This is a genomic window from Streptomyces sp. NPDC033216 (assembly GCF_055577115.1).
The window spans coordinates 55,276-112,946 of the sequence record NZ_JBVIQK010000016.1 but is presented as its reverse complement, the minus strand read 5'-3'; the positions used below and the strand labels follow the sequence as shown (position 1 = coordinate 112,946).

General features: G+C 71.5%; 48 protein-coding genes (1 of these 48 running past the window's edge). 15 read left to right on the top strand and 33 right to left on the bottom strand.

The annotated features are described in order from the left end of the window. The 4 genes in view from ACZ5Y0_RS26055 to hisD are tightly spaced (each overlapping or abutting the next) and all read right to left on the bottom strand, a layout consistent with a single transcriptional unit that may run on beyond the window. Positions 1-112 carry the 5' portion of a hypothetical protein gene (locus ACZ5Y0_RS26055; protein ID WP_170109940.1) on the bottom strand. Its footprint begins 53 nt before the window's first position, so the window shows 112 of its 165 coding nt (coding positions 1-112); the start codon lies at positions 110-112; its stop codon lies off the left edge, out of view. Beyond that, positions 109-702, bottom strand: a complete 594-nt coding sequence (hisB, locus tag ACZ5Y0_RS26050; protein WP_079662945.1) for an imidazoleglycerol-phosphate dehydratase HisB — start codon at positions 700-702, stop codon at positions 109-111. The genes ACZ5Y0_RS26055 and hisB overlap by 4 nt, the downstream gene beginning before the upstream one ends. Continuing rightward, positions 699-1,805: a histidinol-phosphate transaminase gene (locus ACZ5Y0_RS26045; protein WP_469131104.1), complete on the bottom strand. Its 1,107-nt coding sequence runs from the start codon at positions 1,803-1,805 to the stop codon at positions 699-701. The genes hisB and ACZ5Y0_RS26045 overlap by 4 nt, the downstream gene beginning before the upstream one ends. After that, positions 1,802-3,127: a histidinol dehydrogenase gene (gene hisD / locus ACZ5Y0_RS26040; RefSeq protein WP_469131103.1), complete on the bottom strand. Its 1,326-nt coding sequence runs from the start codon at positions 3,125-3,127 to the stop codon at positions 1,802-1,804. Before hisD ends, ACZ5Y0_RS26045 begins: the two co-directional genes overlap by 4 nt. 169 nt (positions 3,128-3,296) lie before the next feature. Between hisD and ACZ5Y0_RS26035 the strand changes: the two genes are divergently transcribed. The 4 genes from ACZ5Y0_RS26035 to ybaK all read left to right on the top strand — a co-directional run bounded on the left by ACZ5Y0_RS26035 (position 3,297) and on the right by ybaK (position 7,425). Next, a complete protein-coding gene (locus ACZ5Y0_RS26035; protein WP_469131102.1) occupies positions 3,297-4,874 on the top strand; it encodes an oxidoreductase in 1,578 nt (525 codons plus the stop codon). Between the two features lie 244 nt (positions 4,875-5,118). Then, on the top strand, positions 5,119-6,156 hold the full coding sequence (locus ACZ5Y0_RS26030; RefSeq protein WP_469131101.1) for a hypothetical protein: 1,038 nt from the start codon (positions 5,119-5,121) through the stop codon (positions 6,154-6,156). A gap of 11 nt (positions 6,157-6,167) precedes the next feature. Then, positions 6,168-6,908 carry an LON peptidase substrate-binding domain-containing protein gene (locus ACZ5Y0_RS26025; RefSeq protein ID WP_469131100.1) on the top strand — a complete coding sequence of 247 codons (741 nt, stop codon included), beginning with the start codon at positions 6,168-6,170 and terminating at the stop codon, positions 6,906-6,908. 16 nt (positions 6,909-6,924) lie between these two features. Then, positions 6,925-7,425 carry a Cys-tRNA(Pro) deacylase gene (gene ybaK, locus ACZ5Y0_RS26020; protein ID WP_469131099.1) on the top strand — a complete coding sequence of 167 codons (501 nt, stop codon included), beginning with the start codon at positions 6,925-6,927 and terminating at the stop codon, positions 7,423-7,425. Between the two features lie 238 nt (positions 7,426-7,663). Here the strand turns inward: ybaK and ACZ5Y0_RS26015 are convergent, their stop codons facing one another. The 4 genes from ACZ5Y0_RS26015 to ACZ5Y0_RS26000 all read right to left on the bottom strand — a co-directional run bounded on the left by ACZ5Y0_RS26015 (position 7,664) and on the right by ACZ5Y0_RS26000 (position 11,571). Further along, on the bottom strand, positions 7,664-8,347 hold the full coding sequence (locus ACZ5Y0_RS26015) for a hypothetical protein (protein ID WP_469131098.1): 684 nt from the start codon (positions 8,345-8,347) through the stop codon (positions 7,664-7,666). Positions 8,348-8,381: 34 nt separating this feature from the next. Next, complete coding sequence (locus ACZ5Y0_RS26010) at positions 8,382-9,206, bottom strand: ABC transporter permease (protein WP_469131097.1); 825 nt, start codon at positions 9,204-9,206, stop codon at positions 8,382-8,384. 64 nt (positions 9,207-9,270) lie between these two features. After that, complete coding sequence (locus ACZ5Y0_RS26005) at positions 9,271-10,245, bottom strand: ABC transporter ATP-binding protein (RefSeq protein ID WP_469131151.1); 975 nt, start codon at positions 10,243-10,245, stop codon at positions 9,271-9,273. A gap of 108 nt (positions 10,246-10,353) precedes the next feature. Continuing rightward, the gene (locus ACZ5Y0_RS26000) at positions 10,354-11,571 is read right to left on the bottom strand and encodes an NYN domain-containing protein (protein ID WP_469131096.1); all 1,218 of its coding nucleotides are present in this window, start codon (positions 11,569-11,571) and stop codon (positions 10,354-10,356) included. Between the two features lie 235 nt (positions 11,572-11,806). On the opposite strand from ACZ5Y0_RS26000, the gene ACZ5Y0_RS25995 reads away from it, so the two are divergent. Then, on the top strand, positions 11,807-11,974 hold the full coding sequence (locus ACZ5Y0_RS25995) for a hypothetical protein (protein WP_469131095.1): 168 nt from the start codon (positions 11,807-11,809) through the stop codon (positions 11,972-11,974). 91 nt (positions 11,975-12,065) lie between these two features. Here ACZ5Y0_RS25995 and dnaE read toward each other — a convergent pair whose 3' ends face one another. Continuing rightward, the gene (gene dnaE, locus ACZ5Y0_RS25990) at positions 12,066-15,605 is read right to left on the bottom strand and encodes a DNA polymerase III subunit alpha (RefSeq protein WP_469131094.1); all 3,540 of its coding nucleotides are present in this window, start codon (positions 15,603-15,605) and stop codon (positions 12,066-12,068) included. A gap of 204 nt (positions 15,606-15,809) precedes the next feature. Here dnaE and ACZ5Y0_RS25985 point away from each other — a divergent pair, with 204 nt between their 5' ends. The 4 genes from ACZ5Y0_RS25985 to ACZ5Y0_RS25970 all read left to right on the top strand — a co-directional run bounded on the left by ACZ5Y0_RS25985 (position 15,810) and on the right by ACZ5Y0_RS25970 (position 20,740). Next, a complete protein-coding gene (locus ACZ5Y0_RS25985; protein WP_469131093.1) occupies positions 15,810-17,159 on the top strand; it encodes a DUF2252 domain-containing protein in 1,350 nt (449 codons plus the stop codon). 137 nt (positions 17,160-17,296) lie between these two features. Next, the gene (locus ACZ5Y0_RS25980) at positions 17,297-18,046 is read left to right on the top strand and encodes a hypothetical protein (RefSeq protein WP_469131092.1); all 750 of its coding nucleotides are present in this window, start codon (positions 17,297-17,299) and stop codon (positions 18,044-18,046) included. Positions 18,047-18,140: 94 nt separating this feature from the next. Continuing rightward, on the top strand, positions 18,141-18,953 hold the full coding sequence (locus ACZ5Y0_RS25975) for a thioredoxin domain-containing protein (protein ID WP_469131091.1): 813 nt from the start codon (positions 18,141-18,143) through the stop codon (positions 18,951-18,953). Positions 18,954-19,057: 104 nt separating this feature from the next. Beyond that, complete coding sequence (locus ACZ5Y0_RS25970) at positions 19,058-20,740, top strand: alkaline phosphatase D family protein (protein ID WP_469131090.1); 1,683 nt, start codon at positions 19,058-19,060, stop codon at positions 20,738-20,740. Positions 20,741-20,747: 7 nt separating this feature from the next. On the opposite strand, the gene ACZ5Y0_RS25965 is transcribed toward ACZ5Y0_RS25970, so the two are convergent. After that, on the bottom strand, positions 20,748-21,317 hold the full coding sequence (locus ACZ5Y0_RS25965) for a dienelactone hydrolase family protein (protein ID WP_469131089.1): 570 nt from the start codon (positions 21,315-21,317) through the stop codon (positions 20,748-20,750). A 122-nt stretch (positions 21,318-21,439) separates the two neighbouring features. Here ACZ5Y0_RS25965 and ACZ5Y0_RS25960 point away from each other — a divergent pair, with 122 nt between their 5' ends. Then, positions 21,440-22,552 carry a mechanosensitive ion channel family protein gene (locus tag ACZ5Y0_RS25960; protein ID WP_469131088.1) on the top strand — a complete coding sequence of 371 codons (1,113 nt, stop codon included), beginning with the start codon at positions 21,440-21,442 and terminating at the stop codon, positions 22,550-22,552. Positions 22,553-22,698: 146 nt separating this feature from the next. On the opposite strand, the gene ACZ5Y0_RS25955 is transcribed toward ACZ5Y0_RS25960, so the two are convergent. From ACZ5Y0_RS25955 to ACZ5Y0_RS25935, 5 genes are all read right to left on the bottom strand, one after another. Continuing rightward, positions 22,699-24,285 carry a Na+/H+ antiporter gene (locus ACZ5Y0_RS25955; RefSeq protein ID WP_469131087.1) on the bottom strand — a complete coding sequence of 529 codons (1,587 nt, stop codon included), beginning with the start codon at positions 24,283-24,285 and terminating at the stop codon, positions 22,699-22,701. A 91-nt stretch (positions 24,286-24,376) separates the two neighbouring features. Beyond that, the gene (locus tag ACZ5Y0_RS25950) at positions 24,377-24,856 is read right to left on the bottom strand and encodes a GNAT family N-acetyltransferase (RefSeq protein ID WP_469131086.1); all 480 of its coding nucleotides are present in this window, start codon (positions 24,854-24,856) and stop codon (positions 24,377-24,379) included. Beyond that, the gene (locus ACZ5Y0_RS25945) at positions 24,853-25,797 is read right to left on the bottom strand and encodes an RluA family pseudouridine synthase (protein ID WP_469131085.1); all 945 of its coding nucleotides are present in this window, start codon (positions 25,795-25,797) and stop codon (positions 24,853-24,855) included. The genes ACZ5Y0_RS25950 and ACZ5Y0_RS25945 overlap by 4 nt, the downstream gene beginning before the upstream one ends. Before the next feature lie 43 nt (positions 25,798-25,840). Continuing rightward, a complete protein-coding gene (gene lspA / locus ACZ5Y0_RS25940) occupies positions 25,841-26,482 on the bottom strand; it encodes a signal peptidase II (protein WP_469131084.1) in 642 nt (213 codons plus the stop codon). Positions 26,483-26,549: 67 nt separating this feature from the next. Continuing rightward, positions 26,550-27,737: a TraR/DksA family transcriptional regulator gene (locus ACZ5Y0_RS25935; protein ID WP_469131083.1), complete on the bottom strand. Its 1,188-nt coding sequence runs from the start codon at positions 27,735-27,737 to the stop codon at positions 26,550-26,552. A gap of 608 nt (positions 27,738-28,345) precedes the next feature. On the opposite strand from ACZ5Y0_RS25935, the gene ileS reads away from it, so the two are divergent. Then, positions 28,346-31,498 (top strand): isoleucine--tRNA ligase, encoded by a 3,153-nt coding sequence (ileS, locus tag ACZ5Y0_RS25930; protein WP_469131082.1) that lies wholly within the window; start codon positions 28,346-28,348, stop codon positions 31,496-31,498. A gap of 201 nt (positions 31,499-31,699) precedes the next feature. Here ileS and ACZ5Y0_RS25925 read toward each other — a convergent pair whose 3' ends face one another. The 16 genes from ACZ5Y0_RS25925 to rsmH form a co-directional block, all read right to left on the bottom strand. Beyond that, complete coding sequence (locus ACZ5Y0_RS25925) at positions 31,700-32,968, bottom strand: DivIVA domain-containing protein (RefSeq protein ID WP_469131081.1); 1,269 nt, start codon at positions 32,966-32,968, stop codon at positions 31,700-31,702. 55 nt (positions 32,969-33,023) lie between these two features. Further along, positions 33,024-33,311, bottom strand: coding sequence for a YggT family protein (locus ACZ5Y0_RS25920; RefSeq protein ID WP_469131080.1), 288 nt, complete (start codon positions 33,309-33,311; stop codon positions 33,024-33,026). A gap of 62 nt (positions 33,312-33,373) precedes the next feature. Continuing rightward, entirely contained in the window at positions 33,374-34,015 is a 642-nt protein-coding gene (locus ACZ5Y0_RS25915; protein ID WP_469131079.1) for a cell division protein SepF, read from the bottom strand. Between the two features lie 127 nt (positions 34,016-34,142). After that, positions 34,143-34,877 (bottom strand): YggS family pyridoxal phosphate-dependent enzyme, encoded by a 735-nt coding sequence (locus ACZ5Y0_RS25910; protein ID WP_469131078.1) that lies wholly within the window; start codon positions 34,875-34,877, stop codon positions 34,143-34,145. Positions 34,878-34,883: 6 nt separating this feature from the next. Next, positions 34,884-35,612, bottom strand: a complete 729-nt coding sequence (gene pgeF / locus ACZ5Y0_RS25905; protein WP_469131077.1) for a peptidoglycan editing factor PgeF — start codon at positions 35,610-35,612, stop codon at positions 34,884-34,886. Next, the gene (gene ftsZ, locus ACZ5Y0_RS25900) at positions 35,609-36,817 is read right to left on the bottom strand and encodes a cell division protein FtsZ (protein WP_469131076.1); all 1,209 of its coding nucleotides are present in this window, start codon (positions 36,815-36,817) and stop codon (positions 35,609-35,611) included. Before ftsZ ends, pgeF begins: the two co-directional genes overlap by 4 nt. A 287-nt stretch (positions 36,818-37,104) precedes the next feature. Continuing rightward, positions 37,105-37,899, bottom strand: a complete 795-nt coding sequence (locus ACZ5Y0_RS25895) for a cell division protein FtsQ/DivIB (protein WP_469131075.1) — start codon at positions 37,897-37,899, stop codon at positions 37,105-37,107. A 140-nt stretch (positions 37,900-38,039) separates the two neighbouring features. After that, positions 38,040-39,137 carry an undecaprenyldiphospho-muramoylpentapeptide beta-N-acetylglucosaminyltransferase gene (gene murG / locus ACZ5Y0_RS25890; protein WP_469131074.1) on the bottom strand — a complete coding sequence of 366 codons (1,098 nt, stop codon included), beginning with the start codon at positions 39,135-39,137 and terminating at the stop codon, positions 38,040-38,042. 6 nt (positions 39,138-39,143) lie between these two features. After that, positions 39,144-40,496, bottom strand: a complete 1,353-nt coding sequence (gene ftsW / locus ACZ5Y0_RS25885) for a putative lipid II flippase FtsW (protein WP_469131073.1) — start codon at positions 40,494-40,496, stop codon at positions 39,144-39,146. Between the two features lie 72 nt (positions 40,497-40,568). Next, positions 40,569-41,987, bottom strand: a complete 1,419-nt coding sequence (gene murD / locus ACZ5Y0_RS25880) for a UDP-N-acetylmuramoyl-L-alanine--D-glutamate ligase (RefSeq protein ID WP_469131072.1) — start codon at positions 41,985-41,987, stop codon at positions 40,569-40,571. Further along, complete coding sequence (gene mraY, locus ACZ5Y0_RS25875) at positions 41,969-43,042, bottom strand: phospho-N-acetylmuramoyl-pentapeptide-transferase (RefSeq protein WP_469131071.1); 1,074 nt, start codon at positions 43,040-43,042, stop codon at positions 41,969-41,971. Before mraY ends, murD begins: the two co-directional genes overlap by 19 nt. After that, positions 43,039-44,454, bottom strand: coding sequence for a UDP-N-acetylmuramoyl-tripeptide--D-alanyl-D-alanine ligase (locus tag ACZ5Y0_RS25870; protein WP_469131070.1), 1,416 nt, complete (start codon positions 44,452-44,454; stop codon positions 43,039-43,041). Before ACZ5Y0_RS25870 ends, mraY begins: the two co-directional genes overlap by 4 nt. 4 nt (positions 44,455-44,458) lie before the next feature. Then, positions 44,459-45,979 carry a UDP-N-acetylmuramoyl-L-alanyl-D-glutamate--2,6-diaminopimelate ligase gene (locus tag ACZ5Y0_RS25865; RefSeq protein ID WP_469131069.1) on the bottom strand — a complete coding sequence of 507 codons (1,521 nt, stop codon included), beginning with the start codon at positions 45,977-45,979 and terminating at the stop codon, positions 44,459-44,461. A 219-nt stretch (positions 45,980-46,198) separates the two neighbouring features. After that, complete coding sequence (locus tag ACZ5Y0_RS25860; RefSeq protein WP_469131068.1) at positions 46,199-48,160, bottom strand: peptidoglycan D,D-transpeptidase FtsI family protein; 1,962 nt, start codon at positions 48,158-48,160, stop codon at positions 46,199-46,201. Between the two features lie 5 nt (positions 48,161-48,165). Next, positions 48,166-48,711, bottom strand: coding sequence for a cell division protein FtsL (ftsL, locus tag ACZ5Y0_RS25855; RefSeq protein ID WP_469131067.1), 546 nt, complete (start codon positions 48,709-48,711; stop codon positions 48,166-48,168). 73 nt (positions 48,712-48,784) lie between these two features. Beyond that, on the bottom strand, positions 48,785-49,786 hold the full coding sequence (rsmH, locus tag ACZ5Y0_RS25850) for a 16S rRNA (cytosine(1402)-N(4))-methyltransferase RsmH (protein WP_469131066.1): 1,002 nt from the start codon (positions 49,784-49,786) through the stop codon (positions 48,785-48,787). A 428-nt stretch (positions 49,787-50,214) separates the two neighbouring features. On the opposite strand from rsmH, the gene ACZ5Y0_RS25845 reads away from it, so the two are divergent. The 4 genes from ACZ5Y0_RS25845 (at position 50,215) to ACZ5Y0_RS25830 (ending at position 55,872) form a co-directional block, all read left to right on the top strand. After that, entirely contained in the window at positions 50,215-50,772 is a 558-nt protein-coding gene (locus tag ACZ5Y0_RS25845) for a beta-class carbonic anhydrase (RefSeq protein ID WP_469131065.1), read from the top strand. A 173-nt stretch (positions 50,773-50,945) separates the two neighbouring features. Continuing rightward, positions 50,946-51,986, top strand: coding sequence for an AAA family ATPase (locus tag ACZ5Y0_RS25840; RefSeq protein ID WP_469131064.1), 1,041 nt, complete (start codon positions 50,946-50,948; stop codon positions 51,984-51,986). Next, complete coding sequence (locus ACZ5Y0_RS25835; RefSeq protein ID WP_469131063.1) at positions 51,983-53,353, top strand: DUF58 domain-containing protein; 1,371 nt, start codon at positions 51,983-51,985, stop codon at positions 53,351-53,353. The genes ACZ5Y0_RS25840 and ACZ5Y0_RS25835 overlap by 4 nt, the downstream gene beginning before the upstream one ends. Then, complete coding sequence (locus tag ACZ5Y0_RS25830) at positions 53,350-55,872, top strand: transglutaminase TgpA family protein (protein WP_469131062.1); 2,523 nt, start codon at positions 53,350-53,352, stop codon at positions 55,870-55,872. The genes ACZ5Y0_RS25835 and ACZ5Y0_RS25830 overlap by 4 nt, the downstream gene beginning before the upstream one ends. Before the next feature lie 246 nt (positions 55,873-56,118). Here the strand turns inward: ACZ5Y0_RS25830 and ACZ5Y0_RS25825 are convergent, their stop codons facing one another. Next, on the bottom strand, positions 56,119-56,520 hold the full coding sequence (locus tag ACZ5Y0_RS25825) for a DUF3040 domain-containing protein (protein WP_469131061.1): 402 nt from the start codon (positions 56,518-56,520) through the stop codon (positions 56,119-56,121). Between the two features lie 265 nt (positions 56,521-56,785). Further along, the gene (locus ACZ5Y0_RS25820; RefSeq protein ID WP_469131060.1) at positions 56,786-57,619 is read right to left on the bottom strand and encodes a class I SAM-dependent methyltransferase; all 834 of its coding nucleotides are present in this window, start codon (positions 57,617-57,619) and stop codon (positions 56,786-56,788) included. Positions 57,620-57,671 lie beyond the last annotated feature (52 nt).

The following is a 57,671-nucleotide window of genomic DNA, read 5'->3' as shown; positions in this document are numbered from 1 at the left end:
CGATGGAGAGCAGCACGATCAGGCTCCTCGGCATGTCCTGCTTGACGAAGGAGTAGATGCCGCCGGCCAGGAAGAGGCCGACGACGATCAGGATGGTCGACAGGCCGGTCACAGCGCGCCCTTCGTGGAGGGGAGGATGCCCGCCGCGCGCGGGTCGCGCTCGGAGGCGTAGCGCAGGGCTCGGGCCAGCGCCTTGAACTGGCATTCCACGATGTGGTGCGCGTTGCGCCCGTAGGGCACGTGCACGTGCAGCGCGATCTGCGCCTGGGCGACGAAGGACTCCAGGATGTGCCGGGTCATCGTGGTGTCGTACTCGCCGATCATCGGCGCCATGTTCTCGGGCTCGGTGTGCACGAGGTACGGGCGGCCGGAGAGGTCGACGGTGACCTGGGCGAGGGACTCGTCCAGGGGGACCGTGCAGTTGCCGAAGCGGTAGATGCCCACCTTGTCGCCGAGGGCCTGCTTGAAGGCGGCGCCCAGCGCGAGGGCGGTGTCCTCGATGGTGTGGTGGGAGTCGATGTGCAGGTCGCCGTCGGTCTTCACGGTCAGGTCGAACAGACCGTGCCGGCCGAGCTGGTCGAGCATGTGGTCGTAGAAGCCGACGCCGGTCGACACATCGACCTTGCCGGTGCCGTCCAGATTGATCTCGACCAGGACGGACGTCTCCTTGGTCGTGCGCTCCACGCGTCCGACACGGCTCATGAACCCTGCTCCTTCTTGATCTCACGGACCGCGTCGAGGAACGCGTCGTTCTCTTCGGGGGTCCCGGCGGTGACCCGCAGCCATCCCGGTACGCCGTTGTCGCGGACCAGGACGCCCCGGTCCAGAATCTTCCGCCACATCGCGTGCGCGTCCTCGAAGCGGCCGAACTGCACGAAGTTGGCGTCGGAGGCGGTCACCTCGTAGCCGAGCCCGGTCAGTTCGCCCACCAGCCGGTCCCGCTCCGCCTTGAGCTGCTCGACGTACTTGAGCAGCGTGCCGGTGTGCTCCAGGGCGGCCAGGGCGGTCGCCTGGGTGACGGCCGACAGGTGGTACGGCAGCCGGACCAGCTGGACGGCGTCCACGACGGCCGGGTGGGCGGCGAGGTAGCCGAGGCGCAGGCCGGCCGCGCCGAAGGCCTTCGACATCGTCCGCGAGACGACGAGATTCGGCCGACCTTCGAGCAGCGGCAGCAGCGAGTCGCCGTGGCTGAACTCGATGTAGGCCTCGTCCACGATCACCATGGACGGCTTGGCGGCCTGCGCGGCCTCGTGGAGCGCGAGGACCGTCTCGGCCGGGACGGCGGTGCCGGTGGGGTTGTTGGGGGTGGTGACGAAGACGACGTCCGGCCGGTTCCGCGCGATGGCCTTCTCGGCGGCCGGGAGGTCGATGGTGAAGTCCTCGTCGCGCGGCCCGGAGATCCATCCGGTGCCGGTGCCGCGCGCGATGAGGCCGTGCATCGAGTACGACGGCTCGAAGCCGATCGCCGTACGGCCCGGTCCGCCGAAGGTCTGGAGCAGTTGCTGGATGACCTCGTTGGAGCCGTTGGCGGCCCAGACGTTCGCCGGGCCGACCGCGTACCCGGACGTGTCCGTCAGGTACGCGGCGAGCCGGGTGCGCAGCTCGACGGCGTCCCGGTCGGGGTAGCGGTTGAGGTCGCGGGCGGCCTCACGGACGCGCTCGGTGATGCGCTCGACGAGCGCCTCGGGCAGCGGGTAGGGGTTCTCGTTGGTGTTCAGCCGTACCGGCACGTCCAACTGGGGCGCGCCGTAGGGGGACTTGCCGCGCAGCTCGTCCCGTACGGGGAGATCGTCGATGCCTGTCACTTGCTCTCCGGAACCTTCCAGCCGAACCGTGCCTTGATCGCCGCGCCGTGCGCGGGCAGGTCCTCCGCCTCCGCCAGCGTGACCACGTGGTGCGCGACGTCGGCCAGCGCGTCCTTCGTGTAGTCGACGATGTGGATGCCGCGCAGGAAGGACTGCACGGACAGGCCGGAGGAGTGGCAGGCGCAGCCGCCGGTGGGCAGGACGTGGTTGGACCCGGCGGCGTAGTCGCCGAGCGACACGGGCGCCCAGGGCCCGACGAAGATCGCGCCCGCGTTCCGCACCCGGTCGGCGACCGCGGCGGCGTCGGCCGTCTGGATCTCCAGGTGCTCGGCGCCGTAGGCGTCGACCACGCGCAGGCCCTCGTCGACGCCGTCGACGAGGACGATCGCGGACTGCCTGCCCTTGAGGGCCGGGACGATCCGGTCGTCGATGTGCCTGGTGGCCGCCACCTGCGGCTCCAGCTCCCGCTCGACCGCGTCCGCCAGCTCGGCGGAGTCGGTGACCAGGACGGCGGCGGCCAGGGGGTCGTGCTCGGCCTGGCTGATCAGGTCGGCGGCGACGTGGACGGGATCGGCGGTGGAGTCGGCCAGAACCGCGATCTCCGTCGGGCCGGCCTCGGCGTCGATGCCGATCCTGCCGGTGAAGTAGCGCTTGGCGGCGGCGACCCAGATGTTGCCCGGGCCGGTGACCATGTCGGCGGGCGGACAGGACTCGGTGCCGTAGGCGAACATCGCGACGGCGGTGGCGCCGCCGGCCGCGTACACCTCGTCGACGCCCAGCAGCGCGCACGCGGCGAGGATCGTCGGGTGCGGCAGTCCGCCGAAGTCGGCCTGGGCCGGGGAGGCGAGCGCGATCGACTCGACGCCGGCCTCCTGGGCCGGGACCACGTTCATGATCACGGACGAGGGGTAGACCGACCGGCCGCCGGGCGCGTACAGGCCGACCCGGTCGACCGGAACCCACTTCTCGGTCACGGAACCGCCGGGCACCACCTGCGTCGTGTGGCTCGTACGGCGCTGTTCGCGGTGGACGAGACGGGCGCGTCGGATGGACTCCTCCAGGGCCGCGCGTACCGCCGGGTCGAGTTCTTCGAGGGCGCGGCCGAGGGCCTCGGCCGGAACCCGGACCTGGTCGAGCCGGACACCGTCGAACTTCTCGGCGAAGTCGATCAGCGCCGCGTCGCCCCGATGATGCACGGCCTCGCAGATCGGACGCACCTTCTCGAGGGCGGCCGAGACGTCGAAGTCGGCTCGGGGCAGCAGGTCGCGCAGGGCGGGGCCCTCGGGGAGGGCGTCGCCGCGCAGATCGATTCGGGAGATCACGTGGTCAATTCTCTCAGACCGGAATCGGAGGTCGTCCGCGCGTATCAATGGCTGATACAGAGCGTGGCCGGAAACGGAAGATCCCCCTCACGGTTAGCGTTCGGGGCGTCACCCACCGGGCATGAACGGTTGTGCGAAACATGTGCGCCAGCGAAGGGACCGAAGCAGCGTGACGGAAGGGGCCGGCATCCGAGCCGGGGACCTGCCGGACGACCTGACCGCCGCCGAGGCCGGCATGTGGCAGGCCTTCCGCAACGGCAGCGTGTACGACCTCAGCAGTGGGGACACGGTCGTCGACGACCCGCACGGCGGCCATCCGTGGGGCGAGGCCCGCACGGTCCGGGCGCGGATCGTCGCCTGCCTGCTGCTGGACGGGCCGCCCCCGCTCGCCGGCCGGGTGTCCTCGCTCAAGCTGGTCGGCGTGCAGATCAGCGGCGTTCTCGATCTGGCGGGCGGCACGGTGGAGCCGTACGTCGAGATGAAGCGCTGCCGTTTCGAGCGGGACGTGCTGCTGCCCGAGGCGCGGGTGACGACACTGCGCATGGTGGACTGCTCGGTGCCTCGGCTGGAGGCGGCCCGGCTCCAGACCGAGGGCGATCTGCATCTGCCCCGCTGCCGCTTCCACAACGGCGTCCGGCTCACCGACGCGCACATCGGCACCGACCTGATGCTCAACATGGCGATCGTCTACCGCGACCGCACCGGTCGCTCGATCGCCGCCGACGGCATGACCGTCGGCCAGGACCTCCAGGCCGAGATGCTGGAGTCGCACGGTGAACTGCGGCTGCGCAGCGCGAAGATCGGGGTCTCGCTGAGCCTGCGCGGGGCGCGGCTGGCCAACCCGTACACCCGGTTCGCGCTGAACGCGCCCCGGCTGACCGTCGAGCGCTCTCTCTATCTGACCCCGGCAGGACTCGGCGGCCAGGCGCTGAGCGGGGCCACTCCCGCGCGCGGGACCCGTGTGCAGCGCTTCGAGTGCCGGGGCGGGGTGCGCCTGGACGACGGGCGGTTCGGGGACGCCCTCGACCTGGAGCGGGCCCGCTTCACCTTCAGCGACGACCAGGAGCTGTCGCTGCGCCGGGTGCAGACACCCGAGCTGCGCTTCCTCGGGGAGCGGCCGCAGCGCGGCAAGGTGGTGCTGTCGGGGGCTCGGGTGGTCAACCTCGTGGACCGCGCGGGCGCCTGGCCCGGTCCCGGCAACCTGCACATGGGCGGTTTCGCGTACGAGAACCTGGTGCCGCAGGGCCCGTTCCCGCTGGCCGAGCGCCTGGGATGGGTGGCCGCGGCGACCGCCGAGTACAACCCGGAGCCGTACGAGCGGCTTGCGGCGGTGCTGCGGGCGGGCGGGGAGGACGAGGACGCCCGCGAGGTGCTGCTCGCCAAGCAGCGCCGGCGCCGCGAGACGCTGCCGCCGGCCGCGAAGCTCTGGGGGTACGTGCAGGACTGGACGGTCGCCTACGGCTACCGGCCGGGCCGGGCGGCCGTGTGGATGGCCGTGCTCTGGGCGGCGAGTTCGCTGGCCTTCGCGCACGCGGACCATCCGCCGGTCAACCGCGACGGGCACCCGCCGTGGAGTCCCGCGCTGTTCGCCCTCGACCTGCTGCTGCCCGTGATCGACCTGGGCCAGGCGGGCCAGTGGCGGCTGCACGACGGCTGGCAGTGGGTGCAGACCGCGATGATCCTGCTGGGCTGGGTCCTGGCGACGACGGTGGCGGCCGGGACCACCCGGGTGCTGCGCCGCGGCTGACGCCGGGGCCACCGGCGAGGATGGCCGGCAGCCCCGTCACCGGCACGGGCGCAGGGGCCGACCGGAGCCGGTGCGCCAAGAGCCGGTCACCGACAGGGCAGAGCGCGGCCGTGCGCCAAAAGCTGACCCCGGGGGGCCGAACGCTCACCTTTTACCTGCCCTTGACCCGGCCGCGTACAACTTTCGAGACGTTCGTCGCATCCCCTGGCGCATCGCCGCCCCACCGCTTTTCAATGGCGAAACCATGGCTCTGCTGCCCCCGTTCATCCGCGCCTCCCGGACGGCCGCGTCCCGGCGCGCGCGGACCGCCGCCCCCGACTCCCCGCTCGGGCTCCCGCCCGACGACGAGGTGCTCCTCGACGTGCCCGACGACCGGCTGGGCCCCGCGCTGGTCGCGGCCGGGCGGGGCTCGTACGGGGCCGCCGCCGCCCTGCTGTCCGGGACGAGCGAGCGGGCCGAGTGGGAGTACCGCGACCGGTACGTCACCCGCCTGGCGTCCTTCGCCCGGTCCCGGCCGGAGTGGTTCGAGGACTGGCGGGCCGCCGCCCCGCACGAACCGGACGTCCTGCTGGTGGCCGCCCAGCTCGCGGTGGAGCGCGCCTGGGACTCGCCGGCCAGGGCCGAGCTGCTGCGCGAGGTGAGCCCTCTGATCACGGCCGCCGCGCAGGCCGACCACCGCGACCCGGTGCCGTGGCGGATCGCCCTGGATCACGCGCGCGGGTCGAACGCCGGGCACAAGTACTTCGGAGAGCTGTGGGCGGCCGCCGTCCGCCGCGCCCCGCACCACTACGGCTGCCACGTGGCCGCCAAGCGGTATCTGGCCGAGTCCTGGCACGGCTCCCACCGCGAGTGCTTCGACTTCGCCGACCGGGCCGCCGAGGACGCCCCGGCAGGCTCGCTCGTCCAGGCGCTGCCGGTACGGGCCGCCTTCGCCTACCTCACCGACGGTTGCGGGCCCGAGGTGCCCCGCGAGCGCCTGGACGCGGCCGCGGACCGCGCGCTCGGCCTCTCGGCCCGCTTCCCGGGGTCCGACCCCTGGACGGCCGAGATCCGCAACCTCCTGACCTACGTCCTGGTCCGGCTCGGCCGCCGTGCTGACGCCCTCGCCCAGCTGCGGCTGATCGGCCCGTACGCCACGTCCTTCCCGTGGGGCCGGCTGTCGGACGACCCGCTGGGACACTTCCTCGCGGTGCGCGAGAGCGTGTGCTCGCAGCCGTCCGGTGAGCCCACGGAGCATCCACGGAATGGGCACGGGGAACGCGCGTACCCCGCGGACCACTAGGCTTCTGCGCCGTGACCACCGTCCGGCTGCCTCTCTTCCCGCTGAACACCGTCCTCTTCCCGGGGCTGGTGCTTCCGCTCAACGTGTTCGAGGAGCGCTATCGCGCCCTGATGCGCGATCTGCTGAAGACCCCCGAGGAGGAACCGCGGCGGTTCGTCGTCGTCGCCATCCGCGACGGCCACGAGGTGGCACCGGCCGCCCCGGGCATGCCCGACCAGACGGCGCTGCCCCGGCGGGGCCCCGCAGCCGGCTTCGGCGACGACCCCGTCAAGGCCTTCCACTCCGTCGGGTGCGTCGCCGACGCGGCGACGGTCCGGGAGCGGGCCGACGGCACCTACGAGGTGCTGGCCACCGGGACGACGCGGGTGCGCCTGGTTTCGGTGGACACCTCGGGCCCGTTCCTGGTGGCCGAGCTGGAGGAACTGACCGAGGAGCCGGGCGACGAGGCCGGCGCGCTCGCGGAGGGCGTGCTGCGGGCCTTCCGCCAGTACCAGAAGCGCCTCGCCGGAGCCCGGGAGCGCTCGCTGTCCACCGGGGCGGACCTGCCGGACGAGCCGTCCGTGGTGTCGTACCTGGTGGCAGCCGCGATGATGCTCGACACGCCCACCAAGCAGCGGCTGCTCCAGGCCCCGGACACCGCCTCACGGCTGCGCGACGAGCTGAACCTCCTGCGCGCGGAGACGGCCATCCTCCGTAGCCTGCCCTCGCTGCCCGCGGCGGACCTGACCCGCGGCCAGACGAGCCTCAACTGACGCACGGAGGGCCCTGATGGCGAAGAAGTCGAAGAAGCAACAGTCCGGGGGCACGCCCGCGACCGTCGCCCTGACTGCGGCGGGCGTGGAGTTCACGGTCCACGCCTACGACCACGACCCGGCCCACCCGTCGTACGGCGAGGAGGCGGCCGAGGCCATGGGCGTCTCCCCCGACCGGGTCTTCAAGACCCTCGTCGCCGAGGTGGACGGCACCCTGACGGTCGCCGTGGTCCCGGTCGCCGGCTCGCTCGACCTCAAGGCCCTCGCGGCGGCGGTCGGCGGCAAGCGCGCGGCCATGGCCGACCCGACCCTCGCGGAACGCACCACGGGTTACGTCCGCGGCGGCATCTCCCCGCTGGGCCAGCGCAGGAAGCTCGCCACGGTCCTCGACGACTCGGCGAAGGCACACACCACCATCTGCGTCTCGGCGGGCCGCCGCGGCCTGGAGATCGAACTCTCCCCCGCCGACCTGGCCGAACTCACCGAGGCGGTCCTGGCACCCGTCGGCCGGGCGTGACGCGCAGACGGCCGCTCCGACAACGGACCGACCGACCCGACGGCCGCTCCGACGGATCGAGGGCACGTCCGGCCCGGTTCACCGACAACGGCCGACGGGCCCACCGACAACGGCCGAGGGCCCGAGCGATCGCCCGGCCGGCGACGGCTCGCCCGGCCCGTCCGGCGGGGCCGGGCGAGCCGGAGGGACCAGCCGCGGCGCCCCGCGACGCGAATGAGCGGCCCGGTGGCCCGACGCCCTACGCCAGTGGCGCCCCGTACGGGTCCTTCTGCACCGGCCCCGGCACCGGCCCCGGCCCGTACGTCTCGGGGTCCCGCGGACCGAACAGGGCCGTGAGGCCCAGGTGCACGAGCAGGGCGGCCAGCGACCACGCCAGCAGCGCGCCCTTGGCGCTCAGCTTCAGCGGCGCCGAGAACGTGACTCCCTTGCCCGCCGCCCTGGCCTGCGCGATCACGTCCTGTCCGGGGCCGAGCCACACGCCGATCCGCCACGCCAGCAGGGAGCCGAGCAGACCGCCGAGGGCCAGTGCCACGACCAGCGGTACGCCCCCGCGCCGGCGCCAGGCGAAGACAGCGGCGGCGCTCACGGCCCCGCACGCCAGGGCCAGCAGGACGAACGTGCCGTCCACGCCGACGGCCTGCTCACCCTCGGTGTCCTTGAGGTAGACGACCCAGCTGTCGTCGACGACTTCCCCGACCACCGGAACGCGCGGCGCCAGCCACAGCCACAGCAGTCCGAGCGCCACCCCCGTGATCGCGACCAGGACGGTGACCACCGCGGCTTCGCGCAGCTCCGTCCCGACCCCGGGCCCGTCCTGTCCGTGTCCGGCGTCGTGAGGCGCGCCGGCCGTACCGGGCGACGGCCAGGCGTCGTGCGGGGACGGTTCGTGCGGCGGCGGAGGGGGAGTCAGCGGTGCGGTCACCCTGACATCGTGCCAGGCGCGTCCGCGCCGCGCGTCACCGGACGGCGGCCCGACGGTACGCCCAGGTGGCGACGGCCAGCGAGACCACACCGACCGCGGCGCACACCGCGAGGTCCCCGAGCACGAACGCCCAGTCGGGGTGCGGCCGGAAGGTCCGCGCGAGGGCCTCCACGCCGTACGTCGACGGCAGCAGGTCACGGGTGAAGCGCACCGCCTGCGGCATCCGGTCGGGCGGCAGCACGCCGAGCAGCAGCGCGGCCGACATGCCCAGCTGGCCCAGCACGGTGGCCAGCTCGGGGCGCGGGGCGAGCAGCCCGAAGGCCGCGCCGAGCCCGGCCAGCGCGGCACCGGACAGCGGGATGACCAGCGCCAGCACCCACAGGTGGGTCAGCGGCAGTCCGAAGAGCACGGAGCCGAAGACCGCGGTCACCAGCGTCCCCGGCACGGTGAAGGACGCGTAGGCGCCCGCCGCGCCGAGCACCACGGCGGCGGGCGGCACCGGCAGGGTGGCGTAGTGGTCGAGGCCGCCGCTGGCCCGCAGCTGCCCGAAGTACTGGGCGAGGAGGTTCAGGGCGACGAAGGCGACGACGAGGACCGCCGAGCCGGCCACCACGGCCTCCGCCTCGCGTCCGCCCTCCACGACCCCGCGCATCATGATCAGGATGCCGACCGACTGGAAGGTCGCCACGAACAGCAGCGGGATGCGGGCCACCCGCGCGCGGGAGAGCTGCGCCCGGTACACGGCCACGAGCGACGGCCACAGCCGCGCGCGCGGCGCCAGCTCGGCCGCTCCCCGGGCCGGCTGCCCGTCCACGGCCAGGGCGCTGCCCGGCAGAACCTCTGCGGGTACGACACTCACGTCGCGTTGCTCCTCTTGGGTCCGGTGGTCGCCCTGTTCGATACGGACGCGGATGCGATCCTGCTCACACCTTCACCAACCCCTGGCGGGCGGCCCCGCCCAGCGCCAGGTAGACGTCCTCCAGGCTCGGTGTGGCGAGCGTGAAGTCGTCCAGGGCGGCGAAGGCGGCCCCGCCGGTGACGGTGGCGACGACCGTACGGGCCTCCTCGGGGCCCAGCCGCAACGTCCAGCGGCGCCCGGACTCCACGGCCCGCTCGCGCAGCGCGGCGACCTCCGGGACGTCCAGCGGCGCCCGCTCGCGCCACACCAGTTCGACCCGCACCTCGTCCGCGACCTGCTCCTTGAGACCGGCAGGGGTGTCGCAGGCGATGACCCGGCCGCGGTCGAGGACGGCGACCCGGTCGAGGACCGTCTCGGCCTCGATGACGTTGTGGGTCACGAGCAGCACGGTGGTGCCGCGCTCGGCCCGCCGCCGGTCCACCGCGGACCACACGGCGCGCCGGGCGACGGGGTCCATCCCGGTGGTCGGCTCGTCCAGCACCAGCAGCGGCCGCTCCCCCACCAGCGCGGTGGCGAAGCAGGCCAGCCGCCGCTGCCCGCCGGACAGCTTGCGCAGCGGCCGCCCGGCGATCGGGGTGAGCCCCAGCTCCTCCAGCACGGCGTCCCGTTGTCGCCGGGCCTCGCGCACGGGGAGGCCGCGCAGCCGTCCGGTGGTCTCGGCCGCGAGGGAGACGGTGAGTTCGTCGAGGGCGGTCGACTCCTGGCCGAGGTAGGCGAGGATGCGCGCGGCCCGTTCGGGGTGGCGCACGATGTCGTGGCCGAGGATCTCCACGCTGCCGGTGTCCGGCCGCATCAGCCCGGTCACCTGCCGGACGACGCTGGTCTTGCCGGCGCCGTTGGGCCCGAGCAGACCGAAGATCTCACCCCGCCGTACATCCAGCCGGACGTCGTCGGTGGCGCGGACCTCGGGGGTGGCGGGAGTGCCGCGCCGGCCCCGGACCGCCGGATAGGTCTTGGTCAGTCCGCGTACGGCACACACGACCTCGTCCCGGTGCCGAATGGTCGATGCCGCGCGCGTACTCACAAGAAACGAGACTACGGGGTCGGCGGCCCACGCTCGCCGTCGGGGGCGCCCGGAGTGCCCGGTTCAGTCCGCCGCGGGTGCCTGCTCGGCCGCCGTCCGCACGTCGATCTCGCGCCAGAACCCCGCCCGGATGGCGTAGCGGTCGTGCTCGTCGATCTGGTCGTCCTTGTGGGCGAGGAGGCCGAAGCGGGCCGCGTACCGCAACAGTTCGCCGTCGATGCGGTGCGGGATGCGCGGGTACATGCCGGAGAGCTTCTGGAGATGGCCCTGGTCGCCGAGGCGCCCCATCCAGCGGCGGGCGAAGACCTGGCCCACCTCGAAGGGGTCGCCGCCGACGGTGGTGATGTCCTCCTCGCGGTCGGCCCACCGCTGCTCGGCCGTGGTCACCTGCGCGAGGGTCGGCATCGAGGCGACCTCGGGGGGCTCGGCGGCGGCGCCGGGCCGGTCGACCCAGCCCTTGTCGGAGGACCAGCGCAGGGTCGCGGTGGCCGGGGGCTGGGCGGCCTGCGCGGCGCCGGGTGCGCGCAGGGCGGCGAGGTCCTTGGGGGTGGGAACGCCCTTGGGGGCGGGGACCCGGTCCCGCGTGCCGTTGTCGGCGGGGGCGGAGGGATGCTCGCTCTGCTCGGCGGGCCGCTCCGACGTGGGGGCGAGAGTGGATTCGGGCAGTGGCGCGGAGAGGATGGCGGCGATCTCGGGGCGCGGCACGGGCGGCGGCACGCAGACCCCGCCGAGGTCCTTGGGGCGTACGGCCTTGGTGATCCAGGCGCGGTCCAGGACGCGCCGTTCGTCGGCCTCGGCCACCAGGTCCTCCGACTGGTTGTAGTCGCCGTCGGCGGCCTGTACGGCCCACAGGTGGACGGCGACGCCGTGCTCCTTGGCGGCCATCATGCCGGGCAGCAGATCGCCGTCGCCGGTGACGAGGACGACGTCGGAACAGGCGCGGTTGCGCGCCAGTTCGGTCAGCTCGGCGTGCATGGCGGCGTCGACCCCCTTCTGCGCCCAGCGGCCGTCGCTGCGGGTGAGGGCGCCCAGCCGGACGGTGACCCGGGGCATCACCCGCAGCCTGCGGTGCTCGGGCTGGGGGACGCGATCGGGGGCGCCGTCGAACCAGTAGATGCGCAGCAGGGGCCGTTCGGTCTCGGACTCCGCCTGTTCGCGCAGGCCCTGGACGAGGGCGGCGTGATCGACGGTGATCCGGGATCGCGACGGCTCCCCTGCGAGCAGACTCGCTGCGGCCCCCAGCAGATACCCGGCGTCCACCAGGACGATGCAGCGGTCCACACGACTCACCCTCTTCCCGGGAGGTTTGCTTCGGGCCTGCTTCGGGCCTGCTTCGAGTCTGCCCGACCGCGCGGGGGTTAACGGCCGGAACTCGATCTTCGGCGTGGCGTTTCGGGCCGGCGCCCCTCGACGACCCCTGTCACCGACGGTAATTATCCGAAATGCGCCGTACGTCAGCCTATGTGAATCTGATTCCGGCCCTGGCCCCCAGACCCCCGACAGGAGGCAGATCCCCATGGCCAAGAACAAGAACCGTGACCGCAAGCAGCCGCAGTCCGAGCGCACCCCGCAGGCGGCGTCGCAGGCCACCCTCGAGCCGCAGGACGTGACGCGCTCCCCGCAGGTGACGCCCGGTGACATCGCACCCGGCAAGGGACGCGGCAAGCGCTTCGGCCACAACTAGCATCTGCGTAACGGGCCCTTGACGCCCTTTGCGCGTGCATGAGGGGCGCACTCGGAGGCATCCGGGTGCGCCCCTTGCGTGTGTCCGCCGCTCAACCGGCCAGGCAGGACGGGCCGAGCAGCACCTTCAGGTCGCCGAACAGGGCCGGGTCGGGCTTGACGCGGTGCCGGTCCAGGCGCAGGACGGTCGTCTTCGTCGGGCCCTGGAGCCTGATCCGGACCTCGCTGTCGCCCCTGTGGTGGGTGAGGATCTCGCCGAGGCGGTTGACCATCGGCGGGGTGACCTTCACGGCCGGGATGGTGAGGATCACGGGCGCGTTGGTGCCCGCGTTGGACAGGTCCGGCACCTGGAGCTCCATCGCGACCAGGCGGGGCACGTCCTCCCGCTTGTCGAGGCGGCCCTTGACGAACACCACGGCGTCCTCGACGAGTTGGGTCGAGACCAGCTGGTAGGTCGCGGGGAAGAACATGCACTCGATGGAGCCGGCGAGGTCCTCGACGGTCGCGATGGCCCAGGCGTTGCCCTGCTTGGTCATCTTGCGCTGAAGCCCCGAGATGATGCCGCCGATGGTGACGACCGCGCCGTCCGCGTGCTCACCTCCGGTGAGCTGCGCGATGCCCGCGTCCGCCTTGTCGGACAGCACGTGCTCCAGGCCGAAGAGGGGGTGGTCGGAGACGTACAGACCGAGCATCTCGCGCTCCTGCGCGAGCAGGTACGTCTTGTCCCACTCGTCGGTGGTGAACTCGACGTCGAGGCCGAAGCCGGGCTCGTCGTTCTGTTCCTCGCCCATGCCGCCGAAGAGGTCGAACTGGCCCTCGGCCTCCTTGCGCTTGACCGCGACCACGTTGTCGATCATCGGCTCGTACTGGGCGGTGAGGCCCTTGCGGGTGTGGCCCATCGAGTCGAAGGCGCCGGCCTTGATGAGCGATTCCGTGGTGCGCTTGTTGCAGACCACCGCCTCGACCTTGTCGAGGTAGTCCGGGAAGGAGGCGTACTTCCCCTTGGCCTTGCGGGTCTTGATGATCGACTCGACGACGTTGGTACCGACGTTGCGCACGGCTGAGAGGCCGAAGAGGATCACGTCGTCGCCCTGGGCGGCGAAGTTCGACTCGGACTCGTTCACGTTCGGCGGGAGCACCTTGATGCGCATACGGCGGCACTCGTTGAGGTAGACGGCCGACTTGTCCTTGTCGTCCTTGACCGAGGTGAGCAGCGCCGCCATGTATTCGGCGGGGTAGTTCGCCTTCAGGTACGCCGTCCAGTACGAGACCAGCCCGTACGCGGCCGAGTGGGCCTTGTTGAACGCGTATCCGGCGAAGGGGACCAGCACGTCCCACAGGGCCTGGATCGCCTCGTCGCTGTACCCGTTCTTCTTGGCGCCGGCCTGGAAGATGGTGAAGTTCTTCGCCAGCTCGTCGGGCTTCTTCTTGCCCATCACGCGGCGGAGGATGTCGGCCTCACCGAGCGAGTACCCGGCGATGATCTGGGCGGCCTTCTGCACCTGCTCCTGGTAGACGATCAGACCGTAGGTGACGGCCAGGACCTCTTCCAGGGGCTCCGCCAGCTCCTTGTGGATCGGCGTGATCTCCTGGCGGCCGTTCTTGCGCTCCGCGTAGTTGATGTGCGAGTTCATGCCCATCGGGCCCGGCCGGTAGAGGGCCGAGACGGCGGAGATGTCCTCGAAGTTGTCGGGCTGCATCTGGCGGAGCAGTGAGCGCATCGGACCGCCGTCGAACTGGAAGACGCCGAGGGTGTCACCGCGGCAGAGCAGCTCGAAGGTCTTGGGGTCGTCCAGCGGGAGGGCGAGCATCTCCAGGTCGATGCCCTTGTTGGCCTTCACCATCTTGATGGCGTCGTCCATGATCGTGAGGTTGCGCAGGCCGAGGAAGTCCATCTTCAGCAGGCCCAGCGACTCGCACTGGGGGTAGTCCCACTGCGTGATGGTCACGCCGTCGGTGTGCCGCACCCAGATCGGGGCGTGGTCGACGATGGGTTCGCTGGACATGATCACGCCCGCCGCGTGCACACCCATCTGCCGTACCAGGCCCTCGACGCCCTTGGCGGTGTCGATGACCTTCTTCACGTCCGGCTCGTTCTCGTACATCGCCCGGATCTCGCCCGCCTCGCTGTAGCGGGGGTGCGAGGGGTCGGTGATGCCGTTGAGGTCGATGCCCTTGCCCAGGACGTCGGCGGGCATCGCCTTGGTGAGGCGGTCGCCCATCGCGTACGGGTAGCCCAGGACGCGCGCGGAGTCCTTGATGGCGTTCTTCGCCTTGATCTTGCCGTAGGTGCCGATCATGGCGACCTTGTCGGCGCCGTACTTCTCGGTCACGTACCTGATCACCTCGACGCGCCGACGCTCGTCGAAGTCGATGTCGACGTCCGGCATGGAGACGCGCTCGGGGTTGAGGAACCGCTCGAAGATCAGGCCGTGCGGGATCGGGTCGAGGTCGGTGATGCCCATGGCGTACGCGACGATCGAACCGGCCGCGGAGCCTCGGCCGGGGCCGACGGCGATGCCGTTGTTCTTGGCCCACATGATGAAGTCGGCGACGACGAGGAAGTAGCCCGGGAACCCCATCTGGATGATGACGTCCATCTCGTACTCGACCTGCTTCTGGCGGTCCTCGGGGATGCCGCCCGGGAAGCGGCGCTCCATGCCCCGGCGGACCTCCTCCTTGAACCAGCTGACCTCGGTGTAGCCGTCGGGGATGTCGAACTTCGGCATGAGGTTCTTCGCCTCGAACATGCCGGTCGTGTCGATCTGCTCGGCCACCAGGAGGGTGTTGGCGCAGCCCTCCTGCCAGGCGTCCGAGGAGTCGATGGCGTACATCTCGTCCGTGGACTTCAGGTAGTAGCCGGTCCCGTCGAAGCGGAAACGGTCCGGGTCGGAGAGGTTCTTGCCGGTCTGGATGCACAGCAGGGCGTCGTGGGCGGCCGCCTCGTGCGCGTACGTGTAGTGCGAGTCGTTGGTGACCAGCGGCGGGATGCCGAGCTTCTTGCCGATGTCCAGCAGACCGTCCCGGACCCGGCGCTCGATCTCGATGCCGTGGTCCATCAGCTCCAGGAAATAGCGGTCCTTGCCGAAGATGTCCTGGTAGTCGGCCGCCGCCTTGAGCGCCTCGTCGTACTGGCCGAGGCGCAGGCGGGTCTGTAGTTCGCCGGAGGGGCAGCCGGTGGAGGCGATGAGCCCCTCGGACCACTGCGAGATGGTCTCCTTGTCCATCCGCGGCCACTTCTGGAGCCAGCCCTCGGCGTACGCGTCCGAGGAGAGCTTGAAGAGGTTGTGCAGGCCGGTCTTGTTCGCCGCCCAGATCGTCTTGTGCGTGTAGCCGCCGGAACCGGACACGTCGTCCCGCTTCTGGTGCGGCTGGCCCCACTGGATCTTGCGCTTGTTGCGCCGCGACTCCGGGGCGACATACGCCTCTATCCCGATGATCGGGGTGACTCCGGCCTTCTTCGCGGAATGGAAGAAGTCGTACGCCCCGTGGAGGTTGCCGTGGTCGGACATCGCGATATGGGTCATGCCCATCTCGTTGCACGCGTCGAACATGTCCTTGAGCCGCGCGGCACCGTCCAGCAGCGAGTACTGGGTGTGGACGTGCAGGTGCGTGAACGGCGGCTTTGACACGGCATGGCCTCCAAGGGAAACACTCGACGACGGGCTGGCGCACAGTCCGGGGGTCAGCGTCGAAGTCTATGCCTCGCCACTGACACCCGGCGGGCTCCCCCGCGTACCTTCGCAGCGGGGGTCGCGGGCACTTTCGCCCGCGCCCGCCCGTTGGAGACGACAGAAACGCTGTCGTACACATGAAGCACCAGGAGGCACCCCGCGATGTCGGTCCCGCAGCTCAACGAAGAGCCTCGCGGCGAGGAGATCCTCGCCGTCTTCGACACCGCCTTCGGCGAACTCCTGGCCGCGGACCCGGCCGCGTTCCGCGTGAAGTTCCGCAAGATGGCCGCCTCGGCGTTCGCGTTCTACCGGGGCACGGCATGCCTCTTCTACCACGACCTGGACGCGGCGAGCGGCGGGCGCGGCGACGCCGGCACCTTCACCGGGCCCTACCTGGACGACCGCACCTCGCGCGTGTGGATCCACGGCGATCTGCACGCGGAGAACTTCGGCACCTACATGGACTCCCAGGGCCGCCTGATCTTCAACGTCAACGACTTCGACGAGGCGTACGTCGGCCCCTTCGTCTGGGACCTGAAGCGCTTTTGCGCCTCGATCGCCCTCATCGGGTACGCGAAGGCGCTCAGCGACGACCAGATCACCGAGCTGGTACAGGTGTACGCGGGCGCGTACCGCGAGCGGATCCGCGCCCTGGCGACCGGCGCCAAGCAGGACGAGGTGCCGCCCTTCACACTGGACACGGCCGACGGACCCCTGTTGGACGTGCTGCGCGACGCCCGCTCCCTGACCCGCTTCGGGCTGCTGGACTCCATGACCGAGATCCGCGACTTCGAGCGCCGCTTCGCGCCCGGCGGCGGCTCCATCGAGCTGGACGCGGCCACCCGCTACAAGGTCCTCGCCGCCTTCGACGGCTACCTGGAAACGCTGCCGGAGACCTCCCTGGCCCGCCCGGACTCGTACCGCGTGAAGGACGTCGTCGGCCGCCGGGGCATCGGTATCGGCTCGGCCGGCCTGCCCTCGTACAACATCCTCCTCGAGGGCCACAGCGACGCCCTGGAGAACGACGTGGTGATCTACATCAAACAGGGGCAGACCCCGGCCGTCTCCCGGCACGTCACCGACCGGGCGATCCGCGAGTACTTCCAGCACGAGGGCCACCGCACGGTGATCTCCCAGCGCGCCCTTCAGGCGCACGCCGACCCCTGGCTGGGCTGGACCGAGCTGGACGGCGCGGGCCAGCTGGTCGCCGAGGTCTCGCCGTACGCGGTGGACCTGGACTGGGGCGACATCGACGACCCGGAGGAGATCGCCGGCGTCGTCGCCGACCTGGGCCGGGCCACGGCCACGATGCACGCGGCGGCGGACGACACCTCCGGCGAGTCCCTGGTGCCGTTCTCCACCGAGCGGGCCATCGACGCGGCGCTCGCCGGCGACGAGGAGGGCTTCGCACCGCTCCTGGTGGAGTTCGCGCACTCCTACGGCGCACGCGCGCGGGCGGACCACCAGATCTTCCTCGACCTGTTCCGCAACGGCCGGATCCCGGGTCTGTGACGCGGAAGGTGACGGGGCCCACCGCGACGGGGCGGACCGTGAGGGGGTGGACCGTGGCGGGATCCATAACGAAAAGGGTTCTCAGCGCGACCCTTTAGGGGTCTCTTACAGGCGCGCGTGACACACTCTCCTCCGCTATGGACATATCCGGGACCCGCCTCAGAGCCGTACGCGCGGCGCTGTTCACGGCCTTCGTCGTGACGCTCAGCACCGCGTCGCACGTGCTGCTGTCCCGGGCCCCACTGCCGCTGAACACGGTGGCCGCCCTCGCGGTCTGCGTGTTCCTCCTCGCCTACGCCCTGGCGGGCCGGGAACGCGGCTTCGGGCGGATCGCCGCCCTGCTGATCCCGCTCGAGCTGGCGGCCGACACGGTCTTCACCACCGGCCAGCACGTCTGTTACGGCCGGGCGGGCGGCCCGGTCGCCGGCCCGCTGCGCTCGGTCGGCCTCGACGTCCTGTGCGGTGACGGCACCAGTGTCGGCGCCCCGCTGGCCCAATTCAGCAGGGGCGGCGCGCAGCGCCTCCATCAGGGGTGGTTGTCGGGTGGCGGGTGGAACGGTGCCGACCCGGACCGGGTCGGCGGCCTCCTCGCCCACGCCCACCCGTCGACGGCCTGGCTGCTGCTGGGCGCGCACATCGGCGTCGGCCTCCTCGCCGCGGCGTGGCTGCGGCGGGGGGAGCGCGCCCTGGCCCAGTTGCTGCGCGCGGCGACCGCGACCACGTTCCGGCCGCTGCTGCTGGCCGTGGCCGCCGTGACCGTCCGCCGCGCCCCGGCCACCCGCCGCCCGCCGCGGCCCGCGCGCCGCCCGGTGTCCACCAGCCGCGACCGGATCCTCGTGCACTCCCTGGGACGTCGCGGCCCCCCGCGCCGGGCCGTCGCCGCCTGAGCGTCACCCTGCCCGCGCGGCCACGAGCACGACAGTCCCCACACACGTATCCCGCGCACACATCCTGTGCGCGTCCCACCTGGAGAACACCACCATGAGCAAGCGCAACAGTGCGGCGGCGAAGACGGCGGCCCGTGAGCGGCTGCGCGTCGAGCGCGAACGCCAGGCCAAGCGGGCCAAGATCAAGCGCCAGGTCATCGTGGCCTGCTCGGTCGTCGGCGTGCTGGCGGTGGCGGGCGGCATAGGTTACGCGGTCGTCCAGAACAACAAGCCCACGTACTGGGAGGAGGCCAAGGACAAGCCGCTGGTCAAGCCTGCCAACACCACCGGCGAGAACGGCACGACCGTCGTGATGGGCAAGAGCACCGCCAAGAAGACCCTCGTGATCTACGAGGACCCGCGCTGCCCGGTCTGCGCCCAGTTCGAGCAGACGGTCGGCCCGACGGTGAAGTCGGGCTACGAGGCGGGCAAGTTCAAGCTCCAGTTCGTCGGCGCCACCTTCCTCGACAAGGGCCTCACCGGCGAGGGCTCCAAGAACGCGCTCAGCGCGCTGGGCGCCGCGCTCGATGCCGGCCCGGAGGCGTTCCTCGAGTACAAGACCGCGCTGTACTCGGCGAAGTGGCACCCCGAGGAGTCCGACGACAAGTTCAAGGACGACAGCTACCTGATCAAGGTGGCCGACACGGTCTCCGCCCTGAAGGGCAACGCCGAGTTCCAGAAGGCGGTGAAGGACGGCACCTACGACAAGTGGGCGCTGGAGATGTCCGAGACGTTCGACAAGAGCGGTGTGAGGGGCACTCCGACCCTGAAGATGGACGGGAAGGCTCTGACCGCCCCCGGCAGCGAGAACGCCCCGATGTCGGTCGCCGACTTCAACACCGCGCTCGAGGCGGCCCTCAAGGGCTGAACGGGCCGGAGGGACGAAGACCCGGAAGACGGAGAACCGAAGAGCGGGCGAATTTTTGTCAGTTCGCCCGCTCTTTGTCGTACTGGTCAGTAATCTGATCGCCCGTGACCAGTCGATACAGATCAACCGAGAGCACCGACGCGCCGTCAGATCGCGTCGACACGCGTGGCCCGCGGCGCCGTACGGTCGTCAAGGCCGCTGCCGCCGGGGCCGTGCTGGCCGCGCCGCTCGCCACCGCGCTGCCCGCGCGGGCCGCCGACGAGGCCCCCGCCTTCCTGCACGGTGTCGCCTCCGGCGACCCACTGCCCGACGGCGTCCTGCTGTGGACCCGGGTGACACCGACCGCCGAGGCGGTACCCGGCTCCGGGCGCGGCCCGGACACCGAGGTCGAGTGGGTCGTCGCCGAGGACAAGGCCCTGACGATCGTCGTGGCCAAGGGGTCCGTCACCGCGACCGCCGCCTCCGACCACACCGTCAAGGCGGATGTCCGCGGCCTGGCCCCGGCCACCGACTACTGGTTCCGCTTCTCGGCCGGCGGGACCGACTCCCCGGTGGCGCGCACCCGCACCGCGCCGGCGGCGGACGCGTCCGTGGCGGGCCTGCGCTTCGGCGTGGTCTCCTGCGCCAACTGGGAGGCCGGCTACTTCTCCTCCTACCGCCACCTCGCCGCCCGCGGCGACCTCGACGCCTGGCTGCACCTCGGCGACTACATCTACGAGTACGGCACCGGCGAGTACGGCACCCGCGACACCGTCGTACGGCAGCACGCGCCCACGCACGAGATCCTCACCCTCGCCGACTACCGCACCCGGCACGGCAGGTACAAGACCGACCCCGATCTCCAGGCCCTGCACACCAAGGCGCCCGTCATCGCGATCTGGGACGACCACGAGATAGCCAACGACACCTGGTCGGGCGGCGCCGAGAACCACACCGAGGGCGCCGAGGGCACCTGGGCGGCCCGTCAGGCGGCCGCCAAGCAGGCCTACTTCGAGTGGATGCCGGTCCGCCCGGCGCTGGCGGGCACCACCTACCGCCGGCTGCGCTTCGGCAAGCTCGCCGACCTCTCCCTGCTGGACCTGCGTTCCTTCCGCTCCCAGCAGGTCTCCGTCGGCGACGGTGACGTCGACGACCCGGACCGCACCCTCACCGGCCGTGCCCAGCTCGACTGGCTGAAGGCCGGGCTGAAGGCGTCCGACACCACCTGGCGGCTGGTCGGCAACTCGGTGATGATCTCGCCGTTCGCCATCGGCTCCCTCTCCGCGGACCTGCTCAAGCCGCTCGCCAAGCTGCTCGGCCTGCCGCAGGAGGGCCTCGCCCTCAACACCGACCAGTGGGACGGCTACACGGACGACCGCCGTGAGATCCTCGCGCACCTGCGCGCGAACGCCATCCGCAACACCGTCTTCCTCACCGGCGACATCCACATGGCATGGGCCAACGACGTGCCCGTGGACGCCGGGACCTACCCGCTGTCCGCCTCGGCCGCCACGGAGTTCGTGGTCACCTCGGTGACCTCCGACAATCTCGACGACATGGTCAAGGTCCCCGAGGGCACGGTCTCCGCGGTCGCCGCGCCGATCATCAAGGCCGCCAACCGCCACGTCCGCTGGGTGGACACCGACCGGCACGGCTACGGCGTCCTGGACATCACCGCCGACCGCGCGCAGATGGACTACTACGTGGTGTCCAGCCGCACGAAGGCGGACGCGACCTCGTCCTGGTCCCGCTCCTACCGCACCCGCACCGGCACCCAGAAGGTCGAGCGCGCCTACGACCCCGTGTAGCCGCCGTCTACAGACTGTCGAGGAAGCCGAGCGCCACCCGCCAGGTTGCCTCGGCCGCCTCGGCGTCATGGTCGGGCAGGTCGGGGTCGGTGTAGAGGTGACCGGCCCCGGCGTACCGGTAGATCTCCACGTCGGCGCCCGCTCGGCCCATCTGGAGGTACCAGGCGCTCAGCCAGTCGTCGGTCTCGAACGGGTCCGGCTCGGCCACGTGCAGCTGCACCGGCAGGCCGTCCGCCGAGGCGTTCGGCGCGAGGTCGGAGGTGCCGTGCAGAAGCAGCAGGCCACGCGCCTTCTCGTCACCGAGGGCGAGGGTCTGCGCGACCGACGCGCCCAGCGAGAACCCGGCGTACACCAGCCCGCGCTCGGAATAGGGCGCGGCGGCCAGGACGGCTCTCTTCAGCAGCTCGTCCTTGCCGATCTCCTCGTTGTGCGCCATGCCCTCCTCGACCGTGTCGAACGTGCGCCCGTCGAAGAGGTCCGGGGTCCACACCTCGTGGCCGGCGGCGCGCAGCCGGTCCGCCGCCGCGCGCACCGCGGGGCGCAGTCCATAGGTCGAATGGAAGAGCATGATGTTCATGAGGCCATGGTGCCAGCCGGCACCGACAGCACCCCACGAGGCGATCCCCACAACACGGCACGTGGGCCTCTTCACACGGGACGCATGTTCACCACCCCGCCGGGCCGGTTACGTTCGAAGGCATGGAGAACCTGCTCCGCCCACTGATCGTGGTCGGCGGCTCGGTCGTGCTGACGTTGTTCATCGGCTGGGCCACCGACCGACTGCTGTGCAAGGCCGACGAACGACATCCCGAGACGTCCCTGTGGGGGCTGCTGCGGCGTGGCCGCATCCCGTACCAGCTCGTGCTGTGCGCCGCCCTGCTGAGAGGATCCTTCGACAGCGCCGAGGTACTGGAAAGCCACCGCGTCGGCGTCGCCCAGACGCTCACCCTGGTGCTGATCGGAGCGACCGCCTGGCTGGCGATCAGGATCACCGCCGCGATCGTCGAGACCTCGTACAGCCGTTACGCGCGCGTGCACCACGACGCGGCCCGGGTACGGCGGGTACGCACCCAGGTGTCGCTGATCATGCGGGTCGTCACCGCGATCGTCGGAGTGGTCGCGGTGGCGGCGATGCTGCTGACGTTCCCGGCGTTCCGCGCGGCCGGCGCCTCGCTGCTGGCCTCCGCCGGCATCATCGGCATCGTCGCCGGTGTCGCCGCCCAGTCGACGCTGAGCAACATGTTCGCCGGGTTCCAGATCGCCTTCGGCGACATGGTGCGGATAGGCGACACGGTGGTGGTGGACGGCGAGTGGGGCACGGTCGAGGAGATCACGCTGACCTTCCTCACCGTGCGGACCTGGGACGAGCGCCGGATCACCATGCCGGTGTCGTACTTCACGTCCAGGCCGTTCGAGAACTGGTCGCGTGGCACCCCGCAGATGACCGGCATCGTCTACTGGCACGTCGACCACTCGGCCCCGGTGGACGCCATGCGGGAGAAGCTCCGCGACATCCTGCGCGAGTGCCCCGCCTGGGACGGCCGCGCCCACGGACTGGACGTGACGGACACCACGCCCAACACGATGCAGGTCAGGGCGCTGATGACCGCAAAGGACGCCGACGACATCTGGACGATCCGGGTCACCGTCCGCGAACGGATGATCCGCTGGCTGTCCGAGGAACATCCGTACGCGATGCCCCGCGTCAACACCGCCGACGCGGTCCTGGCCCCGTCCCGCTCCAACGGCCGGATACCCGGCGGCATAGGGCCACAGCGCCGCGCCCACGAGACACCGCGGGTGGACCGCTGAGGCAAGGGCTTCGGCCGGGCGCACCGGGCGCCCGGCCGGCGTCTCCCCACGAGCCGGCCCGTCCCCCTCGGGCCGTCGCCCACGCCCCACCACGCTCGGCGAGCGCCACTTCCCGACGGACCCGGACAGGCGGCGCCGGTGCGGGATCACCGCAGACTACGCACGTCCAGATGGCGCAGCACCCGGTCCACGATCTCCGGATCGGCCCCCGGCTCGCTCCGTGCCGCGACCACCTCGTGCCGGGCCGCGCTCAGCATCTCGCCCTGGATCCGCCGCACCCGCTTCAGCCGGCGCACGCGATGCTCATGTCCCTCCCGCCGCTCGTCCTCCCCCAGGTCCGGGCTGATCCGCAGTCCGATGTCGAGGGCCCGCCGCGCCATCTGCTCGGACAGTTCCTCCGGCAGGTCCTCCTCGGCCTCGATCTCCCGCAGCCGGCGCTTCGCCGCCTTGGCGGCCCGTGCGGCCAGTTCCTTCTCGAACTCCTTCTCACGACCGGTGTCGGCCTGCACCCCGAGCCGCCTGACCAGCCAGGGCAGGGTCAGCCCCTGGATCACGAGGGTCGCCATGATGACCCCGAAGGCGATGAACACGATCTCGTCGCGGTCCGGGAAGGCCGCCCCTTCGTCGGTCTTCAGCGGAACAGCGAGCGCCAGCGCCACCGAGGCGACCCCGCGCATCCCCGACCACCACATCACGACGGTCTCCCGCCAGGTCATCGGAATGTCCTCGTCGTGGTCCCGTCCGGCGTGCATCCGCTGGGTGAGCCAGGTCGCCGGCAGCAGCCACAGCAGCCGTACGAGGATCACGACGGCCACCACGGCCGCGGCCCACCCGAGCATCTCCCCCCACCGCCCGGACGCCGTCCGGATCGCCATGTGCAGTTCCAGGCCGATCAGCCCGAACGCCACCCCGGTCACCAGCGTGTCGATGATGTTCCAGAAGGTGTGCCCGGCCAGCCGGGTCAGCACGTCGTCGGGATCGGTGGCGTACTCGGCGAGGAACAGCGCGGTGGTGAGCACGGCGAGCACCCCGGATCCGTGGAACTCCTCCGCGAGCACGTAGGAGGCGTACGGCACCAGCAGCGTGAGCCCGATCTGAAGGGTCGCGTCCCCGAGCAGGTCCATGAGCCGGTTCGCGCCCCAGCCGAGCGCCAGCCCGACCGCCACCGCGACGACGGCGGACAGCACCAGGTCGCGACCGGCCTCCCACGGCGAGAAGCTCCCGCTGACGACGGCGGCGATGGCCACGTGGTAGAGCACGATGGCGGTGACGTCGTTGAACAGCCCCTCGCCCTCCAGGATGGACACCAGCCGGCGCGGCAGCCCGAGCTGCCCGGCCACGGCGGTGGCAGCCACCGGGTCCGGCGGCGCGACGAGCGCCCCGAGGGCCACGGCGGCGGCGATGGGCAGTCCGGGCACGATCGCGTGGGCGACGGCGGCCACGCACAGCATCGTGACGAACACCAGCGCCACGGCCAGCAGGAAGATCGGCCGTTTGTTGGCCGTGAACTGCCGCCAGGAGGTGCGCCGTACGGCCGCGTACAGCAGGGGCGGCAGCAGCAGCGGCAGGATCAGGTCCGGCGGCACGTTCACGTTGGGCACGAAGTCGGCGACCGCGAGCACGATCCCGAACAGGGTCATCAGGACCGGCGCCGGCAGGCTCCACCGGTCTCCCAGCGGGACACTCACCACGGCCCCGAGCAACAGGACGAACAAGAGGGCCAGCTGGTCCACGGTCAGTGCTCCGGGGGATGAGACGTCACTCGACAGACCTCAAGCCTGCCACGTCACTCGCGCCACGCCTTTCGGCGCCCGGCCGCGCCGGCTACCGGGGGAGCGCCCGCCGCATCGCCCGGTGCGCGATGCCGGCGTCCGGGAACTCCGGGCCGTACGCCTCGTAGCCCAGCCGCTCGTAGAAGCCGAGGGCGTGGGTCTGTGCGTGCAGGTCGACGGCCGCGAGGCCACGCGCGTGTGCCGCGTCCTCGATGGCCCGCACCAGCGCGGCCCCGACGCCGAGCCCGCGCGCCTCCGCGGTGACGGCGAGCCGCCCCAGCGACCCGACCGACAGGTCCCCGCCGGTCTTCTCCGCGACCTCCGCGCCGTACAGCAGCCGCCCGGTCCCGAGCGGTACGCCGTCCTCCCGGACGGCCAGGACATGCACCGCCCCGGCGTCGTAGGCGTCGTACTCGATGTCCTCGGGGACGCCCTGCTCGCGGACGAAGACCTCCTTGCGGACCGCGAAGCAGGCCGCACGGTCGGCCGGCTCCTCGGCGACGCGGATCACGTACGCGCGCGTGCCGCTCATCCGTAGGTCTCCTCGCGGACCTGGTCCAGGGCCTGCTGGAGGTCGTCCGGGTACTCGCAGGCGAACTCGGCCCACCGGCCGTCGCCGGGGTGCTCGAAGCCCAGCCGGACCGCGTGCAGCCACTGTCGGGTCAGCTTCAGCCGCTTGGCGAGCGTCGGGTCGGCGCCGTAGGTCAGGTCGCCGACGCACGGATGGCGGTGGGCGGCCATGTGGACGCGGATCTGGTGGGTGCGGCCGGTCTCCAGCTTGACGTCCAGCAGGGACGCGGCACGGAAGGCCTCGATCAGGTCGTAGTGCGTGACGGAGGGCTTGCCCTCGGCGGTGACCGCCCACTTGTAGTCGTGCTGGGGGTGCCGGCCGATGGGCGCGTCGATGGTGCCGCTGGTGGGGTCCGGGTGGCCCTGGACGAGCGTGTGGTAGCGCTTGTCGACCGTGCGCTCCTTGAACTGGCGCTTCAGCGACGTGTACGCCCGCTCCGACTTGGCGACCACCATCAGCCCGGAGGTGCCGACGTCGAGCCGGTGCACGATGCCCTGGCGCTCGGCGGCACCGGAGGTGGAGATGCGGTATCCGGCGGCGGCGAGTCCGCCGATGACGGTGGGACCGCTCCAGCCGGGCGACGGGTGGGCGGCCACCCCGACCGGCTTGACGATCACGACCACGTCCTCGTCGTCGTGCACGATCTCCATGCCCTCGACGGGCTCGGCGACCACCTGCACCGGTGCGGGAGCCTGGGGCATCTCGACCTCGAGCCAGGCCCCGCCGTGCACCCGCTCGGACTTCCCGACCACCGCCCCGTCGACCATGACCTTCCCCGCGGCCGCGAGTTCGGCGGCCTTGGTACGGGAGAAGCCGAACATGCGGGAGATGGCGGCGTCTACACGCTCGCCCTCCAGGCCGTCGGGCACGGGCAGGGTGCGGATCTCGGGAATCGTGCTCACCCGTCGAGTATGCCGGACAGGTCCGGCACCCCCGAACACACGCTCAGTCCCGGTGGACGGTCCCGTCCGGGTCGAGGCCCTTGAAGGACAGCAGGACGATCAGGATGCCCCCGCACACGATCGCCGTGTCGGCCAGGTTGAAGACGGCGAAGTGCTTCGGCGCGATGAAGTCCACCACCGCGCCCTCGAAGACGCCCGGCGCCCGGAAGACCCGGTCGGTGAGGTTGCCGAGCGCACCGCCGAGCAGCAGGCCGAGCGCGATCGCCCAGGGCAGGCTGTAGAGCTTGCGGGCGAGCCGGGCGATCACCACGATCACCGACGCCGCGATCACCGTGAAGATCACGGTGAAGGCCTCGCCGACGCCGAAGGCGGCGCCCGCGTTGCGGATCGCCTCGAACCGCAGCCAGTCCCCGATGATCTCGATCGGCTGGTGATGCTCCAGCTTGGCGACCACGAGCATCTTGCTGACCAGGTCGATGACGTACGCGAACGCGGCGACGCCGAACAGCACGGCGATCCGGCGCGCGCCGCGGGGCTGCTGCCCGGTGGCCTGTGCCGCGGACTCGTCCGCACCGGACGAGTCGCCCGACGTCGGCTGCCCGGCGTTCCCGCCGGACGGCTCCGGCTCGGCTCCCGCCGCCTCTGGAGAATCCGGCGTACCGATGATGCGCTCCGCCTCTGCCACGTGAGTCCCTCGACCTAGGTACCTGACTGAGGACGAGGGTACGGCACACCTCCCGACGGCCGGGGGATCAGTACCGCCGCTCCTGCTTCTGCTTGCACTCGACGCACAGCGTGGCCCGTGGAAAGGCCTGCATGCGGGCCTTGCCGATGGGCTTGCCGCAGTTCTCGCACAGACCGTAGGTGCCCGCGTCCAGGCGCTCCAGGGCGTGCTCGGTCTGGACGAGCATCTCGCGCGCGTTGGCCGCCAGCGCCAGTTCGTGCTCGCGCGTGATGTTCTTCGTCCCGGTGTCCGCCTGGTCGTCGCCGGCACCGTCCCCCGAGTCCCGCATCAGTCCCACCAGGGCCGCCTCGGACGACGCCAGCTCGGCGCGGAGCCGGTCCTTCTCGGAGTCCAGCTGGCCGTGGGCCTCCGCGACCTCTTCCGGGGTCCAGGGGTCCTCGCCGGGGCGCACCGCCAATGCACCGGGCTCCGCCGCGGCGAGCCGTGCCTTGGGAACGGCCGTCTTCGCCGCCGTGGCCGTGCCAGGAGTCTTCTTCGCAACCACTGTCGTGGCTCCCGTCTTCTCCGCGGCCGAGGCCGCGCCCACTTTCTTGGCCGTGCTCTTCGTGGTAGTGCCCCTCCGGGTGGCCCCCTTCCCGGCCGCACCGCCCCTGCCGCCGGCCCCCTCCGTACCGGCGTCCACCTCACCGACCGCACCCTGCGGACCGGTGCCCGACTCGCGGACCGCGCCCTGCCCGGCCGCGGCCGTCCTGCTGCCCGCGGCCGTCTTCTTCGACGTGGCCTTCTTCGACGTGGCCTTCTTCCCGGCGGCAGCCCCCGCCTTCTCGGCGGGCGTCTTCTCGTCAGGCGTCTTCCCGGCGACCGGCTTCCTGCCGACCAGCTTCTCGGTGCCCGCCGCCTCCTTCGAGACCCGCGCCTTCCTGGACGCGGCAGCCGACTCGGAGGCGGCGTCCCTTTTCGCAGGGGGCGCCTTCTTCGCAGGCGCGGCCTTCTTGGCCGCCACCTTCTTGGCCACCGCTTTCTTGGCCACCGCTTTCCTCGCCGCCATCTTCCCGGCCACCGTCTTCTCTGACTGCCTCGCCCCCGCGGCCTCCGTCGCCTCTGCCGCCTTCGCCGCCTTCACCTGCTTCGCGCCCCCCGCAGTGCCCCCTCCCCGCGCGCTCTTCTTCGCACCGACATCCTTGGCCGCACCGCCGGAGGCGCCGGTGGACCTGCCGGACGCCGACTGCTGTACGGCGGTCTTCTTCGCCACCATGGCCGCGGCCCCTTCACATATTGTGATCTTGCACGCGAATCGTGCTGGGACGATAAATCGACTCGAGTCCCGCGGCAACGGGGCACACCGCCCGATTCGCCCGCCTCGCGCACGTCACGCGGCGAGCCTGCATCCGTTGTGCCCAGCTCCCCGCCGGGTAATCCGACCGGTCCGCGGTCCTGGAGTCCGAAGAAGCCCGCCTCGCCATTCGGGTCATCCCGGACCGCTCCGGCCCCGCGCCCCGGAGGCCCGAAAAAGCGGCGGCCGCCGTCCGCGCGGCGCCGTACACTGGGCGGAGCGAGAAGCGTGGATGGGGACGAGTAGCGGCGTACGCAGCCCAGAGCGACCCGGGGACGGTGGGAGCCCGGGGGCGAGCGCGACGTGAATATCACCCCGGAGCCGCCGGAAGAACGCCTTGGACAGTGGGCTCCGCCCACGGCCCCCGGGGCTGGTAGAACCGGCATCGCGACCCCAATGAGGGGGCTCCCCGGAGCGTACGGCGCGCCGGAGGGCCAAGGAGGGTGGTACCGCGGGAGCGCGCCGCACACGGCGTGGACAAGGCTCTCGTCCCTCCGACGGAAGGCAGCACATCCGCCGGAGGAAGCTCGTTGAACACGCAGCCGCAGTACCGCCAGGTACCCGCCCAGGTCGACCTGCCCGCCCTTGAGCACGCCGTGCTCGAGTTCTGGCGTGAGCAGAAGATCTTCGCCAAGAGCCTGGAACAGTCCGAGGGACGCCCCGAATGGGTGTTCTACGAGGGCCCGCCCACCGCCAACGGCATGCCGGGCGCCCACCACATCGAGGCGCGCGTCTTCAAGGACGTCTTCCCCCGCTTCCGCACGATGCGCGGCTACCACGTGGCCCGCAAGGCCGGCTGGGACTGCCACGGCCTGCCCGTGGAGCTGGCGGTGGAGAAGGAGCTGGGCTTCTCCGGCAAGCAGGACATCGAGCAGTACGGCATCGCCGCGTTCAACGCGAAGTGCCGCGAGTCGGTCACCCGCCACACCGACGCCTTCGCGGAACTGACGACCCGCATGGGCTACTGGGTCGACCTCGACGACGCCTACCGGACCATGGACCCGGAGTACGTCGATTCGGTCTGGTGGTCGCTGAAGGAGATCTTCAACAAGGGCCTGCTGGTCCAGGACCACCGCGTCGCCCCCTGGTGCCCGCGCTGCGGCACCGGCCTGTCCGACCACGAGCTGGCCCAGGGCTACGAGACGGTCGTCGACCCGTCCGTGTACGTCCGTTTCCCGATCACCTCCGGTCCGCTCGCCGGCCGAGCCGCGCTCCTGGTGTGGACGACGACCCCCTGGACCCTGGTGTCCAACACGGCCGTCGCCGCGCACCCCGACGTCACCTACGTCGTGGCGACCGACGGCGAGGAGAAGCTGGTCGTCGCCGAGCCGCTCGTCGCCAAGTCGCTCGGCGAGGGCTGGGAGACCACCGGCGAGACCTTCACCGGCGCCGACATGGAGCGCTGGACCTACCAACGTCCGTTCGAGCTGGTGGAGTTCCCGGCCGACGTGACGTCCCACTACGTGGTCAACGCCGACTACGTCACCACCGAGGACGGCACGGGTCTGGTCCACCAGTCCCCCGCCTTCGGTGAGGACGACCTCAAGGTCTGCCGCTCCTACGGCCTGCCCGTCGTCAACCCCGTCCGCCCGGACGGCACCTTCGAGGAGAGCGTCCCGCTGGTCGGCGGTGTCTTCTTCAAGAAGGCGGACGAAAAGCTCACCGAGGACCTCAAGCAGCGCGGCCTCCTCTTCAAGCACCTGCCGTACGAGCACAGCTATCCGCACTGCTGGCGCTGCCACACCGCACTGCTCTACTACGCGCAGCCCTCCTGGTACATCCGCACCACGGCCGTCAAGGACCGTCTCCTCCAGGAGAACGAGAAGACCAACTGGTTCCCGGACACCGTCAAACACGGCCGCTTCGGCGACTGGCTGAACAACAACATCGACTGGGCGCTGTCCCGCAGCCGCTACTGGGGCACCCCCCTGCCGATCTGGCGCTGCGCGGACGACCACCTCACCGTCGTCGGCTCGCGCGCGGAGCTGACCGAGCTGACCGGCACCGACCAGTCGGAGCTCGACCCGCACCGCCCCTACATCGACGCGGTCACCTTCGCCTGCCCGCACGAGAGCTGCGGGCAGCCCGCCACGCGCGTGCCCGAGGTGATCGACGCCTGGTACGACTCGGGTTCGATGCCGTTCGCGCAGTGGGGCTACCCGTACAAGAACAAGGAACTCTTCGAGTCCCGCTACCCCGCGCAGTTCATCAGCGAGGCCATCGACCAGACCCGCGGCTGGTTCTACACCCTGATGGCGGTCGGCACCCTGGTCTTCGACAAGTCCAGCTACGAGAACGTCGTCTGCCTCGGCCACATCCTCGCCGAGGACGGCCGCAAGATGTCCAAGCACCTGGGCAACATCCTCCAGCCGATCCCGCTGATGGACACCCATGGCGCCGACGCGGTCCGCTGGTTCATGGCGGCCGGCGGCTCCCCCTGGGCGGCCCGCCGCGTCGGTCACGGCACCATCCAGGAAGTGGTGCGCAAGACCCTCCTCACGTACTGGAACACGGTCGCCTTCCAGGCCCTGTACGCCCGTACGTCCGGCTGGGCCCCCTCCGCGGCCGACCCCGCCCCCGCCGACCGCCCGATCCTCGACCGCTGGCTGCTGTCCGAACTCCACGCGCTCACCGACCAGGTGACGCAGTCCCTGGAGGCCTACGACACCCAGCGCGCCGGCAAGCTCCTCTCCGCGTTCGTCGACGACCTGTCCAACTGGTACGTACGCCGCTCCCGTCGCCGCTTCTGGCAGGGCGACAAGGCCGCGCTGCGCACGCTGCACGAGGTCGTCGAGACGGTCACGAAGCTGATGGCCCCGCTGACCCCGTTCATCACGGAGCGGGTCTGGCAGGACCTGGTCGTGCCGGTCGCCCCGGGCGCCCCGGAGTCGGTGCATCTGGCGTCCTGGCCGGAGGCGGACCTCTCCGCGATCGACCCGGAGCTGTCGAGGCAGATGGCGCTGGTGCGCCGCCTGGTCGAACTGGGACGTGCCACCCGCGCCGAGTCGGGCGTGAAGACCCGCCAGCCACTGCGCCGGGCGCTCATCGCCGCCACCGGCTTCGACACGCTCTCCCCCGACCTGCACGCGCAGATCACGGAGGAGCTGAACGTCGTCTCGCTCGCCTCGCTCGCCGAAGTCGGCGGCAGCCTTGTCGACACGACCGCCAAGGCCAACTTCCGCGCCCTGGGCAAGCGGTTCGGCAAGCGCGTCCAGGACGTGGCCAAGGCCGTGGCGAACGCCGACGCGGCCGCGCTGTCCGTCGCCCTGCGCGAGGGAACCGCCGCGGTGGAGGTCGACGGCGAGACCATCGCCCTCGCCCCCGACGAGGTCATCATCACGGAGACCCCGCGTGAGGGCTGGTCGGTGGCGTCCGACTCGGGCGCGACGGTCGCCCTCGACCTGGAGATCACCGAGGAGCTGCGCCGGGCCGGTCTGGCCCGTGACGCCATCCGCCTGATCCAGGAGGCCCGCAAGAACAGCGGCCTGGACGTCGCCGACCGCATCGCGCTCCGCTGGACCGCGACCGACCCGGCCACCGTCGACGCCCTCACCGACCACTCGGCCCTGATCGCCGACGAGGTCCTCGCCACGGACTTCGCCCAGGGTGAGGCGGACGACACCTACGGCGCCCCGTTCGCGGACGAGGCACTGACCCTCGCCTTCCGCCTGCGCAAGGCGTAGCGCCACCGGCACCGACAAGGGCCCGGTCTCCCCTCTGGGGGGAGACCGGGCCCTTCCGCTTTGTCCGGCCCGGCCCGCTCGGGTGTCCTCCCGATACGGACGCTCGGCCTCGTCACCACGCGTAAAAAGGGCGGGGCCCCGGAGAGGTGTCCGGGGCCCGCCCTTTGAACGCTGCCGACGCCTAAGGCGTACTACCGGCCGTCAGTTGTCGTCCTCGTCGATGAGGAAGCCGCGCATCGGCGAGGGAGCCTGCCCCATCGGGGAGGGACCCTGCGGACGTACCGGGGCCATCGGCTGGGTCATCGCCGGGGACATCTGCTGCTGGCCGCCGTAGGACGGGCCGGCCGGGCTCGGTCCACCCATGCCCTGGTTGCCGCCGCCGTAGGACGGGGCGCTCGCGCCGGCCGGAGCCATCGAGGGCGCCGGGGACGGCGGCAGGGAAGCCGTGGCCGGGGTGCGCGGCGGAGCCAGGGAGTCGTCGGCCTGGGTCTCCAGCTGACGCAGCTGGGACTCGAGGTAGGACTTCAGACGCGTACGGTACTCGCGCTCGAAGCCGCGCAGGTCCTCGACCTTGCGCTCCAGCGTGGCGCGGGCGGACTCCAGGGAGCCCATCGCGACGCGGTGCTTCTCCTGCGCGTCCCGCTCCAGGGCGTCGGCCTTGGCACGGGCGTCGCGCTCGAGACCCTCGGCACGCGAACGCGCCTCACCGACGATCTTGTTGGCCTCGGAACGGGCCTCGGCGATCGCCTGGTCGGCGGTCTGCTGGGCCAGCGACAGGACACGGGCGGCGCTGTCGCCACCGGGGCCCTGACCGGGGCCGCCCATCGGGCCACCCATCTGGTGCTGCATGGGCTGGCCGCCCATGGGGCCCTGGCCCATCTGACCCTGACCCATGGGCCCCTGACCCATGGGGCCCTGGCCCATCTGACCCTGGCCCATGGGGCCCTGGCCCATCTGACCCTGGCCCATCGGGCCCTGGCCCATCTGACCCTGGCCCATCGGGCCCTGGCCCATCTGACCCTGGCCCATCTGGCCGGGACCCTGCGGGCCACCCTGGCCACCGCCGGGACCGGCGGGCAACTGCGGGGCACCGCTCGGCAGCTGGGGCGGGCCACCCATGGGGCCGCCCATCTGCTGCTGCGGCGGGCCCGATATGCCGGCGGGCACCGGACCGCCGCGCATGCCTTGCTGCGGCATGCCCTGCTGAGGCATACCCTGCTGCTGCGGAGGCATCCCCTGCTGCTGCTGGTCCTGCGGCTCCGGAGGCTTGCGCATGTTCTGCTGGTTCTGGGCAGCAGCACGCGTGGCCGCGGCCAGCTTGGCGCGCAGGTCCTCGTTCTCCCGGAGCAGGCGGGTCAGTTCGGCTTCGACCTCATCGAGGAAGGCATCGACCTCGTCCTCGTCATAGCCTTCTCGGAGGCGGACGGTCGTGAACTGCTTGTTCCGCACGTCCTCGGGGGTCAACGGCATCTCTTCACCTCAACGTAGTCGTCGGCATTCGGCAAGACCGTATCTCTCACATCGTTCACATCGCGCCTGCTACCAGCGCACGCAGGATAAAAACGATGATCATCAGTACGAAGAAGGACAGGTCGAGCGCCACGCCCCCGAGACGTAGCGGCGGGATGAACCGCCGCAGAAGCTTGAGCGGTGGATCGGTGACAGTGTAGGTGGCCTCCAGGACGACCACCATCGCCTTGCCGGGTTGCCATGAGCGGGCGAACTGGAAGACGTAGTCCATGACCAGCCGGAAGATCAGCACGATGAAGAACACCGTCAGCGCGATGTAGAGGATCGTCATGACCACGCTCATGTCCGGTGTTTCCCTCTCCCCTGTTCCGTGCCGCTCAGTACTGCTGTTGTTCGGTCTGCGTCTCAGCTCTGGTTGAAGAACCCGCCCTCTGCGATGCGGGCCTTGTCCTCCGCCGTGACATCGACGTTAGCAGGCGACAACAGGAACACCTTCTGCGTCACCCGCTCGATGCTGCCGTGAAGACCAAACACCAAACCGGCCGCAAAGTCGACAAGTCGCTTCGCGTCCGTGTCATCCATCTCGGTCAGATTCATGATCACCGGGGTGCCCTCACGGAAGTGTTCCCCGATGGTACGGGCCTCGTTGTAGGTCCGGGGGTGAAGCGTGGTGATCCGGTACGGCTCTCGTTCGGACACGACCTTGGGCATGATCACCGGTGCGTTCTTCTCCAGGGACTGACGTTCTTGTGTGATGGATGCCACGGGCGCGATCCGCGCCGGGCGCCCGGATTCCGCGCTTGGCGAAGCCGGTCTGGCCACCGGCTCGCGCGGTGCGGGCGGTTGGGTGATTCGCACCTCTTCGTCCCTTTGGGACTGATGTGCTCCATGCAACTGATGTGACGGCTCGTGCCGTCGGTGGTCACGCTCGGGCTCAGGGTCGAGCTCGGGTTCGAAGTCGTCGTCGGGGTCGAAACCCCGGCCGTCGTACCCATCGTCCTCCACGAGGCCGAGGTAGACCGCCATCTTGCGCATCGCGCCGGCCATGCTCTGAGTCCTCCGCTCTGTGGTGGATCCGCTGACAACTGCCAAGTCCCGCGGTCCACGCGGCCCTTATGCCGCCTTTCGACGGTAATGACCATATTTTCTGCTGTGGTCCGACTTCCTGGCGACGTTACCCGAGCCTGGGGCGGACTCCGAGTACCGCACTGCCGACGCGTACATGTGTCGCTCCGGCGGCCACGGCCTGTTCGAGGTCCGCGCTCATCCCTGCCGAGACCATGTTCGCAGCCGGATGAGTTCGGCGCAGGTCAGTCGACAAATCCATCAACCGCTCGAACGCCGCCTGCCGGCGTCCGGCGTACTCCCCGGTCAGAGGTGCGACTGTCATCAGGCCTCCGAGCCGGAGCCCCGGAGCGCCCGCCACGAGGTCGGCCAACTCCGCGATTCCGTCGGGGGCGACTCCGCCCCGCTCCCCCCGCGCGCCTTCTCCCGCCGAGGGCTCCCCCGCGTCGAGCGCGACCTGGATGAGGCAGTCGACCTCACGTCCGACGCGCTCGGCCTCCTTCGACAGGGCCGCGACCAGCCGGGGGCGGTCTACGGACTGCACGACATCCGCGTAACCGATCACGGAACGCACCTTGTTGGTCTGCAACTGACCCACGAAGTGCCAGGAAAGGGGCAGATCCGAGCATGCCGCGGCCTTGGGTGCCGCGTCCTGGTCACGGTTCTCGGCGACGTGCCGCACACCGAGTTCCGCCAGGATCCGCACATCGCTCGCCGGGTAGGTCTTGGTGACCACGATCAGGGTCACTTCTTCGCGCTGGCGTCCGGCCGCCGTACAGGCGTCCGTGATGCGCTGTTCCACCCTCGCCAGATTCCCGGCGAGTTGGTCCTTACGGTCTGTCATGTCTCGTCAGCCCAGCCAGACATATCCTGCGAGTCGCCCCGTGGTGCGATCGCGGCGGTACGAGAAGTGGTCGTGCGACTCGCGCGTGCACACCGGCGACTGCTCCCGGTCGTGCACCCCGAGCCGGTCGAGCTGCGCGTGCACCCCGGCGGTCACATCGACCGCGGGAGTGCCCCAGCTCGTCTCGGCGTGCGCGGCCGGCTCGACGGCGGCCACCTCGGCCCGCATCGTCTCCGGCACCTCGTAACACCCGCCGCAGACCGCGGGCCCCGTGCGGACGACGATCCGGGACGGCTCGGCGCCGAGTCCGACCATGGCCCGTACGGCGGAGGGGACGACCCCCGCGACCATTCCGGGCCGGCCGGCATGCGCCGCGGCCACGACACCGGCGACCGGGTCGGCGAGCAGGACGGGCGTGCAGTCGGCGGTGAGGACGGCGAGGGCGAGCCCCCGCTCCCGGGTGACGATCGCGTCGACCTCGGGCACCGGGCGCTCCCCCCAGGGCCCGTCGACGACGGCGACGTCCGCACCGTGCACCTGGTTCATCCAGACGACCCGACCCGCTTCGAGACCCAGCGACCTGGCCGCCGACTCCCGGTTGGTCCGTACGGCCTCGGGGTCGTCGCCGACCGCGCCGCCGAGATTGAGCTCCTCATACGGAGCGGCGCTCACCCCGCCCCACCGGTCGGTGAAGGCGAAGTGCGCGCCGCTCGCGTGTCCGCGCTGTCCTATCACTTCAGGAAGTCCGGCACGTCCAGTTCCTCGGCCGCGCTGTCCGAGTAGCTCCGGGACGGCGGCACCGGCGGGGCGACCGGAATGTCGGCCACCGGCTCGGGCGCCGGCTCCGGCTCCTCCTTCGGGGTCACGCTGCCGAGCGAACCGAAGGTGGGGCGGCTCTCGGGCTGCCGCACCGGGGTGGGCTGCTCCTCGCGGCGGGGCGAGGACGAGGACGAGGAGGCCGAGCCGAGGACGTTGTCCCGGCGGGCCGGGGGCTGTCCCCCGTCGAAGCCGGCCGCGATCACGGTCACCCGGACCTCGTCGCCCAGCGCGTCGTCGATGACCGCGCCGAAGATGATGTTGGCCTCGGGGTGGGCGGCCTCGCTGACCAGCTGGGCAGCCTCGTTGATCTCGAACAGGCCGAGGTCGGAGCCGCCGGAGATGGACAGGAGCACGCCCCGGGCGCCGTCGATGGACGCCTCGAGCAGCGGCGAGGAGATCGCCATCTCGGCGGCGGCCACCGCACGGTCGTCGCCGCGGGCGGAGCCGATGCCCATGAGCGCCGAACCCGCCTCGGACATGACCGACTTGACGTCGGCGAAGTCGAGGTTGATCAGACCGGGCGTCGTGATGAGGTCGGTGATGCCCTGGACACCGGAGAGCAGGACCTGGTCCGCCGACTTGAACGCGTCGAGGACGGAGACCTGGCGGTCCGAGATGGACAGCAGCCGGTCGTTGGGGATGACGATGAGGGTGTCGACCTCTTCGCGGAGTTCGGCGATGCCGTCCTCGGCCTGGTTCGCACGGCGCCGTCCCTCGAAGGTGAACGGGCGTGTGACCACGCCGATGGTGAGGGCGCCGAGGGAACGCGCGATGTTGGCCACGACGGGCGCGCCGCCGGTGCCGGTGCCGCCGCCTTCACCGGCCGTCACGAAGACCATGTCGGCCCCCTTGAGGACCTCCTCGATCTCCTCGCGGTGGTCCTCGGCGGCCTTGCGGCCGACGGCCGGGTTGGCTCCGGCGCCGAGTCCGCGGGTGAGTTCGCGGCCGACGTCGAGTTTGACGTCGGCGTCGCTCATCAACAGAGCCTGGGCGTCCGTGTTGATGGCGATGAACTCGACACCCTTGAGACCGACCTCGATCATCCGGTTGATGGCATTGACACCACCGCCGCCGACACCGATGACTTTGATGACTGCGAGGTAGTTCTGCGGTGCTGCCACGTCGAAGGCCTCTCGCCTCGAGTTACGTGTCGCTGGTTCGCGAGACGCTCTGCGCTCCACGATCCGGCGACTGATGCCGAATGGGACGGTCCGTTTCGCCGACCCGAACCCTAACGCTGAAGTTTAGGGTTACCAGTGTGCCTGTTCCTTGAAGTCTTCTGAACAGGACACTAAGTCGACAAGTGGCGCCCGTTCAACGAACACGCCGAACCTCCCGTTTTTCTTTTCACCCTATGTGATCAGCCGTGTCACTGCCCAACCAGGGTGCTGGCCTGCGCGGATGTGCGTCAACTCCCCGCTGACGCAGGGGCGGTGGGGACACTGACATCGAAGTGCCGTGCGTCCGGGGAGGCTTTCATCAGAGCGAGGATGGTACGGCTCTTCGACGCGCCGTTCTCGGCGCTCCCCCAGGCGACGGTCCGGCCGCCGCTCAACTCCAGCGAGATGTCGTCGTAGGAGCGGACCTTGAGGACGCGGGTGTCACGGGCGACCGCGGGCGGCAGGTCGCCGGCCGCCCGCACGGCCTCACGGACGAGGCGGTCCTCGCCGAAGCGGCGCAGACTCGCGGCGGCCGAGCTCGACGGCGCGAGTTCCGACTCCAGCAGCGGAACGCCCTCGGGTGCCTGGGAGACGGTGGCGAACCGGACGCCCTCGTCGTCCACTTCCACGAAGTTCCGGCCCTTTCGAACGAGCAGGACGGGCCTACGCTCGGTCACTTCCAGGCCGATTCCGTCGGGCCAGGAACGGGTGACGTCGACCGAGTCGACTCGGCGCAGTCCTTCCCGCAGCCGCTCCTCGATCGCTCCGGCGTCGACGGAGATCAGCGGTGAACCCACGGGGACGGCGGCGGCCTCGCGCACCTGGGCCGGCGTCAGAACCGCCGTACCGGAGACGGAGACGCTCTCCACGCGCAGCCACGGGGAGCCGTACAGCAGCCAGCCGCCGCCCACGCCCAGGAGGACGACGGCGAGCGCGATGATGATGATCGTACGAAATCGTCGTGGGCCGAGCCGCCGGACAAGGGGCGGGCCGGACGACTCCTGTTGGCGTGCACCGCGCTCGGCGGTGGCGGGTCCGGCCACGCGCACTCCCTTTCCTGGCCCGTTCCCCTCCGGGGCGCCGCCGGATGTCCAGAGCCCGACCGCGCTCGGCCCTCCGGGCCTCCGCTCGCTCGCGCTCTCGACACCGACGCACCCCTTCGGCTCACTCGCCGATGCGTTTGCTAATGGTGGGCACGGCTGGCGGCGATCGCCTCGTACACCATGCCGACGAGCAGGTCGTCGGCGTCCCGGCGGCCGAACTCGCCCGCGGCGCGGGACATCTCGTACAGCCGGTGCGGATCGGCCAGTACGGGCAGGACGTTCTCCCGGATCCACTCCGGGGTCAGTTCCGCGTCGTCGACCAGCAGACCGCCGCCGGCCTTGACCACCGGCTGGGCGTTCAGCCGCTGTTCGCCGTTGCCGATGGGCAGCGGGACGTAGGCGGCGGGAAGTCCGACGGCGGAGAGCTCGGCGACGGTCATCGCGCCCGCGCGGCAGAGCATCATGTCGGCCGCGGCGTACGCGAGATCCATCCGGTCCACGTACGGTACCGGGATGTACGGGGGCATTCCAGGCATCTGCTGGACGGCGGGCAGTTCGTTCTTCGGACCGACCGCGTGCAGGATCTGGATGCCGGCCTGCTGGAGCCAGGGCGCGACCTGCTGGATCACCTCGTTGAGGCGGCGGGCACCCTGCGAACCACCCGAGACGAGCAGCGTCGGCAGGTTCGGGTCGAGGCCGAACACGTGCCGTGCCTCGGGGCGCGCTGCGGCCCGGTCCAGGGTGGCGATGGAGCGGCGCAGCGGGATGCCGATGTAGCGGGCGTCGCGCAGCTTGCTGTCGGGCGTGGAGACGGCGACGCGGGCGGCGTACCGCGAGCCGATCTTGTTGGCCAGGCCCGGGCGGGCGTTGGCCTCGTGGATGACGATCGGCACACCCCGGCGCTTGGCCGCCAGATAGGCGGGCAGGGCCACGTATCCGCCGAAGCCGACGACGACGTCGGCGTTCGTGCGCTCCAGGATCTGCTCGGTCGCCTTGATCGTGCCGCGCAGCCGGCCCGGCACGGTGATCAGCTCGGGGGTCGGCTTGCGCGGCAGCGGCACCGCGGGGATCAGCGCCAGCTCGTAACCCCGCTGGGGTACGAGCGTGGTCTCCAGACCGCGCTCCGTGCCCAGGGCCGTGATCCCCACCGAGGGGTCCTGCCTGCGCAGGGCGTCCGCGAGGGCGAGCGCGGGCTCGATGTGGCCGGCGGTCCCCCCACCAGCGAGTACGACATGCACCGAAATTCACCGCTCTCCGGACGTACGCGCCGCCGAGGCACGCCGTCTCATCGTGTTCCATCTCCGGGGCCCCGTCAGGCCCCCGGCCCCCCGCTTTCTACCAAAGCGTGGGGGCCGCATCGCAAGCGCCGCCCGCGCAGCGGGCTCGTCGCGTGCGAAGGCGATCAGCAGCCCGATGGCGAACATGGTCGGCAGCAGGGCGGACCCCCCGTAGGAGAACAGCGGAAGCGGGACACCGGCGATCGGCAGCAGGCCGAGCACCGCACCGATGTTGATCACGGCCTGGGCCGTGATCCAGGTGGTCACGCCTCCCGCGGCATACCTGACGAAGGGGTCCTCCGTGCGTCCGGCCACGCGGATACCCGCATAGCCTAGAGCCGCGAACAGGGCGAGCACCGACAGCGTCCCCGCGAGACCCAGTTCCTCGCCGGTGACAGCGAAGATGAAGTCGGTGTGCGCCTCGGGGAGTTGACCCCATTTCTCCACACTCGCGCCGAGCCCGGAACCGAAGATGCCGCCTGAGGCGAGGGCGTAGATCCCGTGCACGGCCTGCCAGCAGTCGGCCGCCCCGGACTTCGGTTCGGTGGCCCCGATGCAGGCGAGCCGGGCCATGCGGTTCGGGCTGGTCCTGATGAGGATCACGCCGATCAGGGCGGCGATCGAGAGCACACCCGCGAAGAGGCGGGTGGGTGCGCCCGCCAGCCACAGCAGGCCGAACAGGATCGCCGTGAGGATGATCGCCGTTCCCATGTCTCCGCCGAGCATGATCAGGCCCAGCAGCATGAACGCGACCGGCACGAGCGGCACCAGCAGATGCTTCCACTGGCTCAGCAGCCTCTTGTCCTGCTTGCGGGCCAGCAGGTCGGCGCCCCACAGCACCAGTGCGAGCTTGCCGAACTCGCTGGGCTGGATCTGGAACGAGCCGCCGAGCGAGATCCAGTTCTGGTTGCCGTTGACCGCCATCCCTATCCCCGGCACCTGCACCAGGACCATCAGGCAGACGGCGCCCGCGAGGATCGGGTAGGCCAGCGCCCGGTGCAGTCTCACCGGCATCCGGGAGGCGGCCAGCATCAGCAGCCCGCCGATGGCGGCCGCGAGGAACTGCTTGCGGAAGAAGAACGAGCCGGGCAGCGACATCTGCAACGCGGTGATCTGCGAGGCCGAGTAGACCATCACCAGGCCCAGCACGGTGATCAGCAGGCTGCCGCCGAGGATCAGGTAGTAGGCGGTCAGCGGCCGGTCCCAGGCCTTGCGGGCACGCGTGTGGAGCCGCAGCGCGGGGTTGTCGCGCGGCGGCCCGGCGGCGGGTCTGCGGACGGTCCGCTGCACGGGCGGCCGCCCGGTACGGCTACCGGGCACCGCAGCCCCCGGTGAACGTCGGCCTCGACGGTCCCACGCGTCCTCCCAAGGTCCGCCCGGCAGGCGGCCGGGTCAGGCGCCGAGTTCGCGAACGGCCTCCGCGAACGCGTCACCGCGCTGGTTGTAGTTGACGAACATGTCCATGGAGGCGCAGGCCGGGGCGAGCAGTACGGTGTCGCCCTCGACGGCGAGTCCGCGGGCCTCCCGGACAGCCGCGAGCATCGCCCCAGTGTCGGTCCGGTCGAGGTCGACGACCGGTACCTGCGGGGCGTGTCGCGCCAGGGCTTCACGGATCAGGGCCCGATCGGCGCCGATGAGCACGACCCCGCGCAGCCGCTTCGCCGACTTGGCGACCAGCTCGTCGAAGGTCGCCCCCTTGGCGAGCCCGCCGGCGATCCACACGATCGACTCGTACGCCGCCAACGAGGCTTGCGCCGCATGGGTGTTGGTGGCCTTGGAGTCGTCGACGTACGCGACGCCGTCCAGGTCCGCCACGTGGGCGATCCGGTGGGCGTCCGGGGTGAAGGCCCGCAGCCCGTCCCGTACGGCCGTGGCGGGCACCCCGAAGGCTCGCGCGAGGGCCGCCGCGGCAAGCGCGTTGGCGATGTTGTGCGGAGCCGGCGGGTTGACGTCGGAGACCTCGGCCAGTTCCTGGGCGTTCTTCTGCCGGTTCTCGACGAAGGCGCGGTCGACCAGGATGCCGTCCACGACGCCGAGTTGGGAGGGGCCCGGGGTGCCGAGCGTGAAGCCGACGGCCCGGCAGCCCTCCTCGACGTCCGCCTCGCGCACCAGGTCCTCGGTGGCCTTGTCGGCCACGTTGTAGACACAGGCGACCCGATTGCCCTCGTAGACGCGGCCCTTGTCCTTGGCGTACGCCTCCATGGAGCCGTGCCAGTCGAGGTGGTCCGGGGCGAGGTTCAGCACGGTGGCCGAGTGGGCGCGCAGGGAGGGCGCCCAGTGCAGTTGGTAGCTGGAGAGTTCCACGGCGAGGACGTCGTAGCGCTCCTCGCCGAGGACGGCGTCCAGCAGCGAGACGCCGATGTTGCCGACGGCCGCCGTACGCAGGCCGGCCGCCTTCAGGATGGACGCCAGCATCTGGGTGGTGGTGGTCTTGCCGTTGGTGCCGGTGACGCAGAGCCAGGGGGCCGCGTCGGGTCCCCTGAGGCGCCAGGCGAGTTCGACGTCGCCCCACACCGGCACACCGGCCGCGGCCGCCGCCGTGAACAGCGGCTTGTCCGGCTTCCAGCCGGGCGCTGTGACGATCAGTTCGGTGCCCTCGGGCAGGGTCGCCCCGTCACCGAGGCGCACGGTGACGCCCAGTTCCCCAAGCCCCGCGGCCTGCTCGCGCGCGCGGGCGTCGTCGCCGTCGTTGACGACGGTGACGTTCGCGCCGAGCCCGTGCAGCACCTTGGCCGCCGGGACGCCGGAGACGCCGAGCCCGGCGACGGTGACGTTCTTCCCCTGCCAGTCGGTCACTTTTCTGCTGCCCATCCCGCGTAGAAGAGGCCCAGTCCGACGATCACGCAGATGCCCTGGATGATCCAGAACCGGACCACGACGAGGACTTCGGACCAGCCCTTGAGTTCGAAGTGGTGCTGAAGTGGCGCCATGCGGAAGACGCGCTTGCCGGTCATCCGGAAGGAGCCGACCTGGATGACCACGGACATGGTGATGAGGACGAACAGGCCGCCCAGGATGGCCATCAGCAGCTCGGTGCGGGAGCAGATGGCGAGGCCGGCGAGGACACCGCCGAGGGCCAGCGAACCCGTGTCCCCCATGAAGATCTTGGCGGGCGAGGTGTTCCACCACAGGAAGCCCAGGCAGGCACCCATGAGGGCGGCGGAGACGACCGCGAGGTCGAGCGGGTCGCGCACCTCAAAACAGGCGTTGGGGTTGGTCAGGGTCTCGCCGTTGGCGCAGGACTCCTGGAACTGCCAGACACCGATGAAGGTGTACGCGCCGAAGACCAGGACGGACGCTCCGGTGGCGAGACCGTCGAGACCGTCGGTGAGGTTCACGCCGTTCGACATCGCGAGGATCATGAACAGCGCCCAGACCACGAACAGCACCGGGCCGATGGTCCACCCGAAATCCGTGATGAACGACAGCTTCGTGGAGGCCGGGGTGTTGTTGCGGGAGTCCGCGAACTGAAGGGACAGCACGGCGAAGCCGATGCCCACGATCAGCTGGCCGGCCATCTTCGCCTTGGCCCGCAGACCGAGCGAACGCCGCTTGACGATCTTGATGTAGTCGTCGAGGAAGCCGACCAGTCCCATGCCGACCATCAGACCCAGCACCAGCAGACCCGAGTAGGTCGGCGGCTTGCCCGTGATGACCTTGGACAAAAAGTACGCCGCGACGGTCGCCAGGATGAAGGCGATACCGCCCATGGTGGGCGTACCGCGCTTGCTGGCGTGCTCGCGCGGGCCGTCGTCGCGGATGTACTGGCCGTACCCCTTGCGGGCGAGCAACTTGATCAGCAGCGGAGTGCCGACCATCGTCAGGAAGAGGCCCAGCACACCCGCGAACAGGATCTGATTCATCATCGCGCGGCGACCTCTCCCTCGGCACCGGTCTCCAGCAGCGCCTGCGCGACGCCCTCCAGACCGACCGAACGGGACGCCTTCACGAGTACGACGTCTCCCGGGCGCAACTCGCTGCGCAACAGGTCGACAGCCGCCTGTGCGTCGGACACGTGCACCGACTCCTCACCCCACGAACCCTCGTTGTATGCGCCCAGTTGCAGCCAGGCGGCTTCCCTGCCCCCGACCGCGACGAGCTTGCCGACATTGAGCCGGACGGCGAGCCGTCCGACCGCGTCGTGCTCGGCGAGCGCCTCGTCCCCGAGCTCGGCCATCTTGCCGAGCACCGCCCACGTACGACGTCCCTTGCCCATGGCCGCGAGCGCGCGCAGGGCCGCTCGCATGGACTCGGGGTTCGCGTTGTAGGCGTCGTTGACGATCGTCACGCCGTCCGGGCGCTCGGTGACCTCCATCCGCCAGCGGGAGAGGGAGCCCGCCTCGGAGAGCGCGGTGGCGATCTCTTCCGCGGACATACCCAGCTCATGGGCGACGGCGGCCGCGGCGAGCGCGTTCGACACGTGGTGCTCACCGTACAGGCGCATGGTCACATCACTTGCACCGGAGGGTGTGTGGAGCCTGAAGGCGGGCTGTCCGGTGTCCGTGAGTCTCACGTTCTCGGCGCGTACGTCCGCTTCGTCGGACTCTCCGAAAAGGACCACCTTCGCCTTCGTACGGGAGGCCATGGCCCGGACCAGGGGGTCGTCGGCGTTGAGGACCGCCGCGCCGCCCTCGCTCGCCGGGGGCAGGCTCTCGACGAGTTCGCCCTTCGCCTGGGCGATCTGCTCGCGGCCGCCGAACTCGCCGATGTGGGCGGTGCCGACGTTCAGCACCAGGCCGATCTTCGGCGGGGTCAGACCGGTGAGGTAGCGGATGTGGCCGATGCCGCGGGCGCCCATCTCCAGCACGAGGAACTTCGTCTCCTCGGTGGCGGTCAGGGCGGTCAGCGGCAGCCCGATCTCGTTGTTGAGCGAGCCGGGCGTGAACACCGTCGGCGCCTTGCGCCGCAGGACCTGGGCGATGAGGTCCTTGGTGCTGGTCTTGCCGGCCGAGCCGGTGAGGGCGACGAGGGTCGTGCCGAGCGTGCGCACGACGTGCCGGGCGAGGGCGCCGAGCGCCGTCTGGACGTCGTCCACGACGATCGCGGGCACGCCGACGGGGCGCGAGGCCAGTACGGCCGCCGCGCCCGCCTCGACGACCGCCCGCGCGTAGTCGTGGCCGTCCACCCGTTCGCCGACGAAGGCGACGAAGAGGCTGCCGGGCTCCACCTCTCGGGAGTCCCGGACGACGGGCCCGGTGACCTGTACGGACGGATCCGGTATGTCGTACGTCTGCCCGCCGACGACTGCTGCGATCTCGGCGAGGGAGAGGGCGATCACAAGTTCATCCCTGGGTCTTCTGGATAGCTTCGCGAAGCACCTGGCGGTCGTCGAAGGGACGGACCACACCGGCGATGTCCTGGCCCTGCTCGTGGCCCTTGCCCGCGACCAGCACGGTGTCCCCGGGACGCGCCCGGCCTACGGCGGCGGCGATCGCGGCGGCCCGGTCCTCGAACAGCTGTACCTCGCCGCGCTCGTGGGCCGGCACGGACGCGGCGCCCTGGAGCATCGTCGCGAGGATCGCGAGGGGGTCCTCGGAACGGGGGTTGTCGGAGGTCAGTACGGCGGTGTCGGCGAGCCGGGCCACGGCGGCGCCCATCGGGGCCCGCTTGGTGGTGTCGCGGTCGCCGCCGCAACCGAGCACCACGTGCAGCCGACCCTTGGTGACCTTGCGCAGCGCCTTGAGCACCGACTCGACGGCGTCCGTCTTGTGCGCGTAGTCGACGACCGCGAGGTAGTCCTGTCCGGCGTCCACCCGCTCCAGCCGGCCCGGCACGCCCGGTACGGCGGCCACGCCGTCGGCGGCTGTCTGCGGGTCCAGCCCGGCGACGGCGAGGGCGACGATGGCGCCGAGGCTGTTGGCCACGTTGAACGGGCCGGCGATCGGCGACCTGGCGGCGATCCGCTCGCCGTTCGGGCCGAGGACGGTGAACGTCGAGTCCATCGGGCCGACCTGGACGTCCACGGCCCGCCAGTCGGCGTCGGGGTGGCCCTCGGCGGAGAACGTGACGACCGGGACGGTGGCCTCGCCGGCCAGCCGGCGGCCGTACTCGTCGTCGACGTTGACGACACCGAGTTTGCTGCGCTGCGGGGTGAACAGCTGCGCCTTCGCCCGGAAGTAGTCCTCCATGTCGGAGTGGAACTCCATGTGTTCCGGGCTGAGGTTGGTGAACACGGCGATGTCGAAGACGCAGCCGTCGACCCGGCCGAGGACCAGGGCGTGGCTGGAGACCTCCATCGCGACCGCCTCGACGCCGCGTTCGCGCATGACGGCGAAGAGGGCCTGGAGGTCGGTGGCCTCGGGGGTGGTGCGCTCGGACTTGATGCGCTCGTCGCCGATGCGCATCTCCACCGTGCCGATCAGCCCGGTGGTCTTGGCCGACTTCAGGCCGCCCTCGACGAGATAGGCGGTGGTGGTCTTGCCGGAGGTGCCGGTGATGCCGATCTGGAGCAGCTCGCGGCCGGGGTGGCCGTAGATCGTGGCGGCCAGCTCCCCCATCCGCCCGCGCGGGTCGTCGACGACCAGGACCGGCAGGCCACTGGCGGCGGCCCGCTCGGCGCCGGCCGGATCGGTCAGCACGGCGACCGCGCCGAGGCCCGCGGCCTGGGTGGCGAAGTCGGCGCCGTGCAGGCGGGCGCCCGGGAGGGCGGCGTACAGGTCGCCGGGGCGGACGGCGCGTGAGTCGTGGGTGATGCCCGTGACCTGCGCGGCGCTGCCCGGCTGCTCGGCACCCAGCTGGCCGGCCAGCTCCGCCAGGGGTGCGGCGGAGACGTGAACCGGTCGCGGCGGCCCCGGATATGTCACGGAAGCGCCCTTCTGAGTGGTTGGGGACTGATCAGCGTGTGGCACGGCGGTGAGCGTACCGGGCGTGGCTGGTCCGGAGCGAAGCGAGGCGGCGGGTGGTGCCTGGTTCGCGGGATCGGGAGTGATCATGGTCACGGCTGGTTCCCTGGCTGGTTCGGCGCTGAACACTGGCGGGCGGACTGGGCTGTGGGCTGGCTGCCGGCTGGCTTACCGGCTGGGTCAGGGGGCGAAGGAGACCGGGAGGTTCGCGGGCTTCCCCCCGGTCGGCGGGATCTGGAGCGTCTTCAGGGAGAACTCCATGACCTGCTTGAAGATCGGGCCGCAGATCTGGCCGCCGAAGTAGCTGCCCTCGGTGGCGTTCTGGATCGCGCAGTACACCGTCACCCGGGGGTTGTCGGCGGGCGCGAATCCGGCGAACGACGAGGTGTAGCCGTGGTACTTGCCGGTGGCCGGATCCACGCGGTTCGCGGTACCCGTCTTGCCCGCCACGCGGTAGCCGGGGATGCGCGCCTTGGTGCCGGTCCCCTCCACGTCGTCCACGACCGACTCCAGCATCTGCGCGAGGGACTTGGCCGTCTTCTGGCTGACCACGCGTGTCTTGCGGGGGGCCTCGGCGGGGGTGAAGCGGCCGTCGGGACCCTTGGTGCCGCGCACCAGGCTCGGCTCGACGCGCACGCCGCCGTTGGCGATCGTCGAGTAGACGGAGGCCGCCTGGAGGGCGTTGATGGAGACGCCCTGGCCGAAAGGGATCGTGTACTGCTGCGAGGTCGACCAGTCGCCGGGCGCCGCGAGGATGCCCTTCGTCTCACCGGGGAAGCCGAGCCCGGTGTGGCTGCCGATGCCGAACTTGCGCAGGTAGGAGTAGAGGGTCCGGTTCGCCTGCGCCTGGGTCTTGCCGAGCTGGCCGGTCGCCAGGATCGTGCCGATGTTGCTGGACTTGGCGAGCACGCCGTTGAGCGTGAGGTACCAGGTGGCGTGGTCGATGTCGTCCTGGAAGAGCCGGTCGCCGCGGTGCAGCCGGTTGGGCACGGTGACGTGCGTGAGCGGCGTGGCGGCGTTCTCCTCCAGTACGGCGGCCATGGACATGACCTTGGCGGTGGAGCCGGGCTCGAAGGCGTCCTGGAGGGCCGCGTTGCCGAGGGCCTCGGGGCTCGCCTCGGACAGGTCGTTGGGATCGAACCCCGGCGAATTGGCCAGCGCGAGGATCTCGCCGGTGCGGGTGTCCTGGACGATGACGTAGCCACGGTCCGCCTTGGACGCCCTCACCTGCTCGGCGATGGCGTTCTGCGCGGCCCACTGGATGTCCCGGTCGATCGTCAGCTCGACGTCGGAGCCGGGCACGGCCGGGGTCTCGGTGGAACCCACGGTGGGCACCTGGCGGCCGCCGGACTGGGCGTAGCGGATCTTGCCGTCCTTGCCGGCCAGGGTGGTGTTCAGCTGCTGCTCGATGCCGCCGCCACCCTTGCCCTCGGTGTTCACCCAGCCCAGTATCGCGGCGGCCAGCTCACCGTTGGGGTACACCCGCTTGCTGCTGGGGACGGAGAAGACGCCGGCCAGGACGTTGACCGTGGCGGGGTCCGACCCGGCCTTGGTGGCGAGCGCGGACTTCAGGTCCCTGATCTGCTTCCAGACCTGCGGGGTCTGCCGGCCGGCCAGCTTGGCGTAGCGCGCGTTCGGGTCGGCGGGGCGCAGCTTCCCGACGAGCGCGGACTGCTCCTGGCCCAGGATCGGGGCGAGAAGGGCGGCCGCCTGTTCGGGACCGTCGTCGATCTTCAGCTGGTCGGGGGCGAACATCGTGGGGTCGGCCGTGATGTCGTAGGCGTCCTCGCTGGAGGCGAGGGCCACGCCCGAGCGGTCGGTGATCTCACCTCGCTCGGCGGCCAGGACCTGGCCGACGTACCGGTTCTGCTCCGCCTTGGCGGCGTAGGTGCTGGCGTCGACGGCCTGCACCTGGAGCAGACGGACCACGAAGGCGATCATCACCAGCGTCAGCGCCAGGCCGACCAGACGCAGCCGGGGGCGCGGGCTGCCGAGCCGGATGACGCGGGAGGACGCGGGCCTCGCGGCGGCCGGGCGGCGGGCGGGCCGGGCTCCGGCTCCCGGTCGGCGCTGGGCGGGCGCGGGGCGGGCGGGCCGGGCGGGGCCGGGCACGCGCCGGCGCGGCGGTTGCCTGTCGGACACTTCCGTCACCTGCCGGGAGTCGTGGGAGTGGCTGTGGTCGCAGAGACGCCGGGGGCGGTGGCCACCGGGTCGGCCCCGGCAGCGTCGGGGGCGGTGGTCGCCGGCGGACCGGCCGGGGGGAGGGCCGGTATGGTCGCGATGGCCTCGGGGGGCCGTACGGCGACCGGAGTGTCCGCCGGGGAGCGCGGAGCGGCGGCCGAGGGGACGCCCTTCACCGTGCCGTCGGGGCCGAGGAAGGCCGGGTCGCCGCCGGGCACCATGCCCAGTTCGCGGGCACGGCGCTGGAGGGCGTCCGGGGCGGAGTAGGAGTCGATGTCCCGCTGGAGCGCCTGTTCCTCGTCGGTGAGGTTCTTGGTGTCCTGCTGGAGGTCGTCCATCTTGAACGAGCCCTCGCTGAGCGCGGAGTTCAGCACCAGCAGACCGATCAGACCGCCGCCGAGAAGCAGCACGACGAGCAGCACGAACGGCGTGCGGGCCGCCTGTCGCGGTCGGGCCGGGAAGATCCGCGCGAGCCGGGCGGCCCGCCCCTTCAGCCGGGGTTTCCTGCTCACTCGCCCTCCCCTGGGCCGTCGGTCGCGACCCCACTGGGCCGGGACGTCCCCCGGTCCGCCCGCCGCACGTCCGTCACTCGACGTCCTCCCTGATGCGTTCGGCCCCGCGCAGCCGCGCCGGGGCGGCCCGCCGGTTCTCGGCGACCTCTTCCTCCGTGGGAAGTTCGGCACCGCGGGTGAGCAGCTTGAGGCGTGGCTGGTAGCGCTCGGGGACGACGGGCAGCCCGGCCGGCGCGGTGGTGGCGGCTCCGGCCGCGAACACCTGCTTGACCAGCCGGTCCTCCAGCGAGTGGTACGACAGCACGGCGATCCTCCCGCCGACGTCGAGGGTCTTCACGGCGGCCGGGATCGCCCGCTCCAGGACCGACAGTTCGCCGTTGACCTCGATGCGCAGCGCCTGGAAGGTGCGCTTGGCCGGGTTGCCGCCGGTGCGCTTGGCGGCCTGCGGCAGCGCGCCCCGGATCAGCTCGACGAGCCGGGCGCTGTTGGTGAACGGCTCCTTCTCCCGCTCGCGCACGACCGCGGAGACGATGCGCTTGGCCTGCTTCTCCTCGCCGTACGCCCGCAGGATGCGCACCAGTTCGCCCGGCGGGTAGGTGTTGAGGACCTCGGCGGCGCTGATGCCGGTCGTCTGGTCCATGCGCATGTCGAGCGGGGCGTCCTGCGCGTAGGCGAAGCCACGGTCGGCCTCGTCGAGTTGCATGGAGGAGACGCCGAGGTCGAACAGGACGCCCTGCACGCGCGCGATGCCGAGCCGGTCGAGCACCTCGGGAAGCTCGTCGTACACGGCGTGCACGAGGGTGGCGCGGTCCTGGTGGGGCGCGAGGCGCTCGCCGGACAGCCGCAGCGCCTCCTTGTCCCGGTCGAGGGCCACGAGGCGGGCCTCCGGGAACCGGGTCAGCAGGGCCTCACTGTGTCCGCCGAGGCCGAGCGTGCAGTCGACGACCACCGCTCCGGGCCGCTGGAGGGCGGGGGCCAACAGGTCCAGGCACCGCCGGAGCATCACCGGGACGTGCCGGCTCCGTCCCTCCTGCCGCCCGCCGTCGCCCTCATTCGAATGCGCTTCGCGCCCCATTGATCCTGGGCCCTCTCAGATCCACGGGCCCGTACACACGACCGGGTCCCCGCCCGCTCGAAGAAGGGGAGGTCCGCCGGCGCCGGAAGCGTCAGCCGACCGGGAGCGGGAGGAGGCCGAGCCGTACGTACGCGCCGCGCACGCGGGGAGATCTCCGGCGGCCGCGCCGGGGTCTCTCGGGGAATTCAGTCCAGCAGGGAGATCACCGCCTCCCGCTTCGCGTCACTTTAGTCCACCCTGTCTCGCGGTCAATCAACCGGCCTGCGCGTCGTGGGTCCGTACGCGTGCGAAGCGGCGATTACGGGAAAATCACTCCCATGGGCGCCCTCTCGCCACCCGTGTGGATTACCTCACATGAGGCCGGGATGACGTTCTTCATCCCCTCTCACAACGCGACCGGAGAGCATGTGACCAGTAACGTCATGGGTATGACGACTTCCACATCGGTACCCACCGGCTCCGAGGCGGCCCTACCCAGTGGCGGTACGGTCACCGACCGCCTGATCGAGGCGAACCAGCGCTACGCCGCCGAGTTCAGCGACCCCGGTATGGACGCACGCCCCGTCCTCCAGGTCGCCGTGGTGGCCTGCATGGACGCCCGGCTCGACCTGCACGCCGCCCTCGGCCTCGAACTCGGCGACTGCCACACCATCCGCAACGCGGGTGGTGTCGTCACCGACGACGTGATCCGCTCCCTCACGATCAGCCAGCGGGCCCTGGGGACCCGCAGCGTGGTCCTGATCCATCACACCGGCTGCGGTCTGGAGAGCCTCACCGAGGAGTTCCGCCACGACCTGGAGATGGAGGTGGGGCAGCGTCCGGCATGGGCGGTGGAGGCGTTCCGGGACGTCGATCAGGACGTGCGGCAGTCGATGCAGCGCGTGCGGACGTCGCCGTTCCTGGTCCACACCGACGACGTGCGGGGCTTCGTCTTCGACGTCAAGACAGGCCTGCTGAGGGAGATCGACCCGGCCGAACAGTCTTGAGACCTGACATATCGCTGTCAGTTGTCCACAGGCGAGTGACACGAAACGGTAACGGCAGCGAGAATGCGGGAGTGACGTCACGCTGAGCGTTTCCCGCGTGGTGTCCGTGTTTCGGGGTGGGCCGGTCCGCATCGCAGAGCGTCGGCCGGAAAGAACGGGCCGAGGAGGGCCGGGTGACGACCTATGACGAGCGTGCGAGCCTTACGGATCTGACCGCCACTGTGGAGCGAGTCCGCAGCTCGGTGGAGGGAGTGATCGAGGGCAAGCCCGAGGTCGTACGGCTTTCTCTGACAGTGCTCCTCGCCGAGGGGCATCTTCTGATCGAGGATGTCCCCGGCGTGGGCAAGACGATGCTGGCGAAGGCGCTGGCTCGGTCCATCGACTGTTCGGTCCGGCGTATCCAGTTCACGCCCGACCTGCTGCCGTCGGACGTCACGGGCGTGTCCATCTGGGACCAGCAGCGCCGCGACTTCGAGTTCAAGCCGGGCGCGATCTTCGCGCAGATCGTGATCGGCGACGAGATCAACCGCGCCTCCCCCAAGACCCAGTCGGCGCTGCTGGAGTCGATGGAGGAGCGCCAGGTCACCATGGACGGGCAGACCTATGAGCTGCCCAGCCCGTTCATGGTGGTGGCCACCCAGAACCCGGTGGAGATGGAGGGCACCTATCCGCTGCCCGAGGCCCAGCGCGACCGCTTCATGGCCCGGGTCTCCATCGGTTATCCCAGCCCGGAGGCCGAGCTTCGGATGCTCGACGTCCACGGCGGGGTGAGCCCCCTGGACGACCTCCAGCCGGTGGCACACGCGCACGAGATCCTCAAACTGATCGAGGCGGTCCGCGGCGTCCATGTCGCCGAGGCGGTCCAGCGGTACGCGGTCGACCTGGTCTCCGCCACCCGCGCGCACCCCGATCTCAGACTCGGCGCCTCACCCCGCGCGACGCTGCACCTGCTGCGCGCGGCGAAGGCGTCCGCCGCCCTCAGCGGCCGGGACTACGCGCTGCCGGACGACGTGCAGAACCTCGCCGTGGCCGTCCTGGCCCACCGGCTGCTGCCCACCGCCCAGGCCCAGCTGAACCGCCGCACCTCGGAGCAGGTCGTCGAGGAGATCATCCAGCGCACCCCGATACCCGTGGGCTCCCAGCAGCAGCGGGGCTTCGGCCTGGGCAACGGCACACAGGCGTACGGCCGACAGCCGCCGCGGAGGCTCGGATGACCACCGGCGCGGCCGGACGGGCGGCGGACCGCGGGGAGAAGGGCGGCGCTCGCACCGCACTGGCCGGTCTCACCACCCGCGGCCGTTCCTTCCTGGCGGCCGGAGTCGCCGCCGCGATCTGCGCCTACGTCCTCGGCCAGCCCGACCTGCTGCGGGTCGGGCTGCTGCTGGCCGCGCTGCCGCTGGTCTGCGCGGCCGTGGTCTACCGCACCCGCTACCGGGTCGCCGGCAGCCGCCGGCTCTCACCCGCCCGCGTGCCCGCCGGCAGCGAGGCCCGCGTCCATCTGCGGATGGACAACGTCTCCCGGCTGCCCACGGGCCTGCTGATGCTCCAGGACCGGGTGCCCTACGTCCTCGGCCCACGCCCCCGCTTCGTCCTGGACCGGGTCGAGGCGGGCGGCCGTCGCGAGGTGTCCTACCGGGTCCGCTCCGACCTGCGCGGCCGCTACCCGCTGGGCCCGCTCCAGTTGCGGCTGGACGACCCGTTCGGCATGTGCGAGCTGACCCGCTCCTTCTCGACGCACGACACCCTGACGGTCGTCCCGCGGGTGGTGGCCCTGCCGCCGGTCCGGCTGGGCGGCGAGGCGAAGGGGTACGGCGACGGTCGGCAGCGCTCGCTGGCGCTGGCCGGCGAGGACGACGCGATCCCGCGCGGATACCGCTACGGGGACGACCTGCGCCGTGTCCACTGGCGTTCCACCGCCCGCTACGGCGAGCTGATGGTGCGCCGTGAGGAGCAGCCCCAGCGCTCGCGCTGCACGGTGCTGCTGGACACCCGCGGGCTCGCCCACCGGGGCGCGGGCCCCGACTCGGCCTTCGAGTGGGCGGTCTCGGGCGCCGCGTCCGTCCTGGTGCACATGCTGGAGCGGGGCTTCTCGGTCCGACTGCTGACGGACACCGGCACCTCCGTGCCCGGCGAGGGCGCCGAGGGCTTCGCCGGGGCGGGCCAGGGATCGGCCGACGCGGCCGGACTGATGATGGACACCCTCGCGGTGATCGACCACTCCGACGGCACGAGTCTGTCCCCCGCCTACGACGTGCTGCGCGGGGGCAACGAGGGGCTGCTGGTGGCCTTCCTCGGCGCCCTCGACGAGGAGGAGGCCGCGGTGGCCGCCAGGATGCGCCAGCGCAGCGGGGGCGCCGTCGCCTTCCTCCTGGACGGCGACAGCTGGATGCGTGAACCGCATGACCTGTCTCGTCCGATGAACGGGCAGGAGGAGCGGCTGCGGATGCTGCGCGAGGCGGGCTGGACGGCCGTTGCTGTGCCGCGCGGCGCTCCGCTGGAGGAGTTGTGGCGGCAGGCGGACCGGGAGCGTTCGGGTGTCGTGACGGCGAGCGGACCGAGCGGAAGGGGGGCGGGATCATGAGCGGGCGGGCCCGACTGACACTGTGCTCCGCGGCCGCCACGCTGATGGCCGCCTCCGCCCTGCTGCCCCTGGTCGAACAGACATCGTGGATCCTCCTGGCGGCCGTTCTGCTGGCCGTCCAGTGCGCGGTCGGCGCGGCCACCCGGCGGGTGCCGCTGGCCCGGCCGCTCACCGTGCTGGCCCAGGCCCTGGTCACGCTGGTGCTGCTCACCCTGGTCTTCGCCCGCGGGCAGGCACTCGCCGGGCTGATCCCCGGCCCGCAGGCCTTCCAGCACTTCGCCGACCTCCTGCGGTCGGGCACGGACGACGTGGGGCGGTACGCGATACCGGCCCCGCTCTCCGACGGCATCCGGCTGATGATGATCGGCGGTGTGCTGCTGATCGGCCTCGCGGTGGACACCCTCGCCGTGACGTACCGCAACGCGGCACCGGCCGGTCTGCCTCTGCTCGCGCTGTATTCGGTCGCCGCGGGGCTGTCCGACGGGGGCGCCGACTGGCTCTGGTTCCTGGTGGCCGGCGGCGGCTATCTGATGCTGCTGCTCGCCGAGGGCCGGGAGCGGCTCTCGCAGTGGGGCCGCGTCTTCGGCGGCGCGCCGAGCACCCCGGGCGGGCAGTCCGGCCCGGCGGCCCCGGTGCGTACCGGGCGGCGCATCGGCGCCGCCGCCCTGGGCGTGGCGCTGGCGGTGCCGTTGCTGCCGCTGCCCGCGATCGACGGGGGCCTGCTGGACGGCGCGGGCACCGGGGTCGGTCCGGGCACCGCCGGCGGAGGCACCATCTCCGCGGTCAACCCCCTGGTGTCGCTGCGCGACAGCCTGAACGTGGACCAGGACCGCACGGTCCTGACCCTGCGCACCAACACCAGCGATCTCTCGGACCTGTATCTGCGGATCGTCTCCCTCGACGACTTCGACGGCACCACCTGGAAGCCGTCGAAACGCGATGTCGTCGCCGTGCCCGACGATCTGCCCACTCCGCCCGGCCTCGGCGCGGACGTCCGGCGCGCGGAGATCACCACCCGGGTCTCGGCCGCCGACTGGTACGCCCAGGACTGGCTGCCGATGCCGTACCCGCCGAGCGGTGTGCAGGTCAGCGGCAGATGGCGGTACGAGCCGGTCGGCATGACCGTCGTCGGCGACCACCGCCAGACCACACGCGGCAAGACCTACGAGGTGAACAGCCTTCAGGTGCGGCCGACCGCGAGACAACTGGCCTCCGCTCCCCAGGCACGCGGCTCGCTGCGCGGCGAGTACACACGGCTGCCGGACACCCTGCCGGCGGTGGTGTCGCAGACGGCCAGCCAGATCACCGAGGGCTCGTCGAACGACTACGAGCGGGCGGTGAGGCTCCAGGACTGGTTCGCGGTGACGGGCGGCTTCGAGTACGACACCGAGGTCAAGGTCGGCACCGGCAAGGACGCGATCGCCCGCTTCCTGCGGGACAAGCAGGGCTTCTGCGTGCACTTCTCGTTCGCGATGGCGGCGATGGCCCGCACGCTGGGCATTCCGGCGCGGGTGGCGGTGGGCTTCGCGCCCGGTTCCCCGCAGTCGGACGGTTCGGTGGCGGTGAGCCTGAAGGACGCGCACGCGTGGCCGGAACTCTACTTCGAGGGCGTGGGCTGGACCCGTTTCGAGCCGACCCCGACCCGGGGGACGACGCCTCCGTACACGCTGCCGGACACCTCGGGCAGTGCCGCCCCGGACCTGCCGCAGGCCTCGCGTTCGGCGGGCACGGCACCGTCGGCCGAGCCGTCGGCGAGCACGAGCTGTACCGCGGAGGACAAGAAGCTCGAGGGCTGCCTCAGCGCGCTGCCGCCGGACCGGGCGGACCAGGGCGGCGGCGGCCCGCCGTGGTACGAGATCGCCGGCTGGACGGTACTGGGGCTCGCGGCGCCGACCCTGCTGCTGCTGCCGATGCTGTGGCGGCTGAGGCGGCGGTCGGTGCGGCTGGCCTCGGGTCGGCACACCGGTCTCGCCGGGGCCGGCCGGGCGGGCCCCGGGCCGTACGCGGGCGGCGGAGGGCCGTCCACGGTCGACGCCGGTCCGGCGGTGCTGTGGGACGTGCCGTCGGCCGAGGTCACCGAGGCGGTCGTCGCCCATGTCCTGGCAGTCTGGCGCGAGCTGACCGACACGGCCTGGGACTACGGGATCCCGCCCGACGACGCGCTGACGCCCCGCCGGGCGGCGGCGCGTGTCGTGCGGCTCGGCGAGCTGGACGAAGCGGCGGCCGGATCGGTGTACCGGGTGGCGGGCGCTGTGGAGCAGGTGCTGTTCGCCCGGCAGCCGCGGGCCGAGGCAGGGCTGGTCGAGGAGGCGCGCAGGCTGCGGGTGGCGCTGCGGGCGCGGGTCGGCCGGCGCACCCGGCTGCGCGCGGTCGTGGCACCGCGTTCGGCTGTCCGCGCGGCGTGGGACCTCAGTGACCGCTGGACGGTGGTCAGGGCGACCTGGTCGGCTCGGTCGGCGGCCCTGGCCCGTCGGGTACGGCCGGGCGGGCGGGCGGCCGACGCGCGGGCGGGCAGCTGATGCCCGGCCGCCCGCTGACGGCGTAGCCGGAGAGATCCGGCCGGTGACCGGTTCCGGTCCCTGCTCCTGGACAGATCCCGGAGCAGGGACCGGCCGCTGTTCCGTGGAGGGTCCCGGGCGCGTGTCAGCGCGGGGCGGGCATGCATGAGGGGGTGATCACCCGGACCGGGTGATCACCCCCTCACAGAACGTCTCTGTACGACTGCGACGGCTCAGCGGCCGGGCACGGGTCGGCCCGGAACGGGCTCAGTGACCCTGGCCGCCGCCCTGCTCGTCGCGGCGGCGCTGCCAACGCTCCTCGATCCGGTTCATCACCGAGCGCTTCGGCCTGGCCTGATCGCGCGTCTGCGGGGCACCGGCGGGCTGTTCGCCCGGCTTGGGTGCCTTGCGCCAACCGGTGACCGCAAGGACCGCGCACCCCAGCATGACGAGGAAGCCCACCACGCTGAGCCAGACCTGCTTGGCGACCATACCGGCCATGAGGAGCGCGATACCCACGAGGAAGCCCGCGACCGCCTGGTAGACCCGGCGCCGGGTGTACGTACGCAGCCCGCTTCCCTCAAGCGCCGACGCGAATTTGGGATCTTCGGCGTACAGCGCTCGCTCCATCTGCTCGAGCATGCGCTGCTCGTGCTCCGAGAGCGGCACGGAGTCCTCCTCATCGTGCAGTCGCCGGGGCGACCCGGGGGGTCCCTTCAGGATAGGCAGGGAATCGCCCCCGTGAAACCCGCCCCTCTAGGCCAATTGGCCAACCGGAGCCCTTCATGGACGTCTCGGTCCGCTGGGGATTCCATTCCCCGGCGGCCGACCCGTCATGCCGGGCGGTCTCCCTCGATCATACGGCGCACTTCGGCCGAACGGGGGGCCTGTGGCGTACTCCATGTACGCCCGCGTACCTGATCAGCGGCGCCTCTCAGGAGGGGACGGAGGCCCCGTCGGTCCCCCGTGTCTCCCCGAGCACATGGAGCTGTGTCGCCACGGAGTGGAAGGCGGGCAGTTCGGCCGCCGCCTCCTCCAGCTTCAGCAGTGCCTCCAGGGCGCCGGGCTCGGTGTCCACGAGCACACCGGGGACGAGGTCGGCGAAGACCCGCACCCCGTGCACGGCGCCCACGGCGAGACCGGCGCCCTCGACCAGGTCGGTGAGCTGGTCGGCGGTGAAGCGGTGCGGCACGGGGTCGCCTTCGCCCCAGCGGCCGTCCGGGTCGGTGAGGGCCTGCCGGGCCTCCGTGAAGTGACCGGCGAGGGCCCGGGCGAGCACGGCTCCGCCGAGACCGGCGGCGAGCAGGCTGAGGACGCCCTCGGGGCGCAGCGCGGCCACCACGTTGCGGACGCCCTCGGCGGGGTCGTCGACGTACTCCAGGACGCCGTGGCACAGGACGGCGTCGTAGCCGCCGCGCCGGACCACGTCGAAGAGGCCGTGGGCGTCGCCCTGGACGCCCTGCACACGGTCGGCGACTCCGGCCTCGGCGGCGCGGCGCTCCAGCGCGAACAGCGCGTTGGGGCTGGGGTCGACGACGGTGACCCGGTGTCCGAGGCGGGCGACGGGCACCGCGAAGTTGCCGCTGCCGCCTCCGGTGTCGAGGACGTCCAGCGACGCACGACCCGTGGCCTTGACCCGGCGGTCGAGGGCGTCCTGGAGGACCTCCCAGACCACGGCGGTACGGAGGGAGGCGCGGGGACGGGAGGGACCGGAGCGCGGCGACGCCGGGTGGCGGTGGGAGACGGGCGGGCGCATCGGGTCCGGCACGGCAGTTGACTCCTCGGCGCGGCACCGCCTCTTGCGCGGCGGAGCGAACGGG

What these genes read in the sequence shown, in the direction of transcription:
- ACZ5Y0_RS25975 (WP_469131091.1), top strand. Translation starts at nt 18,141, where the DNA reads ATGAGCAAGCGCAACAGTGCGGCGGCGAAGACGGCGGCCCGTGAGCGG.
- ACZ5Y0_RS25960 (WP_469131088.1), top strand. Translation starts at nt 21,440, where the DNA reads ATGGAGAACCTGCTCCGCCCACTGATCGTGGTCGGCGGCTCGGTCGTG.
- ACZ5Y0_RS25935 (WP_469131083.1), bottom strand. Translation starts at nt 27,737, where the DNA reads ATGGTGGCGAAGAAGACCGCCGTACAGCAGTCGGCGTCCGGCAGGTCC.
- ACZ5Y0_RS25950 (WP_469131086.1), bottom strand. Translation starts at nt 24,856, where the DNA reads ATGAGCGGCACGCGCGCGTACGTGATCCGCGTCGCCGAGGAGCCGGCC.
- murD (WP_469131072.1), bottom strand. Translation starts at nt 41,987, where the DNA reads ATGGGCAGCAGAAAAGTGACCGACTGGCAGGGGAAGAACGTCACCGTC.
- ACZ5Y0_RS25915 (WP_469131079.1), bottom strand. Translation starts at nt 34,015, where the DNA reads ATGGCCGGCGCGATGCGCAAGATGGCGGTCTACCTCGGCCTCGTGGAG.
- ACZ5Y0_RS25925 (WP_469131081.1), bottom strand. Translation starts at nt 32,968, where the DNA reads ATGCCGTTGACCCCCGAGGACGTGCGGAACAAGCAGTTCACGACCGTC.
- mraY (WP_469131071.1), bottom strand. Translation starts at nt 43,042, where the DNA reads ATGATGAATCAGATCCTGTTCGCGGGTGTGCTGGGCCTCTTCCTGACG.
- rsmH (WP_469131066.1), bottom strand. Translation starts at nt 49,786, where the DNA reads ATGGGGCGCGAAGCGCATTCGAATGAGGGCGACGGCGGGCGGCAGGAG.
- ACZ5Y0_RS25965 (WP_469131089.1), bottom strand. Translation starts at nt 21,317, where the DNA reads ATGAACATCATGCTCTTCCATTCGACCTATGGACTGCGCCCCGCGGTG.
- ACZ5Y0_RS25985 (WP_469131093.1), top strand. Translation starts at nt 15,810, where the DNA reads ATGTCGGTCCCGCAGCTCAACGAAGAGCCTCGCGGCGAGGAGATCCTC.
- ACZ5Y0_RS25835 (WP_469131063.1), top strand. Translation starts at nt 51,983, where the DNA reads ATGACCACCGGCGCGGCCGGACGGGCGGCGGACCGCGGGGAGAAGGGC.
- ACZ5Y0_RS25830 (WP_469131062.1), top strand. Translation starts at nt 53,350, where the DNA reads ATGAGCGGGCGGGCCCGACTGACACTGTGCTCCGCGGCCGCCACGCTG.
- ACZ5Y0_RS25995 (WP_469131095.1), top strand. Translation starts at nt 11,807, where the DNA reads ATGGCCAAGAACAAGAACCGTGACCGCAAGCAGCCGCAGTCCGAGCGC.
- ACZ5Y0_RS25920 (WP_469131080.1), bottom strand. Translation starts at nt 33,311, where the DNA reads ATGAGCGTGGTCATGACGATCCTCTACATCGCGCTGACGGTGTTCTTC.
- ACZ5Y0_RS25980 (WP_469131092.1), top strand. Translation starts at nt 17,297, where the DNA reads ATGGACATATCCGGGACCCGCCTCAGAGCCGTACGCGCGGCGCTGTTC.
- ACZ5Y0_RS25845 (WP_469131065.1), top strand. Translation starts at nt 50,215, where the DNA reads ATGACGACTTCCACATCGGTACCCACCGGCTCCGAGGCGGCCCTACCC.
- ACZ5Y0_RS26030 (WP_469131101.1), top strand. Translation starts at nt 5,119, where the DNA reads ATGGCTCTGCTGCCCCCGTTCATCCGCGCCTCCCGGACGGCCGCGTCC.
- ybaK (WP_469131099.1), top strand. Translation starts at nt 6,925, where the DNA reads ATGGCGAAGAAGTCGAAGAAGCAACAGTCCGGGGGCACGCCCGCGACC.
- hisB (WP_079662945.1), bottom strand. Translation starts at nt 702, where the DNA reads ATGAGCCGTGTCGGACGCGTGGAGCGCACGACCAAGGAGACGTCCGTC.
- ACZ5Y0_RS25910 (WP_469131078.1), bottom strand. Translation starts at nt 34,877, where the DNA reads ATGACAGACCGTAAGGACCAACTCGCCGGGAATCTGGCGAGGGTGGAA.